Below are 56791 nucleotides of genomic sequence, written 5' to 3'. Positions count from 1 at the left end.
CTTCTTCATAAGGATCGATTTTTTATGGATTCTCTTAAAAGCTCAATAGCTTCCCTTACTTCTTTTTCATGCTCCTCATTACTCAAATTATTTCTGGCATGAAGTAATACTGGCCTCAAGGATTCAACGGATCGCCCGAATGCATTCATCCATTCATAGCGGGGCACCATCCAAGTATGGAAATGATGAGTCGTATCTTCGTTGTAAAAATAATAAACGTATTCAATGCCCAATACTTCCCTTTGAGCTTGTCTAATTATTGTTAAGAGATTGATGTAATCCAGTTTTTCGTCATTATTTAATTCATCGAAGCAATGGATGTGACGCTTTGAAGCTAAAATAACTAATCCCTTGATTGGATAAGCTACATCCTGGTGGGCGTGAAAATAATCCGTTTCAATGATAACACCACCATTGGGCTTGACCTGTCCACTTATGATGGCACAGCTCAAGCAATCAACTTGAGCAATTTCTCCACTCGATAATCGTATGTTGCGCATCAATATCTCCCCTAAATATAGAAATAGCACGGTCTATCAAAACCGTGCTTTTCCCATGTTATTTACGCTCAAAAATTTGATATTGGAAAGTATAGCCTTCTGAAGCTGTTTCGGGCTGTTCAGCAGAAACCTCTACAAACTTCTCCTCATAGCTCGGAAAAAAGGTATCGCCCCGAAATGAATGATTGATTTTTGTAATATATAAGCGATCTGCCATTTCCATTGATAAACGGAAAATTTGCTCACCGCCAATAATCATGATTTCCTCTACATCCCCTGCTATCGCTATTGCTTCTTCTAGGCTCGTCACAGTTTCAGTGCCTTCTGCGTGATAATTTTCATCTCGTGTAATAACAATATTGCGACGTCCAGGTAGTGGACGACCAATGGATTCAAACGTTTTTCGTCCCATAATCATTGGCTTGCCCATTGTTTTGTTTTTGAAATACTGCAAATCTCCCGGTAAATGCCAAGGCATTCCGTTATTATAACCAATTACATGGTTGTCATCATGTGCCACAATTAAAGAAATCATACTGTCCCTCCAAATACTTTCTTCCCTTTTATTATAAACACAATTCGTTGATTTCACCTCTATTATGAAAGAATTTTCTTTTTCTAAAATTAAATCATAGTAAAATTATATGAATAGTTTATAATGTAAGTAATAAACGTCACGATAAAGGACTGATGAGGATGACTACTTTAAGAAAAGAAGCTGTTCATTATATTCAAGATCAACAAGTTGCTACACCCTACTATCAAGTTACACCACAGGAAGCTCGCGCGATGCGTACGGTTACGCCATGGCAATCACCCCATAAGCCAATATTAGCGGCGATGCAAGATCAACTAATTACCATGCGTGATGGGGCTCAAATTACGCTACGACTTTATATACCTACTCATGATCAACCATTACCTGTTATTGTTTATTATCATGGCGGTGGCTGGGTATATGGTAATTTAGAGTCTGTTGATGCTGGCTGTCAGCTTTTAGCAGACCAAGCGCAAGCAATTGTCGTTTCAGTGGATTATCGTTTGGCTCCTGAATTTCCTTTTCCAACTCCATTGCAGGATGCCTACGATAGCTTAGTATGGGTGCATGACCATATCGAAGCATATGGTGGCGATGCTGCTCGGTTGACCGTGGCTGGGGACAGTGCTGGCGGAAATTTAGCAACGGTCGTGGCCTACTTAGCTGTAACTTCAGGTGGACCATCATTGCAAGCACAAGCACTCATTTATCCTGTTACGAATGTGGATTTTACGACCGTTTCCTATCAGGCTTATGGAGAAAAGTTCGGCCTAGATAAACAGGGCATGCAATGGTTTTCTCAACACTATACAGATGAATCGAACTTTACAAATCCATTGGTGTCTCCCCTACTGCTCGAGGATGTAAGACGTATGCCTAAAACACTCCTCATTGCAGCAGAGGCAGATGTCCTCTTTGATGAAGGTTTAAGTTATGCCCAAAAATTGTCTGACTCTGGAGTACCTGTGGAGCATATAACCATGTCTGGTTTAATTCATAGCTATTTTAGCAAAATGAATTATTTTGAAGAGGCAACAATCGAAACGGTGGCAAAAATTGCTGAATTCCTGAAATAAGTTTGGCTATCCCATCCAAACAGTGCGATAATAAAGCAAAACGTTTTTAAAGGATGACAACATGACACAAATAATTGCACTACAAATAAAACAGCCTTTTGCTGATCAATTAAAAAAAGGCTACCCATTAATTTCAAAAGATGCAGTGGATGCACGACAACTACCTTACGAGCAAGGGACTCTACTTAAGCTGATGGATCACCATAATCGTTTTATTGGTACAGGTTACTACGGTATTCAAAATAAAGGGATTGGCTGGGTCCTGACGACAGATATAAATGAAACCATTGATAAAGCTTTTTTCATTAAAAAATTCAAAAAAGCTATACAGCTACGAGAAGCATTCTTCCAGAATGAACATACAACAGCCTTCCGTGTTTTCAATGGCGAGGGTGATGGTATCGGTGGCCTAACGATCGATTTCTTTAATGGCTACTATATGGTGAGTTGGTATAGCGAGGGTATTTACTCATTGAAAGAAGTCGTTTATGAGGCGCTTGCTGAAACCATCAACTACCAGGCCATTTATGAGAAAAAACGATTCGATAGTAAAGGGCAATATATGGAACAGGATGATTTTGTCATGGGGACTCCTGGCGAATTTCCAATCATGGTTAAGGAAAATGGGATGACCTATGCAGTCCATTTAAATGATGGTGCGATGACTGGGATTTTCCTTGATCAACGGGAAGTACGATTAGCTATTCGTGAGCGCTATGCGAGCACAACAAATATGCTAAATACCTTCTCCTACACAGGGGCATTTTCTGTATCAGCCTCGCTTGGAGGAGCTACTAAAACAACAAGTGTCGATGTTGCAAAGCGCAGTTTAGCCAAAACGATTGAGCAGTTTAGCGTCAATCAAATTGATTATGAAGCGCAGGATATAAAAGTAATGGACGTTTTTCATTATTTTAAATATGCACAGCGTCACGAATTAAAATTTGACCTTGTTGTATTAGATCCACCAAGCTTTGCCCGCACAAAGCAAATGACGTTCTCAACGGCGAAGGACTATCCAAAATTACTGAAGGATACGATTGCGATTACAGCCAAAAATGGCATTATTGTGGCTTCCACAAACAACGCAAGCTTCGGTATGAAAAAGTTTAAAGGGTTTATCGACCAAGCATTTAAAGAGACTAGTACACGCTATAAAATTGTAGAGGAATACGGTTTACCAAAGGATTTCCGTGTGCCTCGTGAATATCCTGAATTTAATTATTTGAAGGTCGTTTTTATTCAAAAAATGGACTAACTCATCTGGAATCACACTTTGCTGTGGTTCTTTTTTTCTATAAAAAATGGCTTAAGAAGTATGTTCACTTCCTAAGCCACCTCTTTTTTAAAGCTTTTCCACAAACCAATCTCGTATATATTCGAGACGATTAATTCTTAATGTTGGCTTTCCGCTTCTTGACAGTTCATGATTAGCTTCAGGGAACCGGACGAATTTCGTTTCTTTTTTCCGATACTTCAAGGCGATAAATAATTGCTCCGCCTGTTCAATCGGACAACGATAGTCTTTTTCACCATGTAAAATAAGCAATGGTGTTTCAACATTGTCTACATATTTCAATGGTGAATGATGCCATAGCTTCTCTATATTTTCGAGCCCCGCTTGAATTTGCCAGTCTGTAAAGTAATAGCCAATATCACTCACTCCTGCAAAGCTAATCCAGTTCGAAATAGAGCGTTGTGTAACTGCTGCCTTAAAGCGGTTGGTATGCCCAACAATCCAGTTGGTCATAAAGCCACCATAGCTCCCACCTGTTACACCTAGTCGATCCTGATCAATGAACTCATATTGCTCTAAAGCATAGTCCACTGCAGCCATTAGGTCTTGATAGTCATTGCCACCATAATCACCACGTACTGCATCCACAAACGTTTGTCCGTAGCCATGACTTCCGCGCGGATTTGTATACAGCACCGCAAAGCCTTGAGCAGCCAGGATTTGGAATTCATTAAAATAGGTGTTGCCGTACATCGCATGTGGACCACCATGGATTTCAAGAATAAGAGGATATTTCTTCCCTTTTTCATAGCCCACTGGTTTCATAATCCAGCCATTGACCTTCCAGCCCTCAGCTCCTTCAAACTCAATGCTCTCTGGCACAGCTAACTCTTTCGTCTTTAAAACGTCTTCATTGACTGTCGTCAATCGTTCTTTTTCACCCGTTTTTAAGTTGACGTAATATAAATCGCCCGGATTCGTTGTCGTACTTATGGCGACAACGGCTTGATCATTTTGAGCATCTAATGAAAAACCATAAACGTATTGATCATCGTGAATAGCTGGATAAATTTCACCATCTACATTCCCAAAGTAAATTGCCGCATTGCCGTGATCCGTTACTTGGAAATAGAAACTATGATTATCATTCATCCATTGTACACTTGGTGCTGCTACCCCTTGCAGGAAATCACCGATGACATAGTCACCGACAGGGGCATCAAATTCACTTGTTGCACAGTTTAGCAGATTTTGTTCCATATCATAAATCCATAGCTTCGCTTGTGTGGCATTTTCAAACTCACGTTTTCCTCCAACAAAGGAAAGGAAGCGGCTATTAGGCGACCAGGACGTTTGGTAATAGGAGCCAATCCCCTCTGTTACCTTGCGACTCTGTTTTGTTTCTAAATCGAATAAATAAATATCCGCATTAAACGAAAAATCTAAGTCCTCTGCTTGATCTGCTAAGTACGTAAGATAACTGCCATTTGGCGACCATGTACTCAGATGGAAATCCTCGTTCCCTTCTGTCACTTGCTTTAAGTCACCAGATTTTAAATCGACAATGGCAATGTGAGTATGCTGGTCCATATCTATAAATCCACCCGCATCTGACTTATGTTTCATCTTATCGATTTCGAGTGGCTTGAGTTCTTTTTCTTCTTTCTTGTCATCTTCAGCTTTGTCTAAGATAGTTTCATCTTTACCTAGCAAAACTGAAAAGGCAATTTTCTCTCCACAAGGAGACCAGACAGGCGTTGACGCACCGTTTTTGCAATACGTCACTTGCTTCGCCTCTCCCCCTGTTTTCGACAGTACAAAAATTTGCGGCTTGCCTGATCTTGTCGAAGAAAAAGCAATTTGACTGCCATCTGGCGACCAGACAGGAGAGCTTGTCCGATCGTTACCATATGTCCATTGCTGAGGACGTTTGTCTTTTAAATTTAAATAAAATAAGTTAGATACATAGTCTTTTTTCTTCTCATCAATACGTGTCTCTACATAAACTACCTCAGTCCCATCAGGTGAGAGCTGTGGATCTGCCACTGATTTCAAGTGATAAAGATCTTCTGGTTGAATCCCTTGTTTAGTTGTCATGTTCTTGCTCCTTTGTATTGTCATTTTCTATGCTCTACTACAATATTTCGACACCCTAAGTATTTTTCCTGCTACTCTATTGATTTTTTTACTAGTTCCCAATCAGCATTCATTTTTGTTCTGCGATAAAATTTATAAAAAGGTTCATTGGAACGAGCTTGGTTTTGATAGAGACGAATGATTTGTAGCAAAAAATCCTCAATATGATCAATCCCTACCCTTTTCGCGAAGAGAGTACCCGCCTGTGCCTTCGCCCCCATAGGGATGGCTCCTACATAAACATCAAAGCTCTCATGCTGATAGACTAAACCAATATCATCATATGTAGGATTATAGCAAGCCGATGCACAGCCATTCACATTGACTCGTACTCTTGCAGGCACAGTTATACCGTCCAATGCCTGATAGAGTTGTTCTGTTTGAGGAACTGCCTCCATTTTTTCTCCATCACAAAAATCACATGCCTTCATGGCAATATGAGGTCCTGAGGAAGCAACAAACAGTCCAGCCTCCTGTAAGGCATGGGTCGCTTCTGTCAGTTCACTAGAGGGGATCGATAATAATATGCTATAGGAGGCCGAATATTTAATGGCCCCCTTCTCCCCTACTATTTCAGCTATTTTTTGAAATTGGGCTGGCGTATAATGCTTATTAATAATGCCAGGGCTTACCGCTAATCGTGTATAACCACCTTGCTGATTTAGAGTTTCGAACGTTTTATCTGGTATGTTTTGACGAAATGCATTCATTGTTATCGCTCCTTAAGAAAAAGGAGCTAGCAAAGCGCTAGCTCGAATGTTTTTAAAAGTTGGCTGGGTAGAAGCCCTTGGCTAAAATTTGAATGGCCGCTGCAGCACGTACCCCTTCAGATGCCGCTGAAAGTGGAAGAATGACAAAGCGATCATTTTTGACTGCTTCCATTTCCTTCAACGCTGGATCATTTTTTAAGAATTTTATCTTTTGTTCAGCAGTTGTTTCACCATAATCAATGACAACCACCACCTCTGGATTGCGATCTACTGCATCTTCCTTCGATACCGTTGTCCATCCTGACTCCACATCTCCAAAGATATTTTGACCGCCAGCGATTGCTACTAGCTCATTCATAAAGTTTTGACCAGCCGTGAATACGTCTTTATCACCACTGTCAAAGACTAGCACACGTAAATTTTCACTGTCTTTTGGTAATTTTGCTTGAACTTCTTCGACATCTTTTGTCATTTGTTCAATTAATGCTTCACCGCGATCTTCCACTCGGAATATTTCCGCGATATGACGAATATCCGTGAAAATATCCTCTAATGTTGGCTTTGTCATATTGGAAGCCGTATGTAAATACGTATGAATTCCTAATTCCTCAAGCTCCTCTGGTGTTCCAACACCTTTCTCACCAAAGCCACTTTTCCAGCCTGCATACAAGAAATCTGCCTCGGCATCAATGACTTGCTCCTTTGTTGGGTATTGATCTGAAAGAACTGGAACTTTATCGTAGGCTGCTTGAAGCGGCTCGTAGATTTTATCATCTAAATAAGCTGTCCCTACCATGGAATCCTCTAAGCCTAATGCAAGCATAATTTCTGTTACATGCTGATTTAAGCTAATGGCCTTTTTTGGTGCTTCCTTATAGGTTTGGGTAGTTTCATTATTTTCAATGATGACCTCAGTTGTTGTCGCCTCAGACGGTTCAACTTTTTCAGTTTGCTTTGCTGATTCAGGCTTGTCCTTTGCGCCACACGCTCCTAATACAGCGATTAAGGCGATGACCATGACTAGCCATATACTTCTCCATTTTTTCATGTCCTTTTCTCCTTTGTTGTCATAAATATAGAAAGAAATCAGAGACTTCTTTGCTACTAGGATAATTGGAAGGGCATAAAAAAACCCTCTTGTCGCCAAGAGAGTTGCATAGTGAAAAAACGGTATTAGTACCTTTATCACTATCCCCATCCTCGTGGTTCTTAGTTAACATACATATACTGGCAGGTATCCTGGCTTAGGTTCATCATCTATACTCCTTCCCATAGTTAAACTACAGTGGCATGCTGTATAGACTCCCCATTTACAGTTGCGGGACAGCATCGGAATTGCACCGATTTCCCTTTTAAGCAAATGACAAATGCCATTTGCACCAATATGTTCTAATTATGCTATTGATAGACTAGCATTTCATGCGTTAATTCGCAATCAGTAATAGAATGCAAAAAATATAATCATCATTATATTAGCACTATTTCGACAAAAAGACGAATCATTTTACAAGAAATAATTGTGCTAGTATTCTGATACAATGAGAAGATAGCTACTTATAGAAACGAGGATTTATTATGTACAAGACGATTGGGGTTCTTGCTCATGTTGATGCAGGAAAAACAACCTTTTCTGAGCAAGTGCTTTTTCATACAAATAGTATTCAAGCGCGGGGACGTGTCGATCATCAGGATGCCTATTTAGATAATCATGAGCTTGAGCGCAAACGGGGCATTACGATATTTGCCGAGCAAGGACGCATGACTATTGGCGACGATACATATACGTTGATTGATACACCAGGACATGTCGATTTCTCCCCAGAGATGGAGCGTGCCATCCGTGTCATGGATTATGCCATCATTATTATAAGTGCGGTAGAGGGTATTCAAGGTCATACTGAAACGGTATGGCAGCTTTTACGAAACTATCATGTCCCTACATTCTTTTTTATTAATAAAATAGATCGTGACGGAGCAGATGTAAGGGCTGTGATGACCCAGCTCCATAAAGATTTCTCGGAACATGTATTATTCGTCGATGAACCACTTCAGGAGAATTATGTTTCCAGCACAATCATGGAATGGCTGGCGGAGCGTGATGAAAAGCTCCTGGATGCCTTTTTGAATGAAGCATTGGAGCATGGCCTGTGTATGAAGCACCTACAATCGATGATTAAAAATGAATCCGCCTTCCCCTGCTTTACTGGTTCGGCATTAAAAGATGAAGGCATTCAAGAATTGATTGCTCAACTTCCACTCATAACGGGTACTCACTTCGAGCCGGAAGCACCGTTTCAAGGAGAGGTCTTTAAAATACGACATGATGGCCATCAGCGTTTAACATTCATCAAGGCTTTAACAGGCAAATTACATGTTCGAGATGAATTTACGTTTGGAGACCTTACAGAGAAAGTAACAGAAATTCGTCTTTATAACGGCAGCCGTTTTGAAACTGTTCAGCATGTTGAGGCTGGTGAAATCTTCGCTGTTAAAGGGCTCAGCCAGGCACACATTGGCGATCGCATTGGCAGTAACACGCTATCACAGCCCTATGAGCTTGTCCCTACATTACAGGCAAAAGTTCAATATGAGGGTGAGCAACATATTAAAGAAGTATTAAAGATTTTCCGTCTACTAGAGGCCGAGGAGCCATCATTGCGTGTCGTATGGCAGGAAAAGTTTCAGGAAATCCATGTGCATATAATGGGTGTCATTCAGTTAGAGGTACTGATAGAAGTATTATTGAAGCGCTTTACATTAAACATCTCTTTTGGAGAGCCGCAAATATTATATTTGGAAACAATTGCGACAACCGTTACAGGCTACGGACATTTTGAACCACTTAAGCATTATGCAGAAATTCATTTATTAATGCAGCCAAATGAACGTGGGACTGGCATTACCTTTAGCAATGCCTGCCATGCAGATGATTTATCAGTGGGCAACCAGCGCCTCGTAGAGAAGCATTTGTTTGAACGTGATCATCATGGCTTACTCACAGGCTACGCAGTAACAGATATTCATTTTACGCTTTTAACGGGACGTGGACATAATGAACATACGTCTGGCGGTGATTTCCGAGAAGCCACTTTCCGAGCACTGCGCCAAGGACTGGAACAAGCACAGAACGTCCTGCTTGAGCCGTATTATCGCTTTAAAATGAAGGCTTCCAATGACTTTATTGGCCGTATGATGACCGACATTCAACAGGCTGCTGGCACCTTCGACGACCCTGTACTCACTGAAACAGACGTTGTATTAACAGGACGTGCACCAGTAGCGACCTTCATGAGCTATAGCACGATTTTTGCCGCCTATACAAATGGGAAAGGTGCGCTTACCCTCCAATTTGATGGCTATGATGTGTGTCATCATGCAGAAGAAGTAATATCTCAAATAGGCTATGATAAAAATGCCGACCCTGAATACAGTTCTTCCAGCATTTTTTGTTCAAAAGGTAAAGGCTATTCTGTCCCTTGGCAAGAGGCGCAAGCAGCCATGCATTGTCAGAGCTAAGTTCATGTACTAGCATGGCAAATCTGTTGAACTAGTACTTCAGATGAAGGTAGAATATCCCTACAAAAAATAAAGCAAGCCCTCCGCTTCATGGAGGGCTTGCTTTTATATGGCACCAACAGCTTTCTTTGAAGGCTTGTGCACCGGATAGGCAGGTTCAACCACCACATAACCTTGCGTATTCGTGAAGTCGATAACTACTTTTCCAGGCTGACTTTTTAATATTTGTAGTTGATCAATTAATGTTAATAATAGCTCGTGGCCGTTCCCACGTGGATGCCAATTAAAGTGATAATCATTTAATTCCTGAACGGCTTGAAGAAACTGCGTGTATTCCTGCTGTGCAAATGCAATTAGTTTATCCTGATGAGGAATTTGCTCTAAATCGTTCATATACGTTTCATAAAAACGTATGACAATCGAGCATAGTAAATCATTGACACGTGCAGCGCTTAACACTGGATTGGGCTCCTGTGAAAGACGGTCAAGATTAGGCTTTGCTCGTGTTGAATCAATGCGTGTAATTAAGTGGTACTGCTCCCCATTCACCTCATAAACAATAGGGTTGGTTGGCATATACATCATAAAGCTATTCGTCTTCGTTTTCAGTTGATCCGTTAAATTCGCCTGAGCAAAAAGATGGCCTTCTACCTCCCCATTTTGTATCCAAATAATGTCTTTATTATATAAGATTTGCTCAAAAAAACGATTGTTGCGAATCAGTCTCGTTGCTAATAATTGATCAATTAGTGATTCGACCACCATTCTTGTTTTCGCTTTCTTAGCAATTTCTGTCCGTGGCTGCTTACAAATCGTCATATCTACAAAAGGCGTTTCCTGTGTTGTCGTTGCATGAATATTCATCCTATGTGCATCCCCTTTGCGTACATATTTTCAAAACAAAAAGGACTTCCTACTATGTTTGAGGAAATCCTTCGCTTTAATGTGCTTCATCACACAATGCCAAACAAACCCTAAGTAAATGTGAAGGAGTTCTAAAATGAACCCTTTCATGAACTTTGGGCGTATGACGTACTGTGACGAACAGAGCATTCTGTTTTGTCAACATGCCACCTCCTATTCCTCGTAGGTTTATGGTGTGTACTCGTAACTAGGCAGGTATCCTGACTCATGGTCATCGCCACTTTTCCCCTTCCCATCATTTGACAGTGGTTGCTGAAAAGTCGCTCACATTTACAGTTGCGGGACAGTGTCGGATTCACACCGACTTCCCTTTTAAGCAAATTGCACGCAATTTACACCTATTACTACACGCTATTCAGTTGTGGAGGAATGCTGTGTTCTATACATTCCTTACAGACTATTAAAATCAATTGTAAGGTAGTCTATTTCTGATGTCAAATAACATAAAATCTTCCAGCTTCTTTATTATTATCTTACAGTATTTCAGAATATTCAAACTAATAACTAACTTCACTTAGAAGACTCTAAACAATCATCTACCCGATTGAATGATTCTCCCTACGTATGACAGTGTTGAGTGATGTAACTACAGAGTAATAATTTCACCAGAGTATTGTTTTAATTGTTCAATGGCTAATGTTACGGCTACTTCCTCAGTTTCAATCAAACTCAATCCTATTTTAATAGGACTCCAAAATTCATATCCGCAGTCTTCTTGCCACATATATACTTCTGTTGTAAAAAGACCATCTCTCCGTTTTATAATTTGAACTTTATATTGATTACTTGGAGACATTATTTCCTTTAGCATCTGTTCCATTGTTTCACCATCTTTACAAATATTAATGTGTATATTATAACTATTGTTCTTCAAAAAGAAAAAAAGTTGTGCGTCAGAGCAGCAGAAAGCACCGATCAGCATAGAGAACTTTTGGGTCACGAACTTTCAACGCAAAAAATCGATCAAGATTATTTGCTCACTTCTTTCGCTCGCTAAAGTTGCGAGAGAGATTTCAATTAGCGCTTCGATTTCTTTGTAGCTTTGCTTTCTAATAACTACATTGTGTGATTGATTTTCTTCTTAAATAAACTGTTTCAAAAAATTATTTCTACTAGTAAGTAATTAAAAATAATTGTAGAATAATAGCCTATATGTTATTCAAAAGGAGAAATATATTTTGTTAGACATCATCTTCCCACTAATTGGGCTACTCATTTGCACATCTCTCCTAATCTTTTTTATAAAGAATAAACGTAGTCACAAGGATTTTTATGGGGTTATAATTACTGCGTCTTTTTTCAGCGTCCTATGTTTGTTTCTTGTTGTATGGTCAATCGAAGATTTTATTGCTATTCAAACTAAAAATTTTCAAATAGTTACTGGTAAATGTACCGTAAGAGAGTTTGAATCAAACGGAAGAACCGCAATCCACGAACTACTTGTAGACATTAACGGCGAACTTGATTTCACTGGAGATTTTGATAAATTTAGTGATGTTAGACAAGGAACCTACGACTGTACTGTAAAATATATCGAGAAATCTCGCACCTTGTATGACATTCATCCCCTTTCTACTAATGAATAGTTTAATGCCAAATATAAGTAATACGAAAGTTACCATATACTTTTAACTACACCTAACACTATGATTTGTCCTCTAATCACAACAAAAAAAGCCTCGCATATATGCGGGCTTTGGATGTGTTTTGCTTTTGTTTCTATAGGTACCATTAATTCGAGCCTAAAACATACTGCGCTAAAACACTTTGCACTTTATAAATATTGGTCGCCTTATTGAAGTTTTTTTGGATGGGTAATGAACTGCCTGATACCCATATTTTTAACTCTGCATCTAAATCAAATGTACCAGCGGTTTCTACTGAAAAATGGACAATATTTTTATAGGGGATGGAATGGTATTCCGTTTTCTTGCCAGTCACTCCTTGCTTATCAATGAGGATTAATCGTTTATTCGTAAAAATAAATATGTCTCTAATAATTTTATAGGCATTTTTAATGGTTTCGTTTGGAATTAGTAAATCATTGACCTCCTCCTGTAATTTTTCAAAATTCACCTCGCTTGCATTGCCAATTAATCCATCAAATAAACCCATGCTTTATCCCCTTTCAGCTTTTGTTTGTTTACTATATTATGATGAAAACTGGGCTACGACCCTCGTTTTTGTAATATTTATTCTATAAAGGAGAAGGCTTATAGCGAACATTGCTAGTCATAGTCATGTCCCTATTAGCCATTGTTGTTTTAGGCTGTACAAATGAGGAGCTTGCAGGTGGGAAATTGGCTAAGATTAGCATTTCTAACAGCGTTATATTTGGCTCTGTGCATACTGATTTTATGAAAGGATATGAGGATGAGGATTCTCTCAACCTATTCCATAAAGGAATGACGACAGCAGTGATAAATGAGGGAATTGTCAATATGGCTGCCCCACAATTTGACGTACAAGTAGTGGATACGGCTGAAAACCAATATGGCTTTCATCTTTGGTACATGGATGAACGTAAGGGATACCCATACAATCTATAGCCCCTCTGAGGATTTGACCGCCCACTCAGATCATTGAAAGAAGAATAAAAAACACTTTCCATTCAAATAAGGAAAGTGTTTTTCGGTTTATTTTCTATTGGTAACATGGATATTTCATCCGTTTTCTACGGCTTGGAAGAGCATTTGCGCATACTTGTCTGTAAAAGCAAAGCCACCTTCGCATTTACGGCTCTCATCAACAATTTCACCCGATTTCATCACGTAAATGCGATCGCACAAATAAGAAACTGCCTTTAAATCATGCGAGATAAATAAAATCGCCATGTTTTTTTCTTTATTTAAAGTCACTAATAAATCGATTATCTCTCGTTGAATCAAGCGGTCTAAGCTCGAAACGATTTCATCACATACTAATAGTTGAGGTTCGACTAAAATCGATCTTAGTATATTAACCCGTTGTCGCTCCCCTCCACTTAGCTCAGAAGGCAGGGCTTCTAAAATATCTGATGGGAGCTTTACCATTTCAAGCATTGTCTGTAGTTCGCGGTCCGTGAAGGACTTGTGTGCCACCTGTTTGGGCTCGCGTAACAATTCCCTGACGGTCCACACGGGGTTTAAGGCAGCCGTAGCATTTTGAAAAATGATTTGGCAATTTTCATAAAAATACGAGCGATTTTGCTTCGTCATTAATTGCTCTTCAAAAAACAGAGCCCCTTTTTCAGGCTTTTCTAGCTGCATAATTAGTTTGGCCAAAGTACTTTTTCCACTACCGCTTTCTCCCACAAGCCCTACGATTTCACCTTTTCCAACTGTTAGGTTTATATTCTTCAATATTCGCTGTCCTGCTCGATAGCTTTTATTCACCTGATCAACATGAAGCAACAATATCAACGCCTCCTAAAAATGATGAGCGACAAGCCGCTTCGTATATGGATGCTTGGGCTCCTTAAAAATTTCCGATACTTGCCCACTTTCTACAATTTCACCATTTTTCATCACCAGCATGGAATCAGCAATCTTAGCAACCCCTAAATCATGGGTAATGAAGAGAATGGTCGTCCCAAGGCGGGCATGGAGATTTTTTAGCAATTTGATAAATTCTTGTTGGTGGAGCATATCTAGAGCAGAGGTCGGTTCGTCTGCCATTAAAACATCGGGTTCATTATAGAAGGCGCAGGCAAGCATGCAGCGTTGTAGCATACCGCCAGAAAGCTCAAATGGATAGCGTTGTAGCACATCCTCCGGTAAGTTTAATTCCTTTAAAATAGCCATGATTTTACTTAAAAATTCCTCTTCCTTATGTCCCACCCTCGAAGCCGTCAACCGATAGAGTTGCGGCTTCATTTTTTGAGTTGGTGAAAAACTATTCGTGGCATCCTGAAAGATGGTAAAGAAATGCTTTTTCTGTAGCTCCACACGCTCCTGTTCAGACATGGCCATGAGGTTTTTTTCATTAAATAAAATCGAGCCTTCCATACTTGCTCGTGCTGGCAGCATCCCAAGCAGAGCTGAAAGGGTCGTACTTTTGCCACTACCACTCTCACCAATGATAGCGGTAATATGCCCTTTAGGCACAGTAAAAGTCAAACCTTGAATAAGGGATTTGCCGGATAAGCGAACAGCTAAATTATCAACCTTAAACATGCGATCGGCTCCCTCCTTGTTTGAAAGTACCTCCAATAACTTGCACACATAAAATCGTTATAAAAATTAACAGCCCAGGGAAAAGTCCCATCCACCAAGCACCTACAAGTAAATCATTTTGAGCTGTGTACAGCATTGTTCCCCATGATGGAGTAGCTGGGGGGACACCAATTCCTAAAAAACTTAAGGAAACTTCGGTAAAAATAGCCCCAGCAAAATTAAAGATGGTCACCACAAATAACGCAGGGATACAATTACGCAATAAATGCCCAAAGAGAATTTTCCACAGCGGCGTGTGGAACATTTTCGCCATCTGCACAAATTCTTGTTCCTTTAACCGGATAAACTCAGAGCGGACGATACGAGCAGTAACAAACCATCCAGTGATCCCCATAATCATCGCCATTCGCCACACACTGCCCTGCATAATTGCCTGTAGAGCTAAGACGATCACTAATGAGGGAATGGTTAAACAGGCCTCGAGAATACGCATCATTACAGCATCAATGACACCGCCGAAATAACCGCTTATGCCCCCATAAATGATGCCAATTATGCTAGATAGCACGACGGACACAGTGGCAATGAGTAGCGTCACCTTTCCTCCGACTAATAAGCGCGAAAGAACATCTCTCCCTAGCTGGTCAGTTCCTAATAAATGAATGGCATTCGGTGCTTGATAAATTTGATTCATATCCATCATATTCGGCTCAAAAGGAGCTAATAATGAAGAAAAAATAGTCGTTGTACAAATGAGAGCTAAAAGCACAAGCCAAAAGATCGGGTACTTCCGCTGTTTTCTCATACAAATCCCCCTCTTCTTAATCGAGGGTTCAAGCCAATCATCAGAATATCAATGACAAATAAACAGATGACCACAACAACGCCGATGATCAATATAGCCCCCATTAAAACGGGAAAATCCTTGAGCATGACGGATTTTACCAAAAGCTGTCCTAAGCCTGACCAACCAAATAATGTTTCGACTACAATGGAGCCTCCGAAAAATGATGGGATGGTCACACCGACATAGTTAATATAAGGAATGACAGCATTTCGTAAAATCATAGTTCGAATTTCACGTTCAGATACTCCATTCGCACGTGCCACTTGTACATAGTAGCTATGATTCTCTACTTTTACACTATCCTGCAAAAAACGGGCAAAGATGCCAACATGGGAAATAACGAGGACTGTTAGCGGGAGTGCCATATGATATAAACGATCCACGAACCCTCCATCGCCCCGCACATCATTCATTCCCGAAGACGGAAACCAACCTAATGTTATGGAAAAGACCATAATGAATAATATGCCTAGCCAAAATGGGGGTATCGCGGAGCTAGCAATACTAAAGATAGAAAGTCCACGGTCGAGTAATGAGCCCTCCCTCATGCCAGCCTGTAAGCCAAGCCAAATAGAGGCAATGGTTACAAGGACTAACGTTAAAATAACGAGCTGTAGCGTATTCGGTAAGCGCTCAAGTAAAATCGTCAAGACAGGTCTTCCTTCTTTAGCTGAGTACCCTAAATTACCTTGTAATGCTTCCCCCAACCAAGTCCCATACTGTAAGAATACGGGTTGATCGAGACCAAAGGCTTGTTCAATACGTTCTTTCTCAGCCGTCGTTAATGTTTGGGCATTGCCTCCATAATACGCTGCTGCGGGATTGCCAGGAGCGGTATGCATCATGAAAAAAGAGAGGAAGCTCACGATAATGAGGACAATTGTCCCCATTATCACTCGCTTCCCAAGCCATTTAGCGATCATTCCATTTCCACTCCTCGACATTCCATAAGAAGCCTGCTCCATGGTGACCTAAAATTCGCTCTTTAACACCGCTAATTTGTTTATCGATACCATATACAGCATCCACATAAGCAAAGTAGGCAAACGGTGGGTCTTGAGCTAGCTCCTCCTGCAATGCCATATAGACTCTCTTACGTTGCTCAGGATCGACCGTAGTACGGCCTTCCTCTAGCAATGCGTCTACTTTTGCATTGGCATAGCTGCCGTAATTATAGCCAGCACTCGTGAGACTGGATTCTCCAGAATGGAAAAGGCTGTACGTATGATGGTCCGCATCATATGGACTTCCCCATCCAACCATAAAGGCTTCTGTTTCTTCAATAACAATATTGCTCCAATCCAGTGCAGCCACTTTCACATCTGCCCCAACAGCTTTATAGCCCTCTGCCACATAATTGGCCATATTCACACGCACAGTATCAGTAATGGGCGCGGTAATGGTAAATGTTAATTTTTGGCCATCTTTATAGCGGAAACCGTCATCAGCTAATTGCCAGCCTGCCTGCTCGAGCAGCTCATTTGCTTTTTTTACATCGTAAGTATAATGTTCGATTTTTTCATTCACAAAATTATGTTTTTGTAGTGGCGAATAAGCTTCTGTGCCGTAGCCATGTAAAATACCTTTTACGATGCCAGCACGATCCGTTGCATAGCTAATCGCCTTTCTTAGTGAAACATCCTTCCAAATCGGATACTGCATATTGAATAGAACGCCGCGATAATCGGCGGATTCAACCTCGTACATTTTTAAATGTTCTACTTTTGATAGTTCCTCAACCTGATTTGGATCAAGTAATGCAATATCAACCTCACCAGATTTTAGCTGTAAGGCACGCACATTGCTATCAGGGATAAATTTAAAAATGACTTGTTCAATTGAAGCTTTTGTACCATAAAAAGTAGGAAATGCTTTGAGTGTCAAGCTTGTCCCTTTATCCCATTGTTCAAACATATAAGGACCGGCACCGATTGGTTGTTGATTAAATGGTGCGGTTCTCATTTCCTGTCCTTCGAAGGCATGCTTTGGCAAAATAGGCACAGTTAGTTTGTCTAGCATCGGCGTAAATGGTTCATCTAATTGGAGGGTCATTGTCGTGTCGTCGATTTTTTTCATGCCCGTCACATGGGTAAAATCAGATTTTAAATAGGAGCCGTTTGCATCGTCAAGAATACTTTCAATGGTGAAAATAATATCGTCGACTGTTAAAGCCTGCCCATCATGAAATGTCACATGATCATTCAACACAATTGTATAAGTCATCTGGTCATCTGATATATTAATACTTTTAGCAATATCAAATACAGGTACATTTTGTTCATCAAAACGCATCAAACCTCTAAATAAAAAGGCATCCACATTCGTTTCCTCTAAAAGAGGATTTAAACCTGCAAACTCTGACTCTGAGGCAAAAACAAGCTCATTCGCCTGAGAAGCTGACGAAGCAGTTGACTGTTTCTCCTCGCCTTGACTGGACTCTTTCGAACAGCCTGCAAGACAAAGTATCATTAGAAGTATCCATACTGAAAACTTTTTCAATTCACTATCTCCTTTATCACAGCAGAAATTACAGTAATGCTGTCATATGTTCAAACATACGATTTATTTCCTTGTGAAGTGTTCGTTGCTCTTTGGCGAGCCATCTACAATGAATCGCCTGATCTGTTAGCTTTGTTACGCTTGCCTGAAGAGATTGCTCCTGTTGAATCAAAGCCTGTAAATCTCTCATGTTCATATTTTTCACAAGTGGTGACACAATCCATAAGGAACCGATATAGAGTGCCTTTTCGAGCAAGCCAAGCGCTGCAAAATTCATTTCCTGTGGTTTAAAATGGATGGAATCAAACGCTATAAGTTTATTCTCTACATAAACCTTATATTTAGATTGGTAGTCTTGATAATCAAAGACTTCTCCCCGCATTTCTCGGCCTGGTGCGATAATTTCACCCCAAATTAATGTCGAGCTCTCCTTCATGTAAATAGTTGTATACGCTTGAAACTTGGCTCGTTCAAATGGAATGGTCACTTCAGGAAGCCATTCTAACCGTGCCTCATCAGCAATTTCAACCGTAATAGCCTGGGTACAATGATCACCTGTATGCGAAGGATAGATTTTCAATGCTGATTGTTGCTTAAGTCTTACTCGGCTTTCTGGTGCCAGTTTGACATCGATTTCATTGCGGTCTCCCGCTACCATCCCACCAGAGGATTCCATCAAAAATACTGTGGCAGTTGGATCACTACCTTCATATAATTCACGGCTAGCCTTTAAGGGAGGCTGCTGGTACACATGAACTAGTCTTGTATAGCCCCTCCTAGGCTCAAAGGCCATTTCTAATTTGCCGAAATGATTGATCTTTGGTTGATTAAGCATGGTTGTCAACAGCTTCGGCACCTTCAAGTAGCATATGGTGCTGAATCCATTCAACCACCTTATCTACATTCGTTTGTGAACGAACATCTGCAAAAATATATGGACGGCCACCACGCATTTTTTTCACATCCTGATCCATTATTTCTAGATCAACCCCAACATGAGGCGCCAATGATGTTTTATTGATTAGTAGTAAGTCTGAACGCGTTAGCGCTGGACCACCTTTACGTGGGATATCCTGTCCTTCTGCCACATCAATTACGTAAATATAGCCATGCACTAGCTCAGGACTAAATGTTGCAGATAAATTATCGCCACCACTTTCAATGAAAATAATATCTAAATCTTGGAAACGTTTATTTAAATCATCAATCGCTGCAAAATTCATCGATGCATCCTCACGAATAGCTGTATGAGGACAACCACCTGTTTCCACCCCAATAATACGCTCTTCCTCTAAAACACCATTCGTTATTAAATATTGAGCGTCTTCTCTTGTATAAATATCATTTGTGATAACCGCTACATGATAATGCTCATGCATCACACGTGTTAATTGATCTACTAAAGATGTTTTTCCTGACCCAACTGGGCCGCCGATACCAATACGTATTGGTTTCATTGTTATCCTCTCTCTTTCTATGAAATAAATAATCTGGAATATAAAAACTCATGTTTCATGGATGCCAATTCAATCCCTAACGCATTATTCGTTAAATCATCCATCGTTAATGACATCACTGTTTGCGCTGCTTCTTCTACCGAAATCAATAGCTCATTCAATGCTTGGACACCTGTATTCTGACCAAACGGTACTGCACGTACAGCATTTTGTACTAGGCCGCTAATTGATGCATACATAAAGGTCATCACTGCGTGAAAAACATTGACACCTAGCGCCTCGCAATAGATTCCATAAATCACGGCGTAATGTCCCTTCACTTCTTCACGCTCGATTCTCTCCTTCCACTGCGATAAAAAAGGGTATTCCATAAGCGGTGTCACAGTTCGCACAAATTGCTTCCCTACATTGACACTCGCCTCTTTAGATTCCTTAGCAAGCTTCATAGCCCCACAAAGTTCATCGAGCTCTGTAAGACGAGCAATATCTCTGTCTTTTGCTGCATGGAATGCTTCTTGAATAAGAATCGCATCTCCGTGCACTAAATTATGAAATAAATAGCCCTGACAAAATTCGATTAATTGTTCCTTTGTACGAATGAAATCTTCTTGAATATACGTTTCCATACCGTAGGAATGTGTATATGAACCTATTGGGAATGCCGAATCATGAATTTGTAAAAGTTGCAGTATCGATAAATTAGTGAGAGTGTCCACGGTATTTGAATGGCTGCTTGAAACGTCTTTCTGTTGTTTCATAGTGCACCCCTATTTCATCTAATAATGGATTTATCGTATGATCTGCTCGTACGATGATTTCATTGTTTTCAATGAGGCAAGGCGTATGACGATTTCCTAATTCGAAAGCTGATTTTCCCATTTCATGCATGTCTTTGGGCGTAATAACAATGACAGTCTCTAATTTTGTACGAATTGCTATACGAAGGTGATCATCCTCAAATAATAAATCACCATATTTTAATGGTTCATCACCTTCTAGTCGTAAAGCAATGTCTGTACCTTGATCTGTTTCTGTGCGAAGAATTCGTTTGCTTAATTCCTCCCATTCTAGCTCAATCCATTCTGTTGTCTTTTGTTGATGTTCTTCTTCGTGGGCAATATTCCCAATAATTTTTTCGATTAACATATGTTTAGCACCTCATTGTCTTTTTATTGGCTGTTACTCTCACTTTAATTGCTTAGAATAAGAAATATCGTTGAGCCATTGGTAGTACATCTACCGGCTCACATGTTGCTAATTCACCATCAATTTTTACTTCATATGTTTCTGGGTTCACATCAATTTCTGGCGTCTCGTTATTAAGCTTCATATCAGATTTACGAATATTTCGGCAATTCGAAACCGTCCCAATCATTCGTTTTAAGCCTAATTTTTCTGGCAATCCTTCTTCTACCGCAATTTTCGGTAAAAATGTCATACCACAATTTTGAGGACCTTGTCCATAGAAGCCATAAGTCTGCCGCCCTTTCATTGGCTGCGGTGTTGGAATGGATGCATTTGGATCACCTGTAATACCATAAACGGCAATACCAGCTTTGATGACCACTTCTGCCTTTACGCCAAAGAACGCTGGTTCCCATAAAACAATATCGGCTAATTTCCCTTCTTCCAGTGAACCAACTTCATGGCTAATACCATGTGCGATTGCTGGGTTAATATTTAGCTTCGCCATATAGCGCTTGACGCGATAATTATCGTGTTCCTTGCCCTCATCCTGTGGCAAAGGTCCACGTTGCTTTTTCATTTTGTCTGCTGTTTGGAACGTCCGTATCGTCACCTCTCCCACACGACCCATCGCCTGTGAATCCGAAGACATGATGCTCAATATTCCTAAGTCCTGCATAATATCTTCTGCAGCAATCGTTTCAGGTCTGATACGTGAATCTGCGAATGCGACATCTTCTGGCACATCATGCTTTAAGTGATGACATACCATCAGCATATCTAAATGCTCATCAATCGTGTTCGTCGTAAATGGTTTCGTAGGGTTCGTCGAGGCTGGCAAAATATTTGGTAAAGATGCCATTACTAGCTGATCAGGCGCGTGTCCACCACCAGCACCTTCTGTATGGAAAATATGAATAACACGGCCATCGATGGCATTGATTGTATCTTCCACAAATCCTGCTTCATTTAATGTATCGGAGTGCAAGGCTACTTGAATATCGTACTCGTCTGCAACGGTTAAGCTTTGGTCCAGTGCGGAAGGTGTTGCCCCCCAGTCCTCATGAATCTTCAATCCGATGGCACCCGCACGAACTTGCTCGATAATTGGTGCTGGGTCCGAGGCACTACCTTTTGCAAGTAATCCAACATTCATTGGGAAGCCTTCCACAGCCTGTAACATGCGATGTAGATGCCATTCACCAGCAGTTAAGCTTGTCGCCTTTGAACCTGCTGCTGGTCCTGTTCCGCCACCAATAAAAGTTGTTGTGCCTGCTAATAGGGCTGTTTCCACTTGATCGGGACTAATGAAGTGGATATGTGTATCAATGGCACCAGCTGTTGCTATAAGCCCTTCCCCTGCATAAACCTCTGTCCCTACGCCGATAATCATATCCTGATCGACGCCATCCATACTATTCGGATTGCCTGCTTTGCCGATACCAATTATTCGGCCATCTTTAATACCGATATCAGCTTTCACAATACCCGTATAATCGATAATGATGACGTTAGTAATGACTGTATCTAGCACACCTTCATTGCGTGTATTTTTACCATTTTGCCCCATTGAAACACGCAGTGATTTACCACCACCAAAGACACCTTCATCTCCATAGGATGTATAGTCCTTCTCAATTTCGATCCACAAATCCGTATCGGCTAAACGCACTTTGTCGCCAACTGTAGGACCGAACATTTTCGCGTAAGCTTCATGTGTTACCTTCATTTTTCTTCCGCTCCTTTAAAGCCACCTTCAATTGCCTTGTCTAAAATTTCATCTTTATGGTGAGTTGACCCTTCTGTTAGCTTATTTAAGCCAAAGACATGTTGTTTCCCACCAAATTCGACAAGCTCTACTTCTTTTTCTTCCCCAGGTTCAAAGCGAACTGCCGTCCCTGATGGAATATTTAAATGCATACCGATTGCATCTTCACGATTAAATTCTAGAAATCGATTCACTTCGATAAAATGAAAATGTGAACCTACTTGAATTGGACGGTCACCTGTATTGGCTACTAAAACCTTTTTTGTTGCCCTGCCCACATTGATTTCAATCACACCATTTTTTGGTCGAATTTCTCCAGGAATCATCTGCCAACACTCCTTTACTGAATTGGACGGTGAACTGTGACAAGTTTTGTCCCATCTGGGAAGGTACATTCTACCTGTACATCTGAAACCATGTCACCGACACCTTCCATTACGTCCTCTGCTGTCAGAACATGCTTAGCTTCACTCATTAGCTGTGCTACAGTTTTTCCATCTCTAGCACCCTCCATGATGAAACTACTAATAAGGGCAACAGCTTCTGGATAATTTAGCTTTAAACCGCGAGCTTTTCTTTTCAGCGCAAGTTCTCCTGCCACATGGAGGAGTATTTTTTCTTGTTCTACTGGTGATAGCTTCAAATCAATCTCTCTCTTTCCTATATTCAGAATTATCTTTCAATAATATTTTTCGAAGCATACTTCCTTTCAATTGGATGAGCTTTTTAATACCATTTAGTTTTTTTAGCATTTAATTGTTGTCTTACAAATTATGATTTCGCAAGGGATATGCGAAGAGAAATAGAAATGACTTGTTGACCCGGCGAACGCGGGTTGCAATAGTTGAAGTGAGTAATAGAGGTAACAGCTAGTCCATTATAAGAAACTAAATTAAAAAATTCAACATTTTTATTTATCTGTGAATTTACAAGTTTTATAAATAATTCATAAAAAAAGAGGCTTATTTTACAGAAAATTGGTCAACTGTAAAAAAGCCTCTTATCCTATGGAGTAAAGGAACAATAAAATTATACTAAAAAACTTGTAAATTTATTTGTTTCGAATCATTATTTCAGGGCTATAAACCCTTGAAATTTCCCACGGGCCTCTTAAGCACCGAATTGATTGGTTAATTTTTGTAAACTATCAGCCTGCACACTTAAATCCTGTGTGACGTGATTGACAGCTTGCATGGAGGCAGTTTGCTCATCCATTGACTGCAAAACAGACTCTGTGTAATTCGATAATCGGCCCATTCCATCCGCAATAGTTATGACCGTTGATGCCACTTCATTTGCGCTACTGGAAAGCTGTTCGGCTGTTGCGGAAATGTCTTCAAGCTGGTTATTCATGCGACTTACATGCTGTGTGATCGTCCCGAATGATTTTGTCGCCTCATCAATGACATAAACACCTTGCTGAACATTTTTCAAATCCTCCTCCACCGATGAAGCGACTTGTTTTGTATCATGTTCAATGCCTACTACTAAGTCAACAATTTGCGTAGCAGAATGCTTCGATTGCTCAGCTAATTGTCGGACCTCTTCTGCTACTACTGCAAAGCCTTTACCATGTTCTCCAGCCCGTGCGGCTTCAATGGCAGCATTTAAAGCTAATAGATTGGTTTGATCAGTAATGGCTGTAATCATATCGGTCATCGATTTAATATCTGACATTTTAGTGGATAGTTGCTGCATCAGACTACTTGTTTTGTCAGTTGATGATGAAATAAATTGCATTTGTTCCTTTGCTACATGTAAAATGGCTACCCCGTTTCCGGCAATTTCATTGGCCTCTTTCGCATGACTAAAAACATCCTGTGTAGCAACGGTAATACGTTCAATTCCATCGACAGTTTCTTGCATCGCATGGGCACTTTCACTAGCGGATTGTGCAGCTTGCTTCAAGCCATCTGATGTTTTCTCTATCTGCTGATCTACTTCTTCCACAGCTAGCGTAATTTCACTCGTACTTGCTGATAGTTCTTCAATACTTGTCGATAAATCCGTAGAGCTATTCGCAATTTTTTGTGTCATTGTTCGTAATTGATTTTTCATATCTAAAAAAGATTGTGCTAGCTGAGAGATTTCCCCATTATCATGTACCTCAATGACAACTGTATCCAATTTGCCTGAGGTAATCCCTTGAGCAGCCTCCGTTAACTGTTTAATAGGCTGTATCACTTTAAAATGGACATAGACCGTGTACGAAAGTGTAATGGCAATTCCCAAGATGGTTAAAACGGTTGCAAGCCATTCTAATGTTGTTACATTGGCCAAATCTAAAAATAAAATAATAATCATTAACACATTTAAAGCTGAAAAGCCAAGTAAACTCTTATTTCGTAAACTCATAACAAATTCCCCCAACTAAAATATTACTTCCATACCATTATTATAGTTGAATAATCCTAAAAAACATAAGAAAAAGCCCCTTTTATATGAGTAAAGTTCTAAAAAGCGCATAAAAAAAGACTGTAGACAGCCACAAAGGCATACCTACAGTCCCTATAATTTAATTATTTTAAATTCATGATACTTGAGCCAGCGATACCTGGATGTGTCATTTCATAAGGATCTAAAATTAGGTCCAGTTGTTCTTTTGTTAAAACACCCGCTTCAATACAAAGCTCACGGATTGAACGACCTGTTAGAATCGCTTCACGTGCAAGACGAGCAGCAACTTCATAGCCAATATGAGGGTTCACAGCAGTTAGTACCCCTACACTTTTCTCTACATATTCTTTCATACGTTCTTCATTTGCTTCAATATCTTTTAAGCAGTTTTCTGTAAACGCACGGAAAACATTATTCATAATGCTGATAGATTGAATTAGGTTAAATACTAATACCGGCTCCATAACATTTAACTCTAATTGACCAGCTTCAGAAGCTAATGAAATTGTATGGTCGTTACCAATCACTTGGAAAGCCACTTGATTCAGTACTTCTGGCATCACAGGGTTTACTTTACCTGGCATGATCGAAGAACCTGGTTGGCGAGCTGGTAAAAGGATTTCCCCTAAGCCGGCACGTGGACCAGAAGCCATTAAGCGTAAGTCATTTGCAATTTTCGACATATTGATCATACAAATTTTTAACGCACCAGATACTTCTGTATAAGCATCTGTATTTTGTGTAGCATCAACTAAATGTGTCGCACCCTTTAATGGTAAACCAGAGATTTCTGCAAGATGCTCATCGACAGATTTAATATAATCTGGGAAAGCATTTAAGCCTGTACCTACTGCAGTTGCGCCCATATTTACATCATATAAGTTTGGACGTGTTTGACGAATACGTACAATATCACGGTTGATGACACGGCAATAAGCTTCGAACTCTTGTCCTAAGCGAATTGGCACTGCGTCCTGTAAATGCGTCCGTCCCATTTTAATGACATGTGCAAATTGCTCTGCTTTTTGATGGAAAACGGATTGCATATAGTCCATCGTTTCTAATAATTCATCTATTAAATTTAACACAGCGATATGAATGGCTGTTGGGAAAGCATCGTTTGTTGATTGTGACATATTGACATGACTGTTTGGACTTACTGTATGATAGTCACCTTTTTCTTTCCCTAAAATTTCTAGGGCACGGTTGGCGATGACTTCGTTTGCATTCATATTGATGGATGTACCTGCTCCACCTTGGATTGGGTCTACAAGGAATTCTGCATCCCATTTGCCATCAATTACTTCTTGCGCTGCTTCGACAATTGCCTCACCAATTTCTTTTGATAATAGGTGTACTTCCATATTACTTAACGCAGCTGCTTTCTTCACAATCCCCATAGCCTTAATAAGTGAAGAGTGAATTGTGTAGCCTGTAATCGGGAAGTTTTCCGTTGCACGTAGTGTTTGAATTCCGTAATAAGCCTCTGCTGGTAATACGCGCTCACCTAAAAAATCTTTTTCTATACGTTGTGTTGACATCATTGTCGTCTCCTTTTATGTAATACTCACACTTGATAGTAGCTAATAAAAGTCGTATTGTAAACAGTCATTTTTCTGTAAACGAAAAAAATCCTTCAAAAAAGCAAAGAAATCGCTAAAAACCGAGCACATTTTAATAATGCCCTAGCATTATTAGCGGATAAAGGTTCGATACAAAACAATTAGGCAACTGTATGCGATAGCGTTAAAAATTTCATTGTGAATCAAAAAAACCAATAGAATAAACCGATTAGGTCCATTCTATTGGTTTGTTCATTCTTCTATTATTTATTCGAAGTTACAGTAAAACGGCTATTTTGATGCTGAGGATTTTCAAGCTCATCCAATACTGCCACTGCATAATCTGCGTAGCTTACATAGCTTTCACCAGCTTCATTTACTAATAAATGATCGACTCCTGTTGTATAGTGACCTGTACGTGGACCTTCTGGATCAAAAAATGCAGATGGACTTAAAAATGTCCAATGGATAGCAGATTGTTGTAGGTCTTGTAGATTTTGTCCTTGATTTTGCGCAGTTGCTAGGAACATAGCTGGGAAATCAGGCGTTTCCATTACACGGATTTGTTTTTCAGGGTCTACAAAAAGACTACCTGCCCCTCCCACAACCAATAATTTTGTATCAATGTCTCGGAAAATTTCGATTAAATGACGACCCGCTTTCACATGTAAATCTTCCTGACCAGCTGGTGCGCCAAACGCATTCACTACTGCATCGAAGTCTTTCACGTCATCCTGTGTTAATTGAAACACGTCTTTTTCTATTACGGGGATAGCTGTTGTTACTTTTGCGGCAGAACGAACGATAGCTGTTACCTCATGACCACGTTGCACCGCTTCCTCTACTATTTTTTGTCCTGCTTTACCTGTTGCACCAATGACAGCAATTTTCATTGTATGTTCCTCCTTAATATATAGTTGTAACCATTTTAGTTACAGGTTAGATACAGATAGACCATCTTCGCTTAAGTACGAAGCTGATCTAGCACATCCTGCAAAGTCTGTGCCTTTAGCTGTGCTTCCATTGCCTGCCAAATAGATGTGTACACATCTTCCAAAGTATGTTGGATTTCTCGTCCCACTGCACACGCTGGATTCGGCTCATCATGAATCGCAAAAAGCTGTTCTGGCCCATCGATTGCTTGATAAATTGCTAAAAGTGTTAAATTCTTTGGTTCCACTAAAAGCTCATACCCCGCAACCCCTGAATGTGATAAAAGTAAGCCTGCCTTTTTCAGAACACCAATCATACGTCTTATGACCACTGGATTTGTATTTACACTTCCAGCGATAAAATCGGACGTAAGTAAGCTTTTATCAGATGTTGTAGCAATTAGCGAAAGAATATGGATCGCCACCGAAAATCGACTGTTCACCATATGTATCACCACCTGTTGTAACTATTATAGTTACAGGTAAATAAAAAAGCAAGCACATTGCTTTTCACTACCTGTTTTTATAGTTCCGTTTCTTGACTTATCTATACATACATTTAGATTTTATTGACATAAATCACTAGTTCCTGCCGTATTTGCCCATTGTCCTCATAAAAATCTAAATTATGAAATTCATATTTAAAATGACCTACTGGAAAAGTCACGCTTTCCCCCTGTGCTGCCGCAAGTATACCTGCCACGTCGTGTGATACCATGTGCAATAATTCATCACCCGTGACTGAATCTATAAAGATTACGTTCATAAAAAAACACCTCCTCAGCCATTATAGCTTAGAAGGCGCTTACATTTATAGTCTTTCTTTATAGCCTTTAATACGGATTTCTTCAATCACTTGCATCATGTCGAAAAGTTGTTGCCGGGATAAATTGGAGGTATTAGCGTCCTGCGCTTGTTGCTCGGAAACCTTTTTTCGTTCTAGATGATCGGACTGTTGCTCATTTTCTTCTACTTCCGGAAGGACCATTGTTTTCTTCACAACTTTCACCTCTACCATAAATTTGACCGACTACCCATTCCAAATAATGCTAACAATCCCACAATTACTATAATCAACTTCCTAGCTATCAGTCATCCAACTACTAGCCTATTTAGCAAAACATATAATTTGACCTAGTTATAGTGCCAAAAAAAACAGCAACCAAAATGGCTGCTGTTTATGTTAGACGGCAATCGGAGCCTTAATAGCGGGATGTGGATCATACCCCTCGATTGATAAATCCTCAAGCTCGATATCAAAAATCGATGCTTTATTTGGATTGATGTGTAACGTCGGTAGTTCCTTTGGCTCCCGAGCAAGCTGTTCTTTTACTTGTTCCACATGGTTCGCATAAATATGCGCGTCCCCAATGCTATGAATAAATTCGCCTACCTCTAATCCACACTCATGTGCAATCAAATGTGTTAACAATGCATACGAAGCTATATTAAAAGGACAGCCTAATAAAGTGTCCAAGCTTCTTTGCATGAGCTGACAGCTTAATTTGCCATTAGATACATAAAATTGGAACATGACATGACATGGTGGCAATGCGGCTTTACTGCCCTTCGCACCTGCATTGATAACATCCTCTGGGTTCCACGCATTGACGATAATACGGCGTGAATCTGGATTATGCTTGATTTGATGAATGACATCCTGCAACTGGTCGATACTTTCCCCAGTAGAAGTTGTCCAATGCCGCCATTGCTTGCCATAGACATTGCCAAGCTCTCCGTATTTTTGAGCAAAGTCATCATATGCTAAGACACGCTCACAAAATGAGGCTAACTCTTGCTGATACAATGTATTAAATGCGTCATCCACTAAACAACGTCGACCAAAATCAGTCATATCTGGTCCTGTATAGTCATCTGATTCAACCCATTTTTTAAATGCCCATTCATCCCAAATATGATTATTATGTTGCAATAGATAACGGATATTCGTATCCCCTTTAATGAACCATAATAATTCGCTCGCGACAAGCTTAAAAGGTACGCGCTTTGTCGTTAAAAGAGGAAATCCTTTACTTAAATCAAAACGCATTTGATAACCAAAGACGCTATATGTACCCGTCCCAGTTCGATCCTCTTTTTTCGTGCCATTTTCTAATATATGTTGTAGTAAATTTAAGTACGCCATTTCTGGATGCGTCATTTTTCTTCAACAGCTCCTTCCAGTTTGCTGTTGACCATTATACCATTTCATCACGTATTTTCGTATGAAGAAATTATTTCATTAGAAGCCAGAATGGGAGGAAGTGTTCTTCAGCTCTCTTGAAATTTCACTCTCTGTTGTGACAAAGAAGGTAGGAAGCAAGATGATATTTAATAAAACAGGTCCAACAATAACTAATAAATCGATGCCAGGACTAAAATAAAGACCGAATGCCGTAATCAAGCCCGAAAGTACAAGGAATACAATTTGTGCAACAATAATCATGATTGGCAATGATTGGTACATATAATTTAGTTTACGGAACTGATGTAAATTGGCTGGATTGTTGATGACTTTCCTTTTTAATCGTCTCGATAAAATAAAACAAGCTAGCAATTGGACTACCATAAAACTAAAATAGATGACCGCGTAAAGGATAAATGGACGTTTCTGAATCGTACCATCAAAATGACCTACTCTTTGGTTCAATAAATCATTCACGGCTCCTTCATAAACATATTGACGTTCACTTAAAAAAGTAAAAGGCTCCATAAAACCGAGCGCTGTCCAATCCTTCGTGTTCACCGTCCAATTCGATAACTTACTCGCTAAAATTTTCAATTGAATCGGATCTTGCTCTCCAAACATCCCTACCAAAATACTATAGGGAATGGCAACTTTTAGCTGCCCATCTTGCTTTTCTTGGAATAAATCCTGAATGTAAAAAGTATAGGAAACATCCGATTTATTCGTATCGTAGCGAGCTTCTTCAATTTCCCAATGACTGGCTAAAGATGCTTGTATGCCATTTCTCATCTCCGTATAGGGTATATCTTTATGTAATCTCTTTGGAATTTTATAAACAAAATGGTTATCGCTACCGATTAGACAAATTTCAACCTCGACTTTATCTTCATGAACCATTTTAGCCTTCGTGGTCAATGGGATCATAATCAAAGCGATTAAGAAAAAAAGAATTAGTGTTAAAACGCCTTTTTTCACGTCACCGTCCCCCTTTTCGTCATAATTATTAAACTTACACTATCATAGCCATGTCCGAAAAAACTATTTCGTCATTCCGAAAACGCAATAGTGGTTTTCCGAAAGCCTCTATTTCGGTATTCCAAATTTATCAATAATTAGCGATAATATATAGGAGTTTATTATCATCTAGCAAACAGAGGTTTCAAAATGAAAAAATGGACATATTGTATTTTTCTTACCTATTTAATGCTCGGCATTTACGTATTAGCGATTGCCATAAAAACACCGTTTATTAGTCTCACCCTTGATACAACAAATGGGCAAGCAGCTATTATGGATAGCTACTACACTTCATGGGCTCATCAAAAAAATATCGAACGGGGTGATATTGTACTAGCTATTGATGGGCAGCCAGCTTTGGAAAATCGCTCTGTGCGATTGTTCTCACTGATTAGAAGTGCTAAACAATTAACTATCCAAAAGACTGATGGGACTATTCAAACAATTGATGTGAAGCATATTGATATGCCAGAAGAATTATATTTGCAAATTCTATTCCCGATCTTTTATTTTCTTTTAGCTTTCGGTGTGGCCATTTATTTATGGCAACGCAATAAAGATAACCCTCCGACATTTTTATTGACTTTATTTTTGTTAACCTGTTCGTTGGCCTATATTAGTACAGGGGCATCGGCAAGGGGCAATCTTATTGGCCAGATTGTGATTGGCCTATGTATTATTTTATGCATGGTGCTATTCATTCATTTTTTACAGCACTTTTTCCGTTACCTTCAAATCAAATGGGCTTATATTGACAGCAAATGGCTTTATTTTTCATCATTGGTCATCCCAGGTTGTTACTTTCTGGAAGGTTTTATACCTTCATTCCGAGAGATTACTCCTCTCCTAAACTTAGGTATATTCGCAATCCTTGTGCTGTACGCTATTTATATTTTATTAACAAGTTATTTGCGCACAAAATTAGCTAAAATTCGGTTGATTGCCATAGCCTTTATCATTCCATTTTTGCCATTCCTGATCTTTTTCGTGACACCTGAAATTTTAGGTAATAAGCCGTTATTACATGCTGATATCGCCGCGTTATTTTTATTATTTATTCCTTTTTCATTTCTGTTCATCCAAGTGAATGAACGATTATTTGATATTGAATACCAATTATCACGATTACGTTATTATTCGACACTGGCGTTTTTCAGTGCCCTTCTACTGACAACAGGTATTGCCCTTTTGTTTATGGGTCAATTATCTGTAGTCCATGTTACAAGTATTTTTTTACTAGTTTTCATGGTGATGATGGCTAGTTTTTATATTAAGGAACGTATTGATTTTAAGTATCGAAAAATTATTTTTTCTTCTACTGGAAATTATGTACATAATTTATATGCCGCCGTGCAACGTATGGGCAAGGCTAAAAATCAACAAGAATTACTGGAACGCTTTAAGTTTGAAATTACTGAAAAATTAGGCACGACAGCCTTTCTTATAAGAACGGTCACAGAGGATACACCAGCTCCCATGCTCGGAAGCTACTACACAAAATTGCTGCTGCATGATGCAGGTGACGAAAAAATAATGTTAGAAATAAAGCATACGCTACAAAAGGAAGAATTATTATGGCTAGAGCTACTCGCACTTTATGTTTCAATGTCTATTAATAATTTACAGCAAATTGAAGATTTAGTACTCGAAGTTCAACATATGAAAAACACCAGTGATACACCGCTTCCTTGGCTTGATAAACTATTATGGAATATTATTGAGAAGGAAAAGAGTATTTTAGCTCAGGAACTACATGATACGATTTTGCAGGAGCAGCTACATTTAGCAAGAGAACTCGATGTCCTTGCTGGCACTCCTATTATTCAAAGGGACACCATTTTGGATATTCGTGAACAGCTCCTGAATGCCACAAAGGATCTACGAGAGTATTGTGAGAATTTAAGTCCACCATTACTCGATACTTTCGGCTTACAAATAGCCCTAAAAAAATTAATACAAAAGGTAAAAATACGGGCTGACTTTTTAGTAAGCTCTCAAATTGAACGAGTGGAATTTCAGGATGCCACGCTCCATCTAGTCGTCTATCGCCTAGTTCAGGAGCTATTAAATAATGCGATTAAACACGCTAATGCTACAGAAGTTTCACTAACTCTACGAGCGATACCTCAAGGCTTTATTCTACAATATGAAGATAATGGGGTAGGCTGTGATATTGAGGATTTAATTCAGTCCTCAGCTTCCATGGGCATTAATGGAATTCGTGAGCGTGTCCGTGCCTTTAACGGGGACATCACCATCCAATCTAGACACAATGAAGGTATGCATATTTTTATTCAAATACAAGAGGACGGGGATTCATATGATGAACATACTTATTATAGATGACCATCCTGTCGTTTTAGATGGTACAAAAACATTGTTACAGGATTTAGTCAATGTCCAGATTGAAACAGAGCAGGATAGTGCAGCAGTTTTACTAAGAATGGATACGGAAGCCTTTCAGTTATTTCTCATTGATATTAATATGAAACCGATCAACGGTATCCAACTAGCAGAAATGATCAAGAAAAAACAACCAGAGGCCCTCATTATTCTCTATACAGGCTACGAGCTTGCCGATTATTATGAGCTATTAATTGAGAAAAAGATTGATGGCTTATTATCAAAACTAGCTACAAAAGAGCAAGTCATCCAAACGATTCAAGCAGCTCTACGTGGCGAAATATTACTGGCAGCAGACTTCTTAGATTTTGTCCAGCAACGATCCAATTTGCCGAATACCCAGCAGGAAGTATTACTCAGCGATAAAGAACAGGAAATTTTACAGCTCGTAGCTCAAGGCTGTACAAATAAAGCCATTGCGTCTGCTATCGGTGTGACCCAAAGAACCGTAGAGAATTATTTATCGAAACTATTCGTTAAATTAAACGTTGAATCTCGTGCAGAGGCAGTAATTGTAGCAAAGGAAAAAGCATGGATTAACTAATGCTAGAAGAACATTTCATTACTAATAGATTACAATTGTAAATTTTTTCTTACTAAAAACGGAATTTACTGGATATACAAACAATTCTGTACTATAATAAAGCTAATAATTACATTACTTCATTGCTACGATTAAAAACTTGTATTCAAAGGTAATACAGCTTTTGAATCCGCTTTTTATATGTATTGAAGAAATTGATTGTTGAATTTTTTTGGGAGGGTGTTTACATGACACAAGGGACAGTAAAATGGTTTAACGCAGAAAAAGGTTTTGGCTTCATTGCAGTTGAAGGTGGCAATGATGTATTCGTACATTTCTCAGCTATCCAAACAGATGGCTTCAAAACTTTAGAAGAGGGCCAAAAAGTTGAATTCGGCGTAGAAGAAGGCAACCGCGGACCTCAAGCAACGAATGTAGTGAAAATATAATATTCACCAAACATAGACGAGCAAATGAAAAAAGAGACATCCACTTTGAAGATGTCTCTTTTTTTATGTCCTCGCAGCAAGACTTATGATGGCAATATACAACGGATATCCCCAAAGCATGACCAACAGAATAAGCCCTTGCACAGGTACTGGCATATCTCCTCGATCGGAAATGGGAAACAGGTAGGTAAAAACCATCGTGAAAATCACAGTATACGGTAACCATAGAATCATTGTTGCATAAATCCAAAGACGATGCCCAAGCCACATAACGGCGAGCTTATATATAAATATCGTCGCTACGCTAAGGCCTACTAATTGAACAATAAGCAAGAAAAGATCCAAATTGTCAGCTGTCCAGCCTGTAAGTCGTAGTAATCGATAATAATTGAGTTGTAATGTCATACATATAAAGAAAATCCAACCGTACAGCAGACTAACAATATTCAATTTTAGAAAAAAGGACATGGTCATCGAGTTTTTCCTTTCATTATATGGCTTCGCTTGAATAAGTTGAAGGCGTCCTTTCTATCTAAATGCGTTGCTTCTTCGGCATCAAATGGCAAATGGTCCCTACGCATAAGAATGCAAGCCTGCAATCACTAGATTAACAAACACCTGATTAAACACGATGATACCGAAGCCAATGATGGCAAGCCAGGCTGTTTTCTCCCCTTCCCAGCCTTTGGATAAGCGGAAATGGAGAAAGGCTGCATAGAATAAAAAAGTAATTAGCGCCCAAACCTCTTTAGGGTCCCATCCCCAATACCGGCTCCAAGCTATTTGTGCCCAAATCATGGCAAATAACAGCCCACCTAATGCAAATAGTGGGAAGCCAATGACAACTGCTCGATAGGAGATTTCATCCATTAATTGTGGCTGAACCCGACTTGTCCATGGCTTTAATGTAGCACTCACCGATTTTCTTGTAGCCAGACGAATGGCAACATATAAGACCGTACCAATCATAAATGCCCAGACAATCGAATTTAACTTTTTAGCATCTATTTTATTTGTTATTTCGATTAAACCAGCGGAATCACCATTTTCTGTGACTGCTCCTTTATTCACGATTAAGGGTTTCATGGAATAGACTGCTTTTTCTGATTGACCTTGAACATTCTCGAATTGTACTTGTAGGTCATCCGCTGTTAGGCTGAAAAAAGTCGAAATGCCGATAAATCCAATTACGACAACTAAGCAATACAAGACAAATTCTAACGAATATGTATGGATGGATCTTTTGGAAACATCCAATGTGCTTAATAAAAATATTAATCCAGTGGCAAAGGATACCGATAGAATCGCACTGGAAAAAGCGACGGTCATCACATGTATCGTTAACCAGTGACTCTGCAAGGAAGGTACGAGTGGTGACACTTCTTTCGCAAAAACGCTTCCATAGCCAAGAATGATTAATGACACAGGAATTGTAAATAAGCCCACAACAAGCTGCTTGTATAAAAAATGGATGATGAGATAACTCCCTGTGAGCATGATGCCAAAGAACGTCATAAATTCATACATATTGCTGACGGGTGCATGCTCTACAGCTACCCATCTCACCACGAAATAAACGAGTTGCAGGACAAAGGCTGCATAAGTAAGAAGTATACCTAGCTTGCCAAACATCTTCCCTTTCGATTTGACGGCAAGCCCTAATGGCACAATCGCAATCAGTAGTAGAATGAAGGCAATAAATAAGGAATTGCTACTAAAGGATAATAAGGTTTCTTGATTCAACTAAATCCCTCCAACGTCTTTTAATACGGAATTTGCTTCCAAATAATAAGAACGCTACAGATGACAAGAAGTGCCATATTTTCCTTTTAATTTTTTAATTTTTAAAAATTGTTACATTTTTATGGCAATAAAGGAAGAGGAACAAGATAATCGTAAGACATTTGACGATCTCTTGGTTATCTGGAGAAACGGTCATACTCTGAATAACCCCTAAGTAAAAGACATTCATCATTCCATGAAATAGCAACAGGCACAATGGATTGACCTACTTCTCGAATGATTGAAAGCACGATGGATAACACAAAAAGGAGCAACAAATACGCAGGTATTCCAACAGCTGGCATCATATAGGGCTTATATAGTACAACTATAGGTAGATGCCATAAAGACCGCCCTACTCCAGTAAGGGTAGCGGTCGACCAAAAGCTATAGCGTTGCCGCAAATATACATGAAAGTTGCCTCGCCAGACGACTACTTCTAGTAAAGCCAAGCCTGTACTAATGGTGAGCCCTATTAGTAATAACATACTCAGTTGAGATGGGGTGATGATGAGAAAAGATGGATGATGCGTCAAGTAAAAATAACTATGTACTAGGAGACCTAACAAAAAAGGGATGAAAATACTGGCTAGGAGCCATGACCATTTAGGCTTTGTGAAGGAAAAAGTTGATAGGATGGGTAGCTTGGTGAAAATCTTTTGAACAATAATCACTGATAGTAGTGGGATGATCATGGTAACAAAAAATGCTCTTCCATGCTCTAGGAAAGTCAGAAAATAATGGGTCAAAACTGTGAGGCTATATATACAAAACATCGTCCTGAGTAGAACATAATTTTTCATTAGTTTCCTCCTCAAAAAACAAACCATATATTTGTTAATATATGGAATTTAATCGTTATTAAATGATGGCATGCCTCTATCTACATCTTACAAAAAATCGGATTATAAGTCTATTTCTTTTTCGTCTCGCATGGGAAAATAAGAGTGCGCACAAATGACATAACGTTATGTTTCACAAGCTGGAGGTTATAATGAAACAAAATATTTATGACAACCCTGAATTTTTCCATCAATACAAGGCATTACGGCAAAGACCATCTAATTATAATCGCTTATTAGAGCAGCCTACCATGAAATCATTACTGCCCTCTTTAACGAATTTAGAAATGCTCGATATTGGCTGTGGCATGGGTGACTTCGCCCAATACTGTATCCAACACCACGCCAAGCATGTGACTGCTTTGGACGTTTCAAGTAATATGCTGTCCATCGCTCAGTCAGAAAATGCACATCCACAAATTGATTATCAGCTTCAAGCAATTGAGGATTATGAAGCATCCGCCAATCGTTTTGATTGTATAACAAGCTCACTTTCGCTTCATTATGTTAAAAATTTTGAGGCAGTCATTAGACAAATTGCCCAAATGCTACGTCCAGACGGCGTTTTTATTTTCTCCGTGGAGCATCCGATTGCTACTGCTCGCCGAACGAAGGAGGGTAATTGGATTTACGATGAACAAGGTAAACGGCTACACTATGCAATGGATAATTACCAAGAAGAAGGCATAAGACAGCAAACATGGCTGGTAGACGGAGTGGTCAAATATCATCGCACTATTGCTACAATCATCAATACATTAATCGACCATGGCTTATCGATCGACAAAATGGTTGAACCTCAGCCAAGCGAGGAAGCTATTCAACGGCTTCCTTCTATTGAAAAGGAACTTCGCCGACCATCCTTTTTATTTGTAAAAGCAAAAAAATAAAGGCAAGCCTCACCCTACTACAGTGGTGAGGCTATTTTTACATAAATAATTTCTGGGTCACCGTCATCCAGATTATTAATAACCCCGCTTTTAACAAACCCTAAGGCTTGAAATACATGTTGCATACTTGTGTTAGATTGATTCGTGGAGGAAAAAACCTTTAACGTTTTGCTTGTTTTTACATATGCATTTATTAAGGCAGAGGCGATTCCCTTTCTTCGAGCTGATGGCTTAACAATGACTAAGGAAATAAAGTCATAGCCAAAAAAGTCCTCAGTAGAAATTAAGAATCCTGTAATATCATCAGCAAAATGGTGAAGCAGACAACGTTCCTCCTCGATGGCTTGCTGAATTTCATCACTTCTGGATGCGTTTCCAATCACCTCTTGATCGATTGCACATAGTGTCTGCAAATGCTCCAACCCTGCCACTTTTATATTGCTCAAATTTCCACATCCTTTATATAATAACTCATTACCTTTAGTTCTTCGCCAAAGCCTGTCGCCTGTTTCCCCTCATCTACAAACCCACATTTTATATAGAGTGCCTGTGCTGATACATTTGGGATATTTACGCCTAGTACTAGCTCATTCATCAATGGAAAATGCTGACGAACAAAGTCTGGTAACAATCGGAGAGCTGCCTTTGCATAGCCTTTGCCCTGCTCATGATAATCGGTCGAAAATGAGCGAATTAGTAACGCCCGTTCATTCGAGGAATAAGGCTTCACCCCTTCTTTTTCATGTAACACAAAAAAGGTTACTAGCTTGTCTCCATCGAAAGCTAAAACAGCATGTCTACTGTCATCCTCCTTAGCAAGTTCAATGCTATCCTTTGGCGACTTTGTATAACGAAGCTGCTCCTCTGTAATAGTATATTGATCTACTAACGATTGTGCCTTGTCCTCATAAAACTTCAATGTCAGAGCCATCAAAACTCCTCCTCGTAGAGAGCTGTAAACTCATATTCCCCCTCAACAAGCTGTTGTAAATATTCATCAAATGAAGAGGCGATGACCTCAAAGCTATCGGGATCATGGACATATCGAACCACTTGCCCCATTTTTCCGCCTTCAGCTGGCGAAAAATCAAGATACAAACTGGATGTTCCTCCATTATTCATGCAATCTGCAAAGCATAATCGTTCGTTTAACGGTACATGCATATTTATCCTTTTATCTATGTCCACATACTCTAAAAAGTCCTGATAACGCTCAAAAATCGTTTCACGCTGATTTTGAGCATCTGCTAGTATTTGCTCAACTGCCTTTAAATAATACGGATAATCCCCCAAATCGGAACCTAGTACAAGCACACTAATGTTTTCTTGTCCATGCTTACAATGGTAAGTACCGTTGACATCCTGTAGTAGTTCAATGAAGGATTGCGGACTTTGTGGAAATATTTCTAGTAAGCTTTCAATTTGTGCATCTGTGGCACCATTTGCTTTCTGTAATTGTTGTTGCTCCTCTTGCGGTAAATATTGTAGTAAATTCTTAAAATAGGCTGTATGCACGGCTATTCCTTCCTCTCTTAAAAAATATTCCCCTAAATTGGTAGACATGGTACAATTTAAGCACTCAAACTAAAGGAGTTGTGCCTATGAGTGCGAAAATGGCAGTAGACGTTAAAGCTTCGCTATCAATCTAGGGGTTGTAACGATACTTGCAGCCCTTATTAAAGGGAGAATCATAGATGGATCATTATTTAAAAACATTTTTAACGGGTCAATCCATTACTTTACAGCAAATGGCCCCCGCTGACTTAGAATCATTCGTAGCCATTGAAAGTGAGACAAAAACTTTACTACTAGCTAATGATGAAATTCCCTTCCCCCAAACGATGGAGGACCATTCCGCGTTCTTTCACTCTATCAGTGGAAAAAAAGATGAATTCTTCTTTGGTATTTATGAAAAAGCGACTCACCAACTGATTGGTTCCTGTGGTGTTTTTGCTGTTAACTGGCAAAATAGCACTTGCTCTGTGGGCATTTCAATTGGACAGCAATGGCAAGGAAAAGGCTATGGCACGGATGCTATGAAAACACTAATTGAATTCATTTTCCAATACATGGCCATTCAAAAAATCAAACTGCAAGTATTCAGCTTTAATCCTGCAGCTATTCGCTCCTATGAAAAATGCGGCTTCACGAAGGAAGGGCATTTACGAAATGAAATATTCCGCTTCGGCACCTTCCATGACCTCATAGTATTTGGCTTATTACGTTCTGAATGGAACCAAGTCAAATAGTAAATGTCCCCAGGGGAGATACATAAATCGTGTCTTCTTTGGGGTTCTTTCTTTACATCAACTCGACTGGGTTTTAACGAATCCATTCACGTAGCTATCCAACTGCCTCAATCATCGTCCTTTACATGGACCCTCCCATAAGACCATCACTAGCTGTCTATCAGCCCTTTTGCCATACTCGCTCCACTTCTAATAAAGTCAGCTCACGGAAAGATAATCGGTAGATATCAGGCATAGACAGCGTTTGCCAAAATACATAATCATACTGTGAATCAAAGGATTGCATCATCAGCACCATTATATTGCCATGTGTATCAATAACAATGCTGTCATGGGGGTGAGAAAGAATGATAGTTTGTAAGCTCTGTACAGCCCGTGCCATTGCCTGCTGATTGGACTCTCCACCAGCCCATGCAAAACTAGGCTCTTCCCAAACTCGTTGTAGTGCTTCCTGAAAATTTTCTATCGCTCCATTGGCAAGCTGTCGTTCCTTTAGTGCATCCACAATTTGAATTGGTACATCATGATACCTAGCAATACCCTGTACTGTTTGAATGGCTCTTTTATAAGGACTCGAATAGATTGCATCGATGCGTTGATCGTTAAATAAAGATGTCACTCGTTCTACATCCCTAATTCCTTTTAATGATAGTGGACGATGATATTCATCCTCGGAATAATCGGCATGTGCATGTCTCACAAAATATAATTCTGTCATTCTTGTCTCCTCCACTCATCATTCGCTGAATCAAGGTAAATGAAATTACCATGCAAAAATCGCCTGCTATCCACAGTAATTTCCAAATAAACATGCATATCAGAATTGCGCGTTTTATTAAAGCTATTCGTCATTACATCAAACAAGCCAATTCACTTCAAGTTGTTGCTCAAACAATTCTTTTATTGCGTATTCGTGATTACTATATGTAATGGCCTATAATGCATCCAGCGAGACAGCATTTACTCAATTATTTTCAACGTAGTAATAATATTAATTTAAGAAAAGCTGATACGTTTCATATTTTAGTAAAGGTATTCCAACGGATGGTTCCCATGTGAGAGCTCCTCCACTTCACATGCTGCTCGTTTATTTGGAAAAGTAGCGACAACAAAGTTACTCTTTCACACCCCTTCTATTATTCCATTAATTTCAAAAATTCTCAATAATTCTCCACACTCAATGAAATGTCCCCATTTCTAAACAACATTAAAGCTTATTTGATAAAATGTGACAAGATACGAATAACGCCATAAATTGTTGGAAAATTCAATATCAAACAACAACTTTTTTCATAGTATAAATGGTTTAAGGCCACTCTTTTTCTCACTTAATTTTTTCTAAATTGAAACACGAAAACAACCCTAACAGCTCAACAGTTAGGGTTAATATACTTAATTTTTATGAAATAAATGGATATTATAATAAATCCTTTTAACTAAACAGTGAAAAATGTTTGTTTTTCGCATAACAGGATGAAGGTCCCTATCTGTGACTAAATTACGAATTTGAGTTACGATACACAATATGACATTTTTTTTAATATAAGTGATATACAATGAAAAAGTTGAATCGAGGTCATAAGAAATTAATTTTATGAATAAGGATAAAAAATTAGGAGGAAAATATCTTGGTAAACTTATTGCTTAAACAATTCTTGAAGGCGGAAATTGAGATCAAACGTAGAATTATGTATAAAAAAGCAAAGGATCTTGGTTTCACTCATCCGGCTGTAGTAGATTACAGTCAAGAATTGGACGTCCTACTAAATAGATATTTAAAACAAGCACAAGCTTCCTAATCATAACGAGGCATATAATAGAAGAAAGTATAGATATGGGTAAAGCCAGACCTGAATTCTGGCTGGTTTTATCTTTGCATTCGGCTAGCCAACCTCTACATGTATAGATCCCAAAAAAGTAGGCGATGTTTTTGATAAGAAGACATCTGGAGGTTGAATAATGCATGTATTCATCTTAACTTTTATGGTTGTTTCCAAAATATTATTGCCACCCCAACATTCAGTAGACCATACGGCACCCACACTTTGCACACCAACTGAAATAAATACACTATATCAATATCCAAACAACCAATTTCAATCGTTTCGTGATGAGGACGAATTTTATCAGCAGCTTAATCGTACAATTTACGAGGAATATCCCCATGCGTCATGGAATATTCGGCAAAAAATGGCCTTTAGAGATATAGCAGAGGCGACAGAAAATTTTTATTTACAAACCAATAGTAAACAAGAAATAATAGACCTCTCTCAACATACTTTTGTTCATCCCAATCGACAAGTTTATTTTTTAGCATCTTTTCAGCACAATACCGATGAGACCTATCGAAAATTTCTAGTCATCGACGCTGAAACACAAACAGTATTACTTGGTCAATCCCAATTCCAAGAGAGGACCAAGGACCTTTAATTCATTGTATGCATCGCAACTAGATTCTAGTAGTCATTTCAAAAAAATAGAAATTTTTTTTAAAAAAGCTTGCCTTGAATAGTAGATCTATTCAAAGCAAGCTTTCTTTTATAAGCTCTTTAGTTTGATGGCTTCTGTCATTTCCTCTATTAATTGTGATATGGAATATTCAACAGTGGCTTGTTGTCCATGTCTACGGACAGACACATTTTGATGGGCAGTCTCTCGATCCCCGATAACAAGGATATACGGTATTTTATGCAATTGTGCCTCCCGAATCTTTTTACCGAGCTTTTCCTGACGATCGTCAAGTTGCACCCGAATTTGTTCATGTTGTAGGGCTTTTACTACTTGCTTAGCATAGTCTTGATGTGCATCCGCCACTGCAATGACTTGCACTTGTTGCGGTGCAAGCCAAATCGGGAACGCCCCTCCAAAATGCTCAATGAGAATACCTAGGAAACGATCAATGGAACCAAACACCGCACGATGGATGACAACAGGTCGAACTTTTTCATTGTGTTCATTAATGTATGTTAAATCGAATTTCTCAGGTAGCTGGAAATCGAGTTGTACTGTGGCACACTGATGACTTCGTTGGATGGCATCTTTAATATGAATGTCGATTTTCGGCCCGTAAAAAGCCCCATCCCCCTCATTAATCGTATAGTCGATGCCTAAATTTGTCAGCACATTTTCAAGCGCCTCTTCTGCCTGATCCCATAACGACAATTCTCCCATATAGTCATCTGGACGTGTCGATAGTTCTACCGAATATTGGAAACCAAATACATTGTACACCTCATCTATTATTTTTAGAGCCAATGCAATTTCATTTTCAATTTGCTGCGGTGTTGCAAAAATATGTGCATCATCCTGACAAAATGACCTAACGCGTAACAATCCATTCAGCGCACCGCTAAATTCATGGCGATGCACTTGCCCGAATTCTGCCATTCGTATTGGTAAATCTCTGTAAGAATGTAGGCTATTTTTGAAGATGAGCATATGTCCTGGACAGTTCATTGGCTTTAAGGCAAAGCTTTGATCATCCACCTGTGTAAAGTACATATTGTCTTTATAGTGATCCCAATGACCTGACTGTTCCCATAAACGCTGATTCATCATTAGAGGTGTCCGTACTTCTCGATAGTCATATTTTGCTTGTAAATTTCGCAAATAGGATTCCAGCTCATTCCGTAAAATTTGACCATTTGCTAAATAAAAGGGCATTCCCGGCGCTTCCTCTGAAAACATAAACAACGAAAGTTCCTTGCCTAGTTTACGGTGATTTCGCTTTTCTGCTTCGTCTAAAAACACGAAGTATTGTTGAAGTTCTTCTTTTGTTGCAAAGGCAACCCCATAAATACGTTGTAGCATTTGATTGTCGCTATCGCCTCGCCAATACGCACCTGATACATGCATTAATTGGAAGTGTTGTAATTTCCCCGTAGACGGAACATGGGAACCTCGACATAAATCATAAAATTCACCCTGCTCATAAATCGTCACGGTTTCATCAGCGGGAATAGACTCCAACAGTTCCAGCTTTAACGCATCATGAGCAAAAAGCTCCTTAGCTTCATTCCTCGAAACCTCTCGTCGCTTGATTTGTACATTTTCCCGCACAATTTGTTTCATTGTTTTTTCAATTTGTTGTAAATCACTTAGTGTCAGTGTATCCGCAATGTCTATATCATAATAAAAGCCGTTTTCAATCACGGGTCCTACCCCAAACTGTGCATGGGGGTATAGACGTTTGACAGCCTGTGCTAATAAATGGGCCGTTGAATGACGAATAACTTCAATTCCTTCCTTAGAGCTAGCATCATACAATGTAATTTGAGCATCTTCCATAATCGGGCGCGTCAAATCAACGATGGTTCCATTGACACTCCCCGCTACTGCCTTTTTGCGAAGCTCAGGACGAATCGCTTGGGCAATTTCGGTTAGTGTCACGCCTTTTGTAAATGCTTGCTGTTGACCATCTGGAAATTGAATGTGAATAACTTGATTTGACATGTTCTCGACTCCTTTAATTTTTATCAATTTTGCTATGGTGTGTCATAGAAGTCCTAATTGTGACTACAATTTGAAAAACTATGGACCTGCCAAAGACTTGATCCTCATTCAGCTTTTAGAATGGGGACCAAAAAAAAAAACACATATCCGCCCCTACATAGGGACGAGTATGTGTTCATTACCCGTGGTTCCACCCAAATTCCCACTAGTAAATAGACTAGTGGCTCATTGATTTTGCCGTAACGTTGCAAAAGACGGTGCAAGTTTCCAAGCACAGCTCCAAGGTAGTAAGAAGGGATCACAACATTAGGAAGCTTGCAGCGAAGGCCTCCCTCTCTGAAAATGGTTGATCGAATCTCTTGTCCTTATCATGGCTCATTTCATTTTTGCATGAAATTGTTAATTACTATAACGAATTCTGTTTTTTTTGTCAAACCTTGAAATAAAAAAATCGTCCGTTTCAATGACCACGGTTGTTCTGGTCAAAATTCGTAACGCTTACATTTATTTCAACTTACATACATAACGCGTCATACACGATATCCCTATAACATATGAAACAATGAGCCCAAAAGTTCTGTATCGAATTATTATTATCCATTAATGATTCTTTATTTCTAAAGACTCATTTTCAGATAGCCATTGCATATGAATAATTGGCTTAGCATTCCGTTTAAAAAACTTCTCACTTTCTTTTTTCGTAAATGAATAATACCCCTCTTTATTTAACTGCACATCCATTATATTTTGGGATTCCTTTTCCCCTTCAATGGTGATTTGTAAGGGCCCTAAATCATCCTTCTCATCAAGATAATATAAGCGTAATCCTTGATCAGAATTACTATGGTAGATCGCTTTCCAATGCTCACTCTTAGCGATATAATGCACTTCCTGCTCAGGACTCTGACAGGCTGTTAACAGAAGTAGTAAAACAATTGGCACTATCCATTTCTTCATATTTTATTCCCCCTAACAATGCATGGTGACAGTCAATCCTGTTGGTTTTTCTTCAAACACATCTTTGTATTCTGTAAAAATAAAGCTGAGTCCTTGTATGTCATCTGGTAATGGTGGCGTCACTACATATCTATTACTTTCATATCCATCTGAACCACATGCTCCTGTATGGCGGCATTCATACTTCTGGTCTATAAATAACCCTAAATAATGGCGATTTAATCTTTGATGAATATCTTGATAGGAATCTTTCTCATAATCCCAGTCAATCAAAAGGTGTACAACACTTGCATTTTCGTATTGGCGAACATAAGAAATCGTATAGATTCGATCTCCCACTCCCTGCGATTGTAATACCGCAATATATTGACGAAATCCGACTGGCTCGACACGTGATTGATAGTATTTTTCTGATTTAATCACACTGAAAATCATGGTTAAAAATTTGTCATCGAAACCATATTTTTGCGCCCATTCCTTCATCATTTCATCTGTTGGGCTATCTTTTGTATGAGCAGAGAGCTCTTTCCGTTGAAATAAGAGTGCACATATTTGCTCATCTATTGCCAATCGTTTTTGGTGTATGCTTGGCTTTTCGTTCATCTACATCCTCCTCCATCCTACAAGTCCCTCTTCTTTCTATACGTTATTCCCCTCATTTAGTTCCATAATCAGCCTAATTTTACTTTTTAGCACTAATAAAAAAAGCTACCCTATTTGGATAGCTTTTTTCGAGTTAATTGATAACAACTTCATTATGCCAGCTAGTGGAATCTGATAATTGATATGTAATCATATTGGCTGTGACGGCAAGGATGACACCTGCTCTAGATGATCTATGGGAAATATCGGGATTTTCCAATACAAGAACAGCGTACCCTTCACCTCGCCCTTGATCATCGATTGCATTGGGTGCATGAATCTCAAAGGTTGAGTAGGACTGATTTTTTGTTGCATAAAGTAATCGCTCCTCACGATACACACCATTTTCCTTTAGATTATAGCTAACAGGCATCCACCCATCAGACCATTCAACACTGCCAAGGATTTGACGTTTCCTACTAGCAAGTTTGCCGATAGAATACGTAAAATATATTTTCATTATCGCTTGATCTAATTCATTTTTTCCTTCTGAGGTGGCTGTTACTTCAAGCATAATTTCATTCTTCGATAACTTTTTCATTAACACTAAAGCCACAGTGATAACACAGATAAATAGTACTATACCCATTATGATAATTGCCATTAGGTCCCTCCTAGTATCACGATTGCTATTACTATAATATTACCATGATTTAGGAGGAATTAGTGCTTTTCAGCAAACAATCTTAAGAAATGACACAGGCATAAATGATAAGACAAAATTAGCGTATCGTCTGTCTATTGACCTTGTTGAAGTTCCGCAGTTAGGGTAAAAGGTATGCGTAAATATTCATATTGAATCTTCACCTTTTTGATGTCGGCTGCTTTGACTTGAACCGCGTAATGCTGTGGCTGCTTGCCAATTGCTTGTTGATCTATGTATGAACGAGGTAAAACTTTAACTTGCGTTAATTTATGAAATGACATATTGGTATTTCCCTCTAGTTTTGTTTCGACCTCAAATGGTTCAGACTTACTAATGACAAGCTCAGCACTGTCAGGAAGTTTTTCATTAACAAGTAGTTGCGTAAGCTTAATTTCACGTAATCCTTTGTTTTCAATCGCAATGATCTTGACCGCTTCATTGCCCTGCTTACTTGTGTAACTTTGAATGACAAGCGGTGGATTACTCTTAAGATAAATCATAAATGCGGCGCCCACCACAAGCACACTTAGTAATAAGGCAAATACTATTTTTTTCATATGTTCCCTCTCTTTCCACTTTCTCAGTATAACAAAAAACAACCTGACTTTTTAGAAGTCAAGCTGTTTTTGTAGTCGTAATTCATCTCGTATCGCAATGCCATCATTGCCGATAAATGGGATGGAAGGCTTATAGGCTCTTGCCTTTTCCACCGCATTAGGCAAGATTTCGATGAAGTAATATCCCCTTTTTTGATAAAACTTTAGGGCATGTAAATTATCATTCGTTGTAATAAGAGTAATGCTTGTACAACCGTTATCAAAAGCTATTTGTTCTACTGCTTGTACAAGCGCTGAACCGATACCTTTGCCTTCTTGAAGACTATCGAGAGAAATGATTTCACAGTCTTGCTTACGAATAATGTAAGTAACAAGCCCTATCATCTCTTGACGGTCATTGACAAAAGCGAAGCCCTCTAATTGACTACAGTCATAAACGCCACTTGAAATGACCATTTCTGTAGTTCCCCAATGCTCCTTAAAAAAATGAAGCACATTTTGTTGTGGTAATTGTTGAATTTCAATGATTGTCATGTCTGAACTCCTCGTTACATGGATAGATGAAAAACACCAGCAATGGCCTTTTGAATGCCTAAGAAAACTGCCCAGGAAAGAATACCTAGACCAATAGCAAAGACAATATGAATAGAGGATTTCATCGCCATGTAAATAACAAACAGCATGCACATGGTTGCCGGTAAACCTACAATGACACCAACTGTAAAGCGTTGAATATGCTCGCTCGATTCACTTTGCACCGTCAGCCAAATGATACTTAAAATACTCACTAAAGGTAATGCCGCAATAATTCCGCCATAGGAAGGAAATCTTCGTGCCACTTCTGTGACGACACCAATAATTGCTGCCGAGCTAAGAATTTTAAACAATGTATACATTATTTCGCCACCTCACTTAGACGTCGGAATGCCTGTAGGATGGTCTGTTGTTCCTGTTCTGTTAGCTTATTAAGTGCATGCTTGAGCTTCTCTTCATCTAATTCTGAGTTTTTCTTCAGTATTTGTAAGCCCTCTACTGTCAAATGAAGAATAACCTTACGTTGATCGTCACTCGCACGTTCTTTTGTCACCCAGGCATGTCGCTCTAGTTTTTTCACATGCTCTGACGCTGTATTAGGAGAAATATTTAATAACCCTGCAATATCGCGTACTGTTACCTCTTCTTCCTTTTGAATCATCTGTAAAATCCGCACACTTTGGTGAGAAATCACATCTTCATGTGTTGTATGTAGATGATAAAATATCGTAGTAAAATACTCATTTATATTTGTAATCATGTTGGTACCCCTTTTATATATCGTTGAATACGATTATATCGTAAATTACGATACATTTAAAGTACTCCCCATAAAGTTTATATTTTCAGATAGTTTACTAAAGCAAAATGGCAATTGTTACGGCCCTGCCGATTTTGACATTGATTAACATGGGCATGCAAATGAAAAATATGAAAGCATCTACCTTTCATACAGTCCTACAAAACACCGTGCTCGGAGCGATCGGCATGCTGTTATTCTGTACTGGTCTTCCTCTTAACGAACTGGTTTAAGCCTGGTACTTCGGTAATGAGTGCGCTAGCTGTTTATGCTTTCTGGCAAATATATTTTATCGATGTTCGCCTAACAAGCAAAAGGAGCTATCTTTTGACAGCTCCTTCGCATTATTTACATTAGCCCTATCTGTCATAGACTAACTTTTGATGATTCTCACATAAATACCCTTCTTATTTTTTTAAATTGCATGGGTATTTATTTCTTTTACATTGACGATATACCAAACAGCCAGCTCCTGCTTGATGAATTCCGTTTAATCGTTGAACAGGCGATGACTGAATAAGTTCCTCTAGCACACCATCTATTTCGAATTCTCCATATAAAACGTCTTGATTGAGCATTTATCTATCTACCTCAGTACAATTCGATATTACAAAAACACCACCACAATGCGAGATTGGGTAAAATTGTAGCTGACAACGATCCTGCAGGCTAATTTTTAGCTCCTCATGGACAAAATAAAACTCATCATCATCCCAATAGCCTTTGCTAGCCTGACGGCATTGTTCTAGCTGCCCTCTTGTTTGAAAGGCAACATCGCCTATTAAAATTTTACCATCGGGTGTTAGTTGCTGTAATAATTGTTTGATATACGTAACCTTCTGCTCATCAGTAAAATGATGTAGGGCATACGTACTAACAATCGCATTATATTGATTGTTCATCAGTGTTGTAGGTAGACCATTCGATAAATCCCATTCGAGTAAGTTAGCCTGTGGCATTTTTGCCTGTGCAATAGCCATCATCTTCGAAGAAAAATCAAAACCATCGATCTTGTGCCCATGCTCATAAAGTTTAGCTGTTAAAACACCTGTCCCAAAGCCAATATCTAATACAGTCGATGCCGGAACTTGCATGACCTCATTAAAAATTTTATTTAAAATGTCTTTATAGCCCGCAAATGGGTATTGCTGATTTTCTTCACTAAGTTGAACGGTTTGGTCATAGCCATCCGCCCAGAGATCAAAACCTTGTTGATTTAATAGCATAGTGCCTCCTAAATTGAATAAATTCTCCAAGCATTGTTTCGTTGACTATTCATTTTCTGTGTCATCACAATTCCTCCTTTATGAACCAATTCATTCAATTATAGCAATCTTTTATCTATCGAACAATTCAGAAAATACATAGGGCAATAAGCAAATATTATACTTTTGTTGAATTTCTCTAAGCTCTTGTTCAGCTGTAGATACTTCTTCCTGTGCTACTAGCTCATGCACATTAACACTCTGTCCGAATGCATACTGAAAATGAAGCTACTGCTACTAATAGTGGTTTTCTCGTAATGTAAACCATTAACAATTTACAAAATATTACATTTTTTCTTTTTTATGATACAATAATTATATTGGGTAGTTAAAAAGGAGGTGGCTAATGCAAGTTACAAATAAAAAGGGGTTATTATGGATTAGCATTATCATGACTTTATTGTCCGTTTTCTTTGTATCTTATGGAACTAACAAATTTGGAGCCCCTTTTCAATTTATAAGTTACATCGGTGAGAATGAGTTATCATCTACATTTTCTTTATTTACCAAAAATGGTATTACATCAATTCAATTTAATATACTTTATTTTTTTATAGATGTTACACTTATTTACTTTCTTCTTTTTTATGTTAGAAAAATAATTGGTTTATTAAAAATAAGCAAACAATCCTAATTTTTCTCTTAAGAAGCTTTGAATTTCAATACCAATGGGCTGTTATATAGATTTATGAGTATAATAAAATTCACATTAATAAACAATTGTACTTTGATGTGAAAACTAAAACATTCTCATTCAGTCTTCCAAAAAATAAAAAATCGCGCATTATCTTCGTGCCTGAATTATTTAAGGTATATTCGATCTCAACTATATAAATTTACATGGTCTTAGACATAACTTCGCTCCATATGCCATCGTTAATGAAGTATGTTTCAAAGGCAATTGGGTCATATGCATGTTTAAATACTTATCACCGCTTCACCGGTCATTTGACTATTGAAAATCAAGCGTAACATTTGATAAAATTAAAAAATCAAGATAATTCACTTTTTAGACTAAAAATAAAAAACTTATATAAATCAACAATCCTTAAGGGAGGGATCGAAATGTCCGCATTCACTTGTAATGCATGCTCTAGAACGGCTTCTGAGGTCAAAGAGGTCTAAATTAAGTTATATCCATAACAGAAATTGAATGATCTCTTAGGCCAAATGCTTTTAAAATTAGCCTATAAAACAGGAGAGATTTCAAATGGAAAAACAAACTATTCAGCCGTTCTTAACGGTCGCAAACTATCACTTACTGGAACAGCAATTAAGTAAAATTTTACATGCCCTTACCACAACGCAGGACAAAAGTGTCATTCTTGCAGTACGTGGGCTTGTCGAAACGGAAATTACTACCAAATTAGAGTTATCCACTGAGGAAACACAACTTGTTGAACAGCTTTTCACCGTCACAGATCGTGCGCAGGGCGATGCCTTGTTAGAGCAGTTAAAGCCTTATGTCATACCGTTTAAGCCAGTAACAGCTAGCACCCTCAAATCATTGTTTAAAAAGGAGAAAAAGCTGAAGCTACCTAATTTAGATGAACTTGATTTTCAACAAATTTGTTACCTAGCATGGGATGATGTTGGGACACATCGAAAATACGTTGTCCTCGAACAAGACGACAAACTCCAGGGGATTAAAGGGGTATTTTCCAACAATACTGTTCGCGGTATTTGCGCCATCTGCAATCGTCATTCAGATGTTGGCTTATTTACGACTTCCATTAAAGGGCAAGTCGTTGGTACATTTACTAACCATAGTAATTATATTTGTGCAGATAGCCAAACATGTAATGAGCATGTATCAGATATGAATAGAACGCGCGACTTTTTCCAACGAATAACCCAAAAATAAATGAAATAAGGGCAGAAATGTTGTGTAGGCAACATTTCTGCCTTTTTAATGGTAATGGCTAGCGCAATTTGACTTTTGTAGTGGCATAGCTTGAGTGAAAAATGACACTATCCCCTTCTCTCCATCCCAGATGTTCAACACCCAAAACAGATAAATGGTCTTGCTGAAGATTTCTTTCATGAGTAATAATAGTTACTGTATATTTGATTACCTTTTTGATGACACTATTCCCCTCCCACTGTTTGGAAAAACTTCAGAAATAATTTCAGACACAAAAAATCACCTCCTCTATAAAGGAACTATAGGAGGAAGGTGATTTCAAATCAAACTCATATAAAATTATTAATACTTTAGGTCACATAAAGCTTTATTAAATATCCACACTTCGTTTAACGTGACTCTTTTGGTGGCTGGCATACATCACATTTTCGTTGATGTTTATTTTTAAATTTAGTAAATGTTTTTTCAAAGTTACTACCACATGCACATTTAAATAGTAACTTTTGAGAAAACCCGTGATATTCCGTTGATAGCAACTTACTTTCCGAATTGTTCTCAACAAATTCTTTAATTTTACCAATCGTCCAACGTTTATTCATTTTCTTACACCTCCATACTTTCTCGTTCTGCGGAGGCTTTTCTTGGCATCCGTTCAAGGTCTTAATTAACTTAAGCTCCTCATTATAACATGAGCTAGCATACAAAAAAATAGATGGAAGCTATCTTATTCAATGTTCGTATCCGTCAATGTGTTCTTTTTTGGACTAGCTAAAATGATTTAAGTTAGATGGAGTGATGGAAGATACTAAAAGAATTAACGGATTCGAGCCTTACGGAATCCATCAAATATATTGATGGCTACAGATAAAATAAATATGATGATTCCCCCGCTAACTACCCATATTTCAAATTGCTTCGTTGTTGTGGTAAATAATTTACTCATGTGAGTTATAAACTCTTGGTTCATTACATTCGGATTACTTATTATCACAATAAAGACAACGGTTGTTAAAAGTTCAAGAGCAGCATTCACGGAAATTGAACTACCCCCTTCTACAAATAAACGATACAGCCTCTTGCCTCTAATTCATCTAACCAGCTCGGGATTTTTAATTCATGATTCCACCTTAAATCTAGTCGATCTAAGCTTTCCATTGCCAATAATGATTCCGGTAATTCCTTTAAATCATTACTTCGTAGATCTAATTCTAGTAGATTTTTCAAATGACCCATCGATGCTGGCAATGTTTTCAATTTATTTTGTCTGAGATTTAACCGCCTTAATTTTATACATGTATGTAATGAATCAGGTACTTCCTGTAATTGATTGTCTTCTAACTCTAAAACCCGTAATAATGCTAGTTCTCCGATTTTTTCAGGCAGACTAGTCATGCTATTTTTTTTCAAATGTAATTCTCTTAAATTCGTTAATCTACACAAACTTTCTGGTAACTCCGTTAATCGATTATTCATTATTCGCAGTTCTACCAGTTTATTTAAATTCCCTATTTCCTCTGGTAGTCCACTCAACAAATTATCACTTAAGTTTAAATATCTTACTTTTGTAAGCTGGCCGATTTCGGGAGGAATCGATTGCAATTGATTATGATGAAAATACAAATAGTCCTCCATATTCACTAAATGACCAATTTCAGGAGGAATGAGGTCAATATGATTATGCCCTGCATCTAACATTCTCAGATTCTTTAAGTTCGTGATTTCTGCTGGCAAATTGTTAATTTTATTGACTGAAATATTCAGTATTTCTATACTCGTCATTTGAAAGATTTCTGTAGGTATTTCCCTCAAATCGTTATCAAATAGATTCAAATCCTTTATTCCCTTTATTTGGGATACATTAAAATCAGGTAAAGTTTTTAAATTCATCTGTGCTAAGTTAATTTTCATGTTCATCTTCTCCATAATTTAATTTTGAAGCTAATGTAAAGAGAGTTTTGGACGATAATAGGATATGTATGGTAAAAACTAAAAAAATTAGGAAGGTGGAAACTTTTTATGATAACATCGAGAAACTCATCAACTATGCAATATTTAATGACTCGTCGATCTTATAAACAAGGTCTCACACAACAAAAACAAAACAACCAAAACAGTAACGACATTAACCGTACTTCTAAAGAGAAACAACAGAGAATCGATAATGTGAATAAAATTATTGAAAGCAGCAAAACCTCTAAACTCACAACTAAACAAATTGACACACTTAAAAATGCGGCTAAGGATGGTTTGTTGGGCTCTAATAGTAATAAATTAGGACCATTAGCGCAACATAATCTCCAAAATATTTTATCAAAATCTAAGTACTTCACCACACAAAAAGCTTATCGAAATTCCATCTAATCGCATAACCATACAAATACCCACCCTCTAAATCTTTTAGAGGGTGTTTTTACATTGGGAAATACTTATATAAAGTGTTGCACAATAGTCCCTTTACTGTTATATGATTCTAATTCTGCATATGCTCCGTTTATAAAAGTGATTTGTGGTGGCACATGCCCACAATCAATGTCATAGATAATAGGAATTTGTAGCTCCTCAGAAAGTTCTTGATATACATCTTCAATTGTATAGTTTCCAACGGATGTATTCGCAGCACTTCTACCAAATAGAATACCTGAACAATTATTAAACCATCCAGCTAATTTCATTTGTACAAGGGATCTGCGTAGATCAGTCGTGGATAATTCGCAGTTTTCCAAGTACCATATAATAGATTCTCCTTGAATATGCGTTTCTTGAAAGCTTTGAACATCACCGAATTTCGTTCCAATCAAATGTCTGATAGTATCTATACATCCACCAAGTAAACGCCCTTGAATTTTCACCCTCTCCACTGATGTAGATTGCCATTTCGTTTTTTCCGTAAAATTAAAAACATAAGGCGAGGGGCTATCGAACTGCCATTCTTTTTGATAGTGGTCTGACGAATGCTGTACGATGGACTCGCCCTTTTTTAAGGATAAAACTGATTGCCACATGGCGGTTGTATCATCAGAATACTCTCCTCTTAAATCTACTAAGTTCGTTCCATGTGCAGTAGCGATACCCGTTGTTAATGTAATTGCCAACAATAATAGACTAACATCTGAGTACCCTAATACCCATTTTGGCTGAATATTGGAGAAATCAATATATTCAAGTATTTCAATAAGGAGCTCTCCACCCCATGGAGGAATAATAATATCGATATCATCATTAGCCATCATGTGATGAAACTCTTCGGCACGCTTAATAGCAGAGGCAGATTTTGCCTTATCCTGAGTCCAAGCAGTTTCTCCACAAATGACTCTAAACCCCTTATTTTCCATACGAATACATGCTGTTTTCAATAAATCATGAAGTTCAACGGGTACACCAGAGGAAGGTGCTGTAACTCCAATGGTCATGTCATCTTTTAAAAATGGATAGTTGATCAAATGAATCACCCCTTAATTTTTTATCATTTTAACACAAATTGTATCCTGTTTTTAAAACATAATTCATATCTTTAGAGCCGTGAGCTGACCTTTTACCGTATAATTACATGTCCACCTACTACCACTCTTGGGTTATGTTTATTTATTAAGCCGACTGGCATCCATCAAACTTCGCATTTGTAAAAGCAGCCATTATATAATAGATCACGTTTATTTCCGCTTTTTTAAATGTTCTCTATATGCTAGCAATCATTTCACTACCAAATGACGCTCCCTGTACAGCCTTATTTCCTCGGTAATCCGTTCATCCGCTGTTATTTCATATGCTGCCATGATTTATATTTCCCTAATCAATTGGGTTACTCGCCTAGGAAATAAGAAAAAAAATTTCCCGGGTAAGCGCAGGAACTGACATTATCGATTCATATTACAGCACTAAGCGACTGATTTCAGCAATCTTCTATTTGCATGAAATAAATAGGACCTTTATGGACGAAAAATTCTTATTAAATTTTTCAAAAGAAAGGTTTGATTAGATGAATAGCATCTCTCCTATCTATAACTTTACATATTCTAGATGATAGAAAGGAGGGATTTATAATGGGTACAAACTATGACAAACACGATAATTTATCATTCGCACTAATCGTTGTCCTATTCATACTTTTAATTATTGTCGGCACTAGGCGCTAGCTTTGTTCAACATAAATGTCGGGCAATAATTAATAGTCTCCATATAGCCTTCCTTCTTCGAGGTAAAATAATCATAACAGCCTTTTTTATGTTTACCATAAAAGGGTCGCCCCGAAAATTGACCCTTTTTTTAATTTTCATTTCTCCTCAGTCCAACAACAATAGGATTTCATACTTCACGCTAGGTTTATGGAAATAAAGTACGGCAAAATTAGAGAATAAAAAAAGACCAGGACTCTAAAAACGAGCCCTGATCCTGTTGCCACTAAGTTCTCAAGTTTATTGTATGATGGTTGGTAGTATGAATAGTAATAGAGAGCAAGCCATTAATACAAGAGTTACTTTTTTGGGTAATGTTTTTTGATTGGGGCCTTCATAAAAGCCTGAGAATTGTAACTTATTACGATACAGAATGAATAAAATTATGTATATTGCTATCCCTGGGAACCAGCCAATATCATGATCCATATTTGTTTGTAAAGTGGAATAAATGAGTTGTACCGCTCCCCACATAAGACATCCAAAAACTATAAAAATAACAATGATTCTTATTAATTCTAAGAATACGCTTCTTGTATACGACCTTTTCCGACTAACATTAATCTCCCTCTATATTCCTTTTCGAATAGACGAACAAAATGCCGTTGTAGGAATGCAAATTTTAGCCCATTTGTATATACAACGCCCACTACACCAGAATCTTTCATTTCATAAAGAGCTAGTTATATACTAATCAAACTTTATCTACGATCAAATACAAGATTAGCAGCAAGACATGTCAAAACACTTGCCATGAACCATCGTTGAACTTTTAACCACGTAGGACGTGTGCCCAATAATTTAGCAACTCTACTAGCTACCAAAACAATAATGAGATTGACTATAAAACTCACTGTGATTTGTGTTAGGCCCAATATTCCTCCCTGAATCAGTAAAGAACCCTTTGCTGGATCTTCAAATTGAGGTAATAGTGATACATACAAAATGGCAATCTTGGGATTTAGCAAATTCGTCATAAGTCCCATTAAAAATAGTTTCCTTGGTGGTTCTATAGAAACTGTCCGAGGTTCAAGTATAGATGTTGCGCCAGGTTTTATCGAATTCCAAGCGAGCCATAATAAATACACGGCTCCTGACCATTTCACCAATTCATATAAAAAT

General features: G+C 38.5%; 66 protein-coding genes and 2 riboswitches (1 of these 68 running past the window's edge). Of the genes, 16 read left to right on the top strand and 50 right to left on the bottom strand.

The features are described from left to right. Nucleotides 1–5: 5 nt before the first annotated feature. Nucleotides 6–500, bottom strand: coding sequence for an HIT family protein (locus tag C9J29_RS11800; protein WP_008174807.1), 495 nt, complete (start codon nucleotides 498–500; stop codon nucleotides 6–8). Nucleotides 501–558: 58 nt separating this feature from the next. After that, nucleotides 559–1035 carry a dihydrofolate reductase gene (locus tag C9J29_RS11795; RefSeq protein ID WP_008174809.1) on the bottom strand — a complete coding sequence of 159 codons (477 nt, stop codon included), beginning with the start codon at nucleotides 1033–1035 and terminating at the stop codon, nucleotides 559–561. A 161-nt stretch (nucleotides 1036–1196) separates the two neighbouring features. Here C9J29_RS11795 and C9J29_RS11790 point away from each other — a divergent pair, with 161 nt between their 5' ends. Together C9J29_RS11790 and C9J29_RS11785 are read left to right on the top strand one after the other, a co-directional pair. After that, nucleotides 1197–2114, top strand: a complete 918-nt coding sequence (locus C9J29_RS11790; protein ID WP_008174811.1) for an alpha/beta hydrolase — start codon at nucleotides 1197–1199, stop codon at nucleotides 2112–2114. A gap of 61 nt (nucleotides 2115–2175) precedes the next feature. Beyond that, nucleotides 2176–3372 (top strand): class I SAM-dependent rRNA methyltransferase, encoded by a 1197-nt coding sequence (locus tag C9J29_RS11785; protein WP_107922213.1) that lies wholly within the window; start codon nucleotides 2176–2178, stop codon nucleotides 3370–3372. Between the two features lie 87 nt (nucleotides 3373–3459). Here the strand turns inward: C9J29_RS11785 and C9J29_RS11780 are convergent, their stop codons facing one another. From C9J29_RS11780 to C9J29_RS11770, 3 genes are all read right to left on the bottom strand, one after another. Next, entirely contained in the window at nucleotides 3460–5448 is a 1989-nt protein-coding gene (locus tag C9J29_RS11780; RefSeq protein WP_107922212.1) for a S9 family peptidase, read from the bottom strand. A gap of 71 nt (nucleotides 5449–5519) precedes the next feature. Next, complete coding sequence (locus C9J29_RS11775; RefSeq protein ID WP_008174816.1) at nucleotides 5520–6197, bottom strand: precorrin-3B methylase; 678 nt, start codon at nucleotides 6195–6197, stop codon at nucleotides 5520–5522. 52 nt (nucleotides 6198–6249) lie between these two features. Further along, nucleotides 6250–7245 (bottom strand): ABC transporter substrate-binding protein, encoded by a 996-nt coding sequence (locus tag C9J29_RS11770; protein ID WP_107922211.1) that lies wholly within the window; start codon nucleotides 7243–7245, stop codon nucleotides 6250–6252. A 164-nt stretch (nucleotides 7246–7409) separates the two neighbouring features. Next, nucleotides 7410–7596: riboswitch (cobalamin riboswitch) on the bottom strand. A 176-nt stretch (nucleotides 7597–7772) separates the two neighbouring features. Here C9J29_RS11770 and C9J29_RS11765 point away from each other — a divergent pair. Continuing rightward, entirely contained in the window at nucleotides 7773–9713 is a 1941-nt protein-coding gene (locus C9J29_RS11765; protein WP_089984469.1) for an elongation factor G, read from the top strand. 105 nt (nucleotides 9714–9818) lie between these two features. On the opposite strand, the gene C9J29_RS11760 is transcribed toward C9J29_RS11765, so the two are convergent. Both C9J29_RS11760 and C9J29_RS11755 read right to left on the bottom strand, forming a co-directional pair. Beyond that, nucleotides 9819–10577 (bottom strand): hypothetical protein, encoded by a 759-nt coding sequence (locus tag C9J29_RS11760; protein ID WP_090001600.1) that lies wholly within the window; start codon nucleotides 10575–10577, stop codon nucleotides 9819–9821. A 233-nt stretch (nucleotides 10578–10810) separates the two neighbouring features. Further along, nucleotides 10811–10994, bottom strand: a riboswitch (cobalamin riboswitch). A gap of 229 nt (nucleotides 10995–11223) precedes the next feature. Then, on the bottom strand, nucleotides 11224–11457 hold the full coding sequence (locus tag C9J29_RS11755; RefSeq protein ID WP_043989839.1) for a hypothetical protein: 234 nt from the start codon (nucleotides 11455–11457) through the stop codon (nucleotides 11224–11226). A gap of 358 nt (nucleotides 11458–11815) precedes the next feature. Here C9J29_RS11755 and C9J29_RS11750 point away from each other — a divergent pair, with 358 nt between their 5' ends. Next, nucleotides 11816–12223 carry a hypothetical protein gene (locus C9J29_RS11750; protein WP_008174824.1) on the top strand — a complete coding sequence of 136 codons (408 nt, stop codon included), beginning with the start codon at nucleotides 11816–11818 and terminating at the stop codon, nucleotides 12221–12223. Between the two features lie 145 nt (nucleotides 12224–12368). Here C9J29_RS11750 and C9J29_RS11745 read toward each other — a convergent pair whose 3' ends face one another. Further along, nucleotides 12369–12752, bottom strand: a complete 384-nt coding sequence (locus C9J29_RS11745; RefSeq protein WP_008174827.1) for a PH domain-containing protein — start codon at nucleotides 12750–12752, stop codon at nucleotides 12369–12371. A gap of 110 nt (nucleotides 12753–12862) precedes the next feature. On the opposite strand from C9J29_RS11745, the gene C9J29_RS11740 reads away from it, so the two are divergent. Continuing rightward, the gene (locus C9J29_RS11740) at nucleotides 12863–13186 is read left to right on the top strand and encodes a YhfM domain-containing protein (protein WP_237068822.1); all 324 of its coding nucleotides are present in this window, start codon (nucleotides 12863–12865) and stop codon (nucleotides 13184–13186) included. A 114-nt stretch (nucleotides 13187–13300) separates the two neighbouring features. Here C9J29_RS11740 and C9J29_RS11735 read toward each other — a convergent pair whose 3' ends face one another. From C9J29_RS11735 to C9J29_RS11640, 20 genes are all read right to left on the bottom strand, one after another. Next, complete coding sequence (locus C9J29_RS11735; protein WP_107922210.1) at nucleotides 13301–14032, bottom strand: ABC transporter ATP-binding protein; 732 nt, start codon at nucleotides 14030–14032, stop codon at nucleotides 13301–13303. A gap of 12 nt (nucleotides 14033–14044) precedes the next feature. Continuing rightward, nucleotides 14045–14791, bottom strand: a complete 747-nt coding sequence (locus tag C9J29_RS11730; RefSeq protein WP_107922209.1) for an ATP-binding cassette domain-containing protein — start codon at nucleotides 14789–14791, stop codon at nucleotides 14045–14047. After that, complete coding sequence (locus C9J29_RS11725) at nucleotides 14784–15596, bottom strand: ABC transporter permease (RefSeq protein ID WP_090001604.1); 813 nt, start codon at nucleotides 15594–15596, stop codon at nucleotides 14784–14786. Before C9J29_RS11725 ends, C9J29_RS11730 begins: the two co-directional genes overlap by 8 nt. Further along, nucleotides 15593–16561, bottom strand: a complete 969-nt coding sequence (locus C9J29_RS11720) for an ABC transporter permease (protein ID WP_089984537.1) — start codon at nucleotides 16559–16561, stop codon at nucleotides 15593–15595. Before C9J29_RS11720 ends, C9J29_RS11725 begins: the two co-directional genes overlap by 4 nt. Then, a complete protein-coding gene (locus C9J29_RS11715; protein WP_237068821.1) occupies nucleotides 16551–18137 on the bottom strand; it encodes an ABC transporter substrate-binding protein in 1587 nt (528 codons plus the stop codon). Before C9J29_RS11715 ends, C9J29_RS11720 begins: the two co-directional genes overlap by 11 nt. Before the next feature lie 28 nt (nucleotides 18138–18165). Then, a complete protein-coding gene (locus tag C9J29_RS11710; protein ID WP_107922298.1) occupies nucleotides 18166–18972 on the bottom strand; it encodes an urease accessory protein UreD in 807 nt (268 codons plus the stop codon). Then, nucleotides 18965–19594 (bottom strand): urease accessory protein UreG, encoded by a 630-nt coding sequence (gene ureG / locus C9J29_RS11705; protein WP_008174842.1) that lies wholly within the window; start codon nucleotides 19592–19594, stop codon nucleotides 18965–18967. The genes C9J29_RS11710 and ureG overlap by 8 nt, the downstream gene beginning before the upstream one ends. Nucleotides 19595–19611: 17 nt before the next feature. Beyond that, nucleotides 19612–20352 (bottom strand): urease accessory protein UreF, encoded by a 741-nt coding sequence (locus tag C9J29_RS11700; protein ID WP_237068820.1) that lies wholly within the window; start codon nucleotides 20350–20352, stop codon nucleotides 19612–19614. Further along, nucleotides 20294–20740 (bottom strand): urease accessory protein UreE, encoded by a 447-nt coding sequence (locus tag C9J29_RS11695; protein WP_090001608.1) that lies wholly within the window; start codon nucleotides 20738–20740, stop codon nucleotides 20294–20296. Before C9J29_RS11695 ends, C9J29_RS11700 begins: the two co-directional genes overlap by 59 nt. A gap of 52 nt (nucleotides 20741–20792) precedes the next feature. Next, nucleotides 20793–22508, bottom strand: coding sequence for an urease subunit alpha (gene ureC / locus C9J29_RS11690; protein WP_008174846.1), 1716 nt, complete (start codon nucleotides 22506–22508; stop codon nucleotides 20793–20795). Beyond that, nucleotides 22505–22873 carry an urease subunit beta gene (locus tag C9J29_RS11685; RefSeq protein WP_008174848.1) on the bottom strand — a complete coding sequence of 123 codons (369 nt, stop codon included), beginning with the start codon at nucleotides 22871–22873 and terminating at the stop codon, nucleotides 22505–22507. Before C9J29_RS11685 ends, ureC begins: the two co-directional genes overlap by 4 nt. A 14-nt stretch (nucleotides 22874–22887) precedes the next feature. Continuing rightward, entirely contained in the window at nucleotides 22888–23190 is a 303-nt protein-coding gene (gene ureA, locus C9J29_RS11680; protein ID WP_107922208.1) for an urease subunit gamma, read from the bottom strand. A gap of 467 nt (nucleotides 23191–23657) precedes the next feature. Then, nucleotides 23658–24902, bottom strand: coding sequence for a methyl-accepting chemotaxis protein (locus C9J29_RS11675; RefSeq protein ID WP_090001612.1), 1245 nt, complete (start codon nucleotides 24900–24902; stop codon nucleotides 23658–23660). Nucleotides 24903–25066: 164 nt separating this feature from the next. Continuing rightward, nucleotides 25067–26488 (bottom strand): aspartate ammonia-lyase, encoded by a 1422-nt coding sequence (aspA, locus tag C9J29_RS11670; RefSeq protein WP_008174855.1) that lies wholly within the window; start codon nucleotides 26486–26488, stop codon nucleotides 25067–25069. 281 nt (nucleotides 26489–26769) lie between these two features. Next, nucleotides 26770–27399 carry an NAD(P)-dependent oxidoreductase gene (locus C9J29_RS11665; protein ID WP_008174856.1) on the bottom strand — a complete coding sequence of 210 codons (630 nt, stop codon included), beginning with the start codon at nucleotides 27397–27399 and terminating at the stop codon, nucleotides 26770–26772. A gap of 71 nt (nucleotides 27400–27470) precedes the next feature. Then, complete coding sequence (locus tag C9J29_RS11660) at nucleotides 27471–27884, bottom strand: Rrf2 family transcriptional regulator (protein WP_107922207.1); 414 nt, start codon at nucleotides 27882–27884, stop codon at nucleotides 27471–27473. A gap of 113 nt (nucleotides 27885–27997) precedes the next feature. Continuing rightward, nucleotides 27998–28204 (bottom strand): hypothetical protein, encoded by a 207-nt coding sequence (locus C9J29_RS11655; RefSeq protein WP_008174859.1) that lies wholly within the window; start codon nucleotides 28202–28204, stop codon nucleotides 27998–28000. A 45-nt stretch (nucleotides 28205–28249) separates the two neighbouring features. Further along, complete coding sequence (locus tag C9J29_RS11650; protein WP_164908709.1) at nucleotides 28250–28438, bottom strand: hypothetical protein; 189 nt, start codon at nucleotides 28436–28438, stop codon at nucleotides 28250–28252. Between the two features lie 183 nt (nucleotides 28439–28621). After that, complete coding sequence (locus tag C9J29_RS11645) at nucleotides 28622–29599, bottom strand: thymidylate synthase (protein WP_107922206.1); 978 nt, start codon at nucleotides 29597–29599, stop codon at nucleotides 28622–28624. An 81-nt stretch (nucleotides 29600–29680) separates the two neighbouring features. Then, entirely contained in the window at nucleotides 29681–30601 is a 921-nt protein-coding gene (locus C9J29_RS11640) for a hypothetical protein (RefSeq protein ID WP_089984555.1), read from the bottom strand. A 189-nt stretch (nucleotides 30602–30790) separates the two neighbouring features. Here C9J29_RS11640 and C9J29_RS11635 point away from each other — a divergent pair, with 189 nt between their 5' ends. The 3 genes from C9J29_RS11635 (at nucleotide 30791) to C9J29_RS11625 (ending at nucleotide 34018) form a co-directional block, all read left to right on the top strand. Continuing rightward, a complete protein-coding gene (locus tag C9J29_RS11635; protein WP_089984557.1) occupies nucleotides 30791–32989 on the top strand; it encodes an ATP-binding protein in 2199 nt (732 codons plus the stop codon). Next, nucleotides 32964–33590 (top strand): response regulator transcription factor, encoded by a 627-nt coding sequence (locus tag C9J29_RS11630; protein ID WP_008174867.1) that lies wholly within the window; start codon nucleotides 32964–32966, stop codon nucleotides 33588–33590. Before C9J29_RS11635 ends, C9J29_RS11630 begins: the two co-directional genes overlap by 26 nt. Before the next feature lie 227 nt (nucleotides 33591–33817). Beyond that, complete coding sequence (locus tag C9J29_RS11625; protein WP_008174868.1) at nucleotides 33818–34018, top strand: cold-shock protein; 201 nt, start codon at nucleotides 33818–33820, stop codon at nucleotides 34016–34018. Nucleotides 34019–34081: 63 nt separating this feature from the next. Here C9J29_RS11625 and C9J29_RS11620 read toward each other — a convergent pair whose 3' ends face one another. From C9J29_RS11620 to C9J29_RS11610, 3 genes are all read right to left on the bottom strand, one after another. After that, complete coding sequence (locus C9J29_RS11620) at nucleotides 34082–34423, bottom strand: hypothetical protein (RefSeq protein ID WP_237068819.1); 342 nt, start codon at nucleotides 34421–34423, stop codon at nucleotides 34082–34084. A 168-nt stretch (nucleotides 34424–34591) separates the two neighbouring features. Further along, nucleotides 34592–35761 carry a c-type cytochrome biogenesis protein CcsB gene (gene ccsB / locus C9J29_RS11615; protein ID WP_107922204.1) on the bottom strand — a complete coding sequence of 390 codons (1170 nt, stop codon included), beginning with the start codon at nucleotides 35759–35761 and terminating at the stop codon, nucleotides 34592–34594. Nucleotides 35762–35937: 176 nt separating this feature from the next. Beyond that, nucleotides 35938–36603, bottom strand: coding sequence for a CPBP family glutamic-type intramembrane protease (locus C9J29_RS11610; RefSeq protein ID WP_107922203.1), 666 nt, complete (start codon nucleotides 36601–36603; stop codon nucleotides 35938–35940). A gap of 191 nt (nucleotides 36604–36794) precedes the next feature. Between C9J29_RS11610 and C9J29_RS11605 the strand changes: the two genes are divergently transcribed. Continuing rightward, nucleotides 36795–37532: a class I SAM-dependent methyltransferase gene (locus C9J29_RS11605; protein WP_107922202.1), complete on the top strand. Its 738-nt coding sequence runs from the start codon at nucleotides 36795–36797 to the stop codon at nucleotides 37530–37532. Between the two features lie 17 nt (nucleotides 37533–37549). Here the strand turns inward: C9J29_RS11605 and C9J29_RS11600 are convergent, their stop codons facing one another. The 3 genes from C9J29_RS11600 to C9J29_RS11590 are packed head-to-tail and all read right to left on the bottom strand — an operon-like array spanning nucleotide 37550 to nucleotide 39047. Next, entirely contained in the window at nucleotides 37550–37978 is a 429-nt protein-coding gene (locus C9J29_RS11600) for a GNAT family N-acetyltransferase (protein ID WP_107922201.1), read from the bottom strand. Beyond that, nucleotides 37975–38463, bottom strand: a complete 489-nt coding sequence (locus tag C9J29_RS11595; RefSeq protein WP_107922200.1) for a GNAT family N-acetyltransferase — start codon at nucleotides 38461–38463, stop codon at nucleotides 37975–37977. The genes C9J29_RS11600 and C9J29_RS11595 overlap by 4 nt, the downstream gene beginning before the upstream one ends. Continuing rightward, nucleotides 38463–39047 carry an SMI1/KNR4 family protein gene (locus C9J29_RS11590; protein WP_237068818.1) on the bottom strand — a complete coding sequence of 195 codons (585 nt, stop codon included), beginning with the start codon at nucleotides 39045–39047 and terminating at the stop codon, nucleotides 38463–38465. The genes C9J29_RS11595 and C9J29_RS11590 overlap by 1 nt, the downstream gene beginning before the upstream one ends. 179 nt (nucleotides 39048–39226) lie before the next feature. On the opposite strand from C9J29_RS11590, the gene C9J29_RS11585 reads away from it, so the two are divergent. Then, nucleotides 39227–39781, top strand: a complete 555-nt coding sequence (locus C9J29_RS11585; RefSeq protein ID WP_008174882.1) for a GNAT family N-acetyltransferase — start codon at nucleotides 39227–39229, stop codon at nucleotides 39779–39781. A gap of 160 nt (nucleotides 39782–39941) precedes the next feature. Here C9J29_RS11585 and C9J29_RS11580 read toward each other — a convergent pair whose 3' ends face one another. After that, nucleotides 39942–40499: a histidine phosphatase family protein gene (locus tag C9J29_RS11580; RefSeq protein WP_107922198.1), complete on the bottom strand. Its 558-nt coding sequence runs from the start codon at nucleotides 40497–40499 to the stop codon at nucleotides 39942–39944. 910 nt (nucleotides 40500–41409) lie between these two features. On the opposite strand from C9J29_RS11580, the gene C9J29_RS11575 reads away from it, so the two are divergent. Both C9J29_RS11575 and C9J29_RS11570 read left to right on the top strand, forming a co-directional pair. Further along, nucleotides 41410–41580 (top strand): aspartyl-phosphate phosphatase Spo0E family protein, encoded by a 171-nt coding sequence (locus C9J29_RS11575; RefSeq protein WP_025117185.1) that lies wholly within the window; start codon nucleotides 41410–41412, stop codon nucleotides 41578–41580. A 160-nt stretch (nucleotides 41581–41740) separates the two neighbouring features. Next, entirely contained in the window at nucleotides 41741–42211 is a 471-nt protein-coding gene (locus tag C9J29_RS11570) for a hypothetical protein (protein WP_043989840.1), read from the top strand. A gap of 108 nt (nucleotides 42212–42319) precedes the next feature. Here C9J29_RS11570 and thrS read toward each other — a convergent pair whose 3' ends face one another. From thrS to C9J29_RS11520, 10 genes are all read right to left on the bottom strand, one after another. After that, nucleotides 42320–44233 (bottom strand): threonine--tRNA ligase, encoded by a 1914-nt coding sequence (thrS, locus tag C9J29_RS11565; RefSeq protein ID WP_090001624.1) that lies wholly within the window; start codon nucleotides 44231–44233, stop codon nucleotides 42320–42322. A gap of 600 nt (nucleotides 44234–44833) precedes the next feature. Then, on the bottom strand, nucleotides 44834–45190 hold the full coding sequence (locus C9J29_RS11560; RefSeq protein WP_008174895.1) for a lipoprotein: 357 nt from the start codon (nucleotides 45188–45190) through the stop codon (nucleotides 44834–44836). Nucleotides 45191–45202: 12 nt separating this feature from the next. Further along, entirely contained in the window at nucleotides 45203–45793 is a 591-nt protein-coding gene (locus C9J29_RS11555; RefSeq protein WP_089984576.1) for a hypothetical protein, read from the bottom strand. Between the two features lie 133 nt (nucleotides 45794–45926). Continuing rightward, nucleotides 45927–46436 (bottom strand): hypothetical protein, encoded by a 510-nt coding sequence (locus C9J29_RS11550; RefSeq protein ID WP_008174898.1) that lies wholly within the window; start codon nucleotides 46434–46436, stop codon nucleotides 45927–45929. Nucleotides 46437–46570: 134 nt separating this feature from the next. Then, on the bottom strand, nucleotides 46571–47035 hold the full coding sequence (locus C9J29_RS11545; RefSeq protein WP_043989841.1) for a hypothetical protein: 465 nt from the start codon (nucleotides 47033–47035) through the stop codon (nucleotides 46571–46573). A gap of 51 nt (nucleotides 47036–47086) precedes the next feature. Beyond that, nucleotides 47087–47569, bottom strand: coding sequence for a GNAT family N-acetyltransferase (locus C9J29_RS11540; protein ID WP_008174901.1), 483 nt, complete (start codon nucleotides 47567–47569; stop codon nucleotides 47087–47089). A gap of 14 nt (nucleotides 47570–47583) precedes the next feature. After that, nucleotides 47584–47931 (bottom strand): DUF3147 family protein, encoded by a 348-nt coding sequence (locus C9J29_RS11535; RefSeq protein ID WP_008174903.1) that lies wholly within the window; start codon nucleotides 47929–47931, stop codon nucleotides 47584–47586. After that, nucleotides 47931–48329 carry a MarR family winged helix-turn-helix transcriptional regulator gene (locus C9J29_RS11530; RefSeq protein ID WP_089984578.1) on the bottom strand — a complete coding sequence of 133 codons (399 nt, stop codon included), beginning with the start codon at nucleotides 48327–48329 and terminating at the stop codon, nucleotides 47931–47933. The genes C9J29_RS11535 and C9J29_RS11530 overlap by 1 nt, the downstream gene beginning before the upstream one ends. A gap of 446 nt (nucleotides 48330–48775) precedes the next feature. Then, nucleotides 48776–48946 (bottom strand): hypothetical protein, encoded by a 171-nt coding sequence (locus tag C9J29_RS24335; protein ID WP_164908679.1) that lies wholly within the window; start codon nucleotides 48944–48946, stop codon nucleotides 48776–48778. Further along, nucleotides 48947–49594, bottom strand: coding sequence for a class I SAM-dependent methyltransferase (locus C9J29_RS11520; RefSeq protein ID WP_043989843.1), 648 nt, complete (start codon nucleotides 49592–49594; stop codon nucleotides 48947–48949). Nucleotides 49595–49979: 385 nt separating this feature from the next. On the opposite strand from C9J29_RS11520, the gene C9J29_RS11515 reads away from it, so the two are divergent. Then, nucleotides 49980–50267, top strand: coding sequence for a hypothetical protein (locus tag C9J29_RS11515; protein WP_089984584.1), 288 nt, complete (start codon nucleotides 49980–49982; stop codon nucleotides 50265–50267). 576 nt (nucleotides 50268–50843) lie between these two features. After that, entirely contained in the window at nucleotides 50844–51497 is a 654-nt protein-coding gene (locus C9J29_RS11510; RefSeq protein WP_089984587.1) for a FusB/FusC family EF-G-binding protein, read from the top strand. A gap of 389 nt (nucleotides 51498–51886) precedes the next feature. On the opposite strand, the gene C9J29_RS11505 is transcribed toward C9J29_RS11510, so the two are convergent. The 3 genes from C9J29_RS11505 to C9J29_RS11495 all read right to left on the bottom strand — a co-directional run bounded on the left by C9J29_RS11505 (nucleotide 51887) and on the right by C9J29_RS11495 (nucleotide 53405). Beyond that, on the bottom strand, nucleotides 51887–52096 hold the full coding sequence (locus C9J29_RS11505; RefSeq protein WP_025117169.1) for a hypothetical protein: 210 nt from the start codon (nucleotides 52094–52096) through the stop codon (nucleotides 51887–51889). 215 nt (nucleotides 52097–52311) lie between these two features. Beyond that, entirely contained in the window at nucleotides 52312–52530 is a 219-nt protein-coding gene (locus tag C9J29_RS11500) for a hypothetical protein (protein WP_008174921.1), read from the bottom strand. 20 nt (nucleotides 52531–52550) lie between these two features. Next, nucleotides 52551–53405: a leucine-rich repeat domain-containing protein gene (locus tag C9J29_RS11495; RefSeq protein WP_237068817.1), complete on the bottom strand. Its 855-nt coding sequence runs from the start codon at nucleotides 53403–53405 to the stop codon at nucleotides 52551–52553. Between the two features lie 108 nt (nucleotides 53406–53513). Here C9J29_RS11495 and C9J29_RS11490 point away from each other — a divergent pair, with 108 nt between their 5' ends. Continuing rightward, entirely contained in the window at nucleotides 53514–53858 is a 345-nt protein-coding gene (locus C9J29_RS11490) for a hypothetical protein (protein WP_089984596.1), read from the top strand. Nucleotides 53859–53923: 65 nt separating this feature from the next. On the opposite strand, the gene C9J29_RS11485 is transcribed toward C9J29_RS11490, so the two are convergent. Beyond that, nucleotides 53924–54937 carry a S66 family peptidase gene (locus C9J29_RS11485; protein WP_107922197.1) on the bottom strand — a complete coding sequence of 338 codons (1014 nt, stop codon included), beginning with the start codon at nucleotides 54935–54937 and terminating at the stop codon, nucleotides 53924–53926. A gap of 600 nt (nucleotides 54938–55537) precedes the next feature. Between C9J29_RS11485 and C9J29_RS11480 the strand changes: the two genes are divergently transcribed. Next, nucleotides 55538–55630, top strand: coding sequence for a YjcZ family sporulation protein (locus tag C9J29_RS11480; protein ID WP_080709335.1), 93 nt, complete (start codon nucleotides 55538–55540; stop codon nucleotides 55628–55630). A gap of 740 nt (nucleotides 55631–56370) precedes the next feature. On the opposite strand, the gene C9J29_RS11470 is transcribed toward C9J29_RS11480, so the two are convergent. Next, nucleotides 56371–56791, bottom strand: the 3' portion of a protein-coding gene (locus C9J29_RS11470) for a LysE family translocator (RefSeq protein WP_043989889.1). 209 nt of this gene lie beyond the right edge of the window; only the last 421 of its 630 coding nucleotides appear in the window; its start codon lies off the right edge, out of view; the stop codon is at nucleotides 56371–56373.

Source organism: Lysinibacillus fusiformis (assembly GCF_003049525.1).
In the GTDB taxonomy this organism is placed as follows: domain Bacteria; phylum Bacillota; class Bacilli; order Bacillales_A; family Planococcaceae; genus Lysinibacillus; species Lysinibacillus fusiformis.
The sequence above is the reverse complement of the archived record's forward strand: the minus strand, read 5'-3'. Positions and strand labels throughout refer to the sequence as shown.

What these genes read in the sequence shown, in the direction of transcription:
- C9J29_RS11800 (WP_008174807.1), bottom strand. Translation starts at nt 500, where the DNA reads ATGCGCAACATACGATTATCGAGTGGAGAAATTGCTCAAGTTGATTGC.
- C9J29_RS11795 (WP_008174809.1), bottom strand. Translation starts at nt 1,035, where the DNA reads ATGATTTCTTTAATTGTGGCACATGATGACAACCATGTAATTGGTTAT.
- C9J29_RS11790 (WP_008174811.1), top strand. Translation starts at nt 1,197, where the DNA reads ATGACTACTTTAAGAAAAGAAGCTGTTCATTATATTCAAGATCAACAA.
- C9J29_RS11785 (WP_107922213.1), top strand. Translation starts at nt 2,176, where the DNA reads ATGACACAAATAATTGCACTACAAATAAAACAGCCTTTTGCTGATCAA.
- C9J29_RS11780 (WP_107922212.1), bottom strand. Translation starts at nt 5,448, where the DNA reads ATGACAACTAAACAAGGGATTCAACCAGAAGATCTTTATCACTTGAAA.
- C9J29_RS11775 (WP_008174816.1), bottom strand. Translation starts at nt 6,197, where the DNA reads ATGAATGCATTTCGTCAAAACATACCAGATAAAACGTTCGAAACTCTA.
- C9J29_RS11770 (WP_107922211.1), bottom strand. Translation starts at nt 7,245, where the DNA reads ATGAAAAAATGGAGAAGTATATGGCTAGTCATGGTCATCGCCTTAATC.
- C9J29_RS11765 (WP_089984469.1), top strand. Translation starts at nt 7,773, where the DNA reads ATGTACAAGACGATTGGGGTTCTTGCTCATGTTGATGCAGGAAAAACA.
- C9J29_RS11760 (WP_090001600.1), bottom strand. Translation starts at nt 10,577, where the DNA reads ATGAATATTCATGCAACGACAACACAGGAAACGCCTTTTGTAGATATG.
- C9J29_RS11755 (WP_043989839.1), bottom strand. Translation starts at nt 11,457, where the DNA reads ATGGAACAGATGCTAAAGGAAATAATGTCTCCAAGTAATCAATATAAA.
- C9J29_RS11745 (WP_008174827.1), bottom strand. Translation starts at nt 12,752, where the DNA reads ATGGGTTTATTTGATGGATTAATTGGCAATGCAAGCGAGGTGAATTTT.
- C9J29_RS11730 (WP_107922209.1), bottom strand. Translation starts at nt 14,791, where the DNA reads ATGTTTAAGGTTGATAATTTAGCTGTTCGCTTATCCGGCAAATCCCTT.
- C9J29_RS11725 (WP_090001604.1), bottom strand. Translation starts at nt 15,596, where the DNA reads ATGAGAAAACAGCGGAAGTACCCGATCTTTTGGCTTGTGCTTTTAGCT.
- C9J29_RS11720 (WP_089984537.1), bottom strand. Translation starts at nt 16,561, where the DNA reads ATGATCGCTAAATGGCTTGGGAAGCGAGTGATAATGGGGACAATTGTC.
- C9J29_RS11710 (WP_107922298.1), bottom strand. Translation starts at nt 18,972, where the DNA reads ATGCTTAATCAACCAAAGATCAATCATTTCGGCAAATTAGAAATGGCC.
- ureG (WP_008174842.1), bottom strand. Translation starts at nt 19,594, where the DNA reads ATGAAACCAATACGTATTGGTATCGGCGGCCCAGTTGGGTCAGGAAAA.
- C9J29_RS11700 (WP_237068820.1), bottom strand. Translation starts at nt 20,352, where the DNA reads ATGAAACAACAGAAAGACGTTTCAAGCAGCCATTCAAATACCGTGGAC.
- C9J29_RS11695 (WP_090001608.1), bottom strand. Translation starts at nt 20,740, where the DNA reads ATGTTAATCGAAAAAATTATTGGGAATATTGCCCACGAAGAAGAACAT.
- ureC (WP_008174846.1), bottom strand. Translation starts at nt 22,508, where the DNA reads ATGAAGGTAACACATGAAGCTTACGCGAAAATGTTCGGTCCTACAGTT.
- C9J29_RS11685 (WP_008174848.1), bottom strand. Translation starts at nt 22,873, where the DNA reads ATGATTCCTGGAGAAATTCGACCAAAAAATGGTGTGATTGAAATCAAT.
- C9J29_RS11675 (WP_090001612.1), bottom strand. Translation starts at nt 24,902, where the DNA reads ATGAGTTTACGAAATAAGAGTTTACTTGGCTTTTCAGCTTTAAATGTG.
- aspA (WP_008174855.1), bottom strand. Translation starts at nt 26,488, where the DNA reads ATGATGTCAACACAACGTATAGAAAAAGATTTTTTAGGTGAGCGCGTA.
- C9J29_RS11665 (WP_008174856.1), bottom strand. Translation starts at nt 27,399, where the DNA reads ATGAAAATTGCTGTCATTGGTGCAACAGGTAAAGCAGGACAAAAAATA.
- C9J29_RS11660 (WP_107922207.1), bottom strand. Translation starts at nt 27,884, where the DNA reads ATGGTGAACAGTCGATTTTCGGTGGCGATCCATATTCTTTCGCTAATT.
- C9J29_RS11655 (WP_008174859.1), bottom strand. Translation starts at nt 28,204, where the DNA reads ATGAACGTAATCTTTATAGATTCAGTCACGGGTGATGAATTATTGCAC.
- C9J29_RS11645 (WP_107922206.1), bottom strand. Translation starts at nt 29,599, where the DNA reads ATGACGCATCCAGAAATGGCGTACTTAAATTTACTACAACATATATTA.
- C9J29_RS11635 (WP_089984557.1), top strand. Translation starts at nt 30,791, where the DNA reads ATGAAAAAATGGACATATTGTATTTTTCTTACCTATTTAATGCTCGGC.
- C9J29_RS11630 (WP_008174867.1), top strand. Translation starts at nt 32,964, where the DNA reads ATGATGAACATACTTATTATAGATGACCATCCTGTCGTTTTAGATGGT.
- C9J29_RS11625 (WP_008174868.1), top strand. Translation starts at nt 33,818, where the DNA reads ATGACACAAGGGACAGTAAAATGGTTTAACGCAGAAAAAGGTTTTGGC.
- C9J29_RS11620 (WP_237068819.1), bottom strand. Translation starts at nt 34,423, where the DNA reads ATGACATTACAACTCAATTATTATCGATTACTACGACTTACAGGCTGG.
- C9J29_RS11610 (WP_107922203.1), bottom strand. Translation starts at nt 36,603, where the DNA reads ATGAAAAATTATGTTCTACTCAGGACGATGTTTTGTATATATAGCCTC.
- C9J29_RS11605 (WP_107922202.1), top strand. Translation starts at nt 36,795, where the DNA reads ATGAAACAAAATATTTATGACAACCCTGAATTTTTCCATCAATACAAG.
- C9J29_RS11595 (WP_107922200.1), bottom strand. Translation starts at nt 38,463, where the DNA reads ATGGCTCTGACATTGAAGTTTTATGAGGACAAGGCACAATCGTTAGTA.
- C9J29_RS11585 (WP_008174882.1), top strand. Translation starts at nt 39,227, where the DNA reads ATGGATCATTATTTAAAAACATTTTTAACGGGTCAATCCATTACTTTA.
- C9J29_RS11580 (WP_107922198.1), bottom strand. Translation starts at nt 40,499, where the DNA reads ATGACAGAATTATATTTTGTGAGACATGCACATGCCGATTATTCCGAG.
- C9J29_RS11570 (WP_043989840.1), top strand. Translation starts at nt 41,741, where the DNA reads ATGCATGTATTCATCTTAACTTTTATGGTTGTTTCCAAAATATTATTG.
- thrS (WP_090001624.1), bottom strand. Translation starts at nt 44,233, where the DNA reads ATGTCAAATCAAGTTATTCACATTCAATTTCCAGATGGTCAACAGCAA.
- C9J29_RS11560 (WP_008174895.1), bottom strand. Translation starts at nt 45,190, where the DNA reads ATGAAGAAATGGATAGTGCCAATTGTTTTACTACTTCTGTTAACAGCC.
- C9J29_RS11555 (WP_089984576.1), bottom strand. Translation starts at nt 45,793, where the DNA reads ATGAACGAAAAGCCAAGCATACACCAAAAACGATTGGCAATAGATGAG.
- C9J29_RS11550 (WP_008174898.1), bottom strand. Translation starts at nt 46,436, where the DNA reads ATGGCAATTATCATAATGGGTATAGTACTATTTATCTGTGTTATCACT.
- C9J29_RS11545 (WP_043989841.1), bottom strand. Translation starts at nt 47,035, where the DNA reads ATGAAAAAAATAGTATTTGCCTTATTACTAAGTGTGCTTGTGGTGGGC.
- C9J29_RS11540 (WP_008174901.1), bottom strand. Translation starts at nt 47,569, where the DNA reads ATGACAATCATTGAAATTCAACAATTACCACAACAAAATGTGCTTCAT.
- C9J29_RS11535 (WP_008174903.1), bottom strand. Translation starts at nt 47,931, where the DNA reads ATGTATACATTGTTTAAAATTCTTAGCTCGGCAGCAATTATTGGTGTC.
- C9J29_RS11530 (WP_089984578.1), bottom strand. Translation starts at nt 48,329, where the DNA reads ATGATTACAAATATAAATGAGTATTTTACTACGATATTTTATCATCTA.
- C9J29_RS24335 (WP_164908679.1), bottom strand. Translation starts at nt 48,946, where the DNA reads ATGCTCAATCAAGACGTTTTATATGGAGAATTCGAAATAGATGGTGTG.
- C9J29_RS11520 (WP_043989843.1), bottom strand. Translation starts at nt 49,594, where the DNA reads ATGCTATTAAATCAACAAGGTTTTGATCTCTGGGCGGATGGCTATGAC.
- C9J29_RS11515 (WP_089984584.1), top strand. Translation starts at nt 49,980, where the DNA reads ATGCAAGTTACAAATAAAAAGGGGTTATTATGGATTAGCATTATCATG.
- C9J29_RS11510 (WP_089984587.1), top strand. Translation starts at nt 50,844, where the DNA reads ATGGAAAAACAAACTATTCAGCCGTTCTTAACGGTCGCAAACTATCAC.
- C9J29_RS11505 (WP_025117169.1), bottom strand. Translation starts at nt 52,096, where the DNA reads ATGAATAAACGTTGGACGATTGGTAAAATTAAAGAATTTGTTGAGAAC.
- C9J29_RS11495 (WP_237068817.1), bottom strand. Translation starts at nt 53,405, where the DNA reads ATGAAAATTAACTTAGCACAGATGAATTTAAAAACTTTACCTGATTTT.
- C9J29_RS11490 (WP_089984596.1), top strand. Translation starts at nt 53,514, where the DNA reads ATGATAACATCGAGAAACTCATCAACTATGCAATATTTAATGACTCGT.
- C9J29_RS11480 (WP_080709335.1), top strand. Translation starts at nt 55,538, where the DNA reads ATGGGTACAAACTATGACAAACACGATAATTTATCATTCGCACTAATC.